The organism is Photorhabdus sp. RM323S (assembly GCF_042879375.1).
Taxonomy (GTDB): domain Bacteria; phylum Pseudomonadota; class Gammaproteobacteria; order Enterobacterales; family Enterobacteriaceae; genus Photorhabdus; species Photorhabdus tasmaniensis.
The window spans coordinates 1-57,671 of the sequence record NZ_JBHFKZ010000008.1 but is presented as its reverse complement, the minus strand read 5'-3'; the positions used below and the strand labels follow the sequence as shown (position 1 = coordinate 57,671).

The window sequence follows — 57,671 nt, the reverse complement described above, 5'->3', positions numbered from 1 at the left end:
TATTACCGGCAAGGTTGATCGTAAGCGACTACAGGAGTACGCGACCCAACGACTGCAAACGCAAGCTTCCATGAATTATGCGCCGTTGACAGACGCTGTAGAAGCAAAAGTGCAGGCTATCTGGAGCACGGTTCTGGAAAACAAGGTCGTTGCTGCAAACATTAATTTCTTCGATGCAGGTGGCGATTCGATAAAGATAATCGCACTGCAATCCCAGATGCAGCAGGCATTCAACCAGGAGATCGGCGTTGCCGTCTTATTCGAGTACCCAACCATTGCATCCTTCGCAGATTGGATCAAGCAGAGCAATTTGTCTGCCGAAAATGCAGACAACGAAGTCGTTCGATCCGATTCCGGCAAGCAGACATCCCAAGAATCTACTCTCTCGTCGGCCCGGTCAGGTAAAAGCAGACTGGCGGACAGGCGGCGTAAAGTAAGAGGAAGTTTAGTATTATGAAGCGTGAATATACCGGTAATGAAGTGGCTATTATTGGCATTGCTTGCAGATTTCCCAAAAGTCCGGATTGGCGAAGCTTTTGGAACAATCTGTCGGCGGGGCGGGAATTGGTGTCGTTTTTCTCTCGGGAAGAACTTTTGGCCGCTGGCGCGCCGCCCGAGATCATCGACCTTCCCAATTACGTCCCTGCGAAAGCCTCCCTTGAGGATGCCGAATGCTTTGATTATGAATTTTTCGGCTACTCGCAACGGGAAGCGCGGAAAATGGACCCGCAACTCCGGGTGCTGCACGAAGTCAGTTTCAACGCCTTTCTTGACGCGGGATTGTCCCCTGGTGAGTCGATGTTAAACGCCGGTGTTTTTATCGGTTCTACGTTGAATCTGGCGCGACTGGATCAATTCACGGGAGCCAGTCAGGATATCTCGGAAATGTTCGATGTCGGCAACTATAACGACCCGGCTGCGTTCGCTGCACAAATTGCCTATCGCATGAAATTGAATGGACCCGCGGTGCACGTGCAGACTGCCTGCTCGACTTCATTGTCTGCGGTACATCTGGCCTGTAAAGCGCTTCTGGCGGGCGAGTGCGAAATGGCGCTGGCTGGTGGCGCATGCATCACTGACCCGGTGGCGGGGGGCTACTTGTATCAGGATGGTATGATCCTATCGCCCGATGGGCACTGTAAGACGTTTGCCGATGACAGTAAAGGCACGGTGAACGGCAACGGCGTGGGGATAGTGCTGTTAAAGCTTTTGGAAGACGCACTCGCGGACGGCGACCCTATTCACGCGGTTATCGTCGAATCCGGCATGAACAATGACGGTGATAGAAAAGTGAGCTTTGAGGCTCCCAGCATCCAGGGACAGGCGGAGGTCATCTCGCAGGTATATCGGGTAGCGGGTATGCCATTTTCGAGTCTGGGCATGATTGAGGCGCACGGTACCGCTACCATACTTGGCGACCCCATCGAAATTCAGGCGCTGAATAAGGTCGCCCGCGAACTGCTCTCTCCGGACGAACTCAGTCAATTCCGCTGTGCTGTGGGCAGTGTTAAGTCCAACATGGGGCATCTGGATTCCGCCGCCGGTATCGCCGGACTGATAAAGGCGGCCTTGAGCGTCCGCTTTGGTAAAATTCCGCCTTCGTTGCACTTCAATAAACCAAATCCGCATCTGGCGCTGGATAAGACGCCGTTTTGGGTGCCGACTCAAACCGCTGATTGGCCGGCACCTCAGGCGATTCGGCGCGCTGGCGTCAGCTCATTCGGCATAGGTGGAACTAATGTCCATATGTTGCTTGAACAGCCGCCGGAAGCCGTGGGTAAAGACAACGTTCTTTACTTAAAAAGCAATACTGGCTTTGTAGAGAACAAGGAATCCGCGCAGATATTGCCGCTCTCGGCCAAATCCCCTTGGGCGCTGGCGCGATTGGCGGAGGCTTATTCGACCCACCTCAGCGTAGTTAAAGAGGGATCTACTAACCTGGAAGTCATTGCCCGGCAGTTGCAGGAAAACCGGACCGAATACCCTTGTCGTGCTGCCTTTGTCGCTAACAATAGCGACGATTGGAAACGGCAGCTTGATAACTGGACTCTGATGGACGGTGCTTATGAAACAATGACGGCGCTTATTTGGCTATTTCCTGGGCAGGGTACGCAATCGCCGGAAATGGGCCTGCGCCTGGCGGCGGAATATCCGGAGTTCGGCGACATCTATCTTGGTCTGTTGGATAAAGCAGCGGCCTTATTGTCTGTTAATAAAGAGACCTTAATCGAATGCGTTAAGCAGCCTGAACAACTGTCAACCTATTACCTCCAGCCCATTTTATACGCGGCTCAAGTATCGTTAGGCGTTTGGTTGCAGAGGCTTGGCTGTAAGCCCGCAGCTCTGTCCGGGTTTAGCCTAGGAGAATTCGCTGTGGCGGCAATTGCTGGCGTATTCAGCCCTGAGGAGGGGATGGAGTTGGTGGTCGCTCGGGCGCGGCTGATGGACTCCATGCCAAAAGGTGCCGTCTTTGCAGTCAGTGGTAAGAAAGGTTTTGACGGCGACTTTCCGGCAACGCTTTGGCGCATATCGGAACTCAGTCCGGGAACCTGGACGCTGGCTACAGAAGAAGGGATGGCCGCAGACGCAGAAAACTGGTTAACGCAGCAAGGCATTGCTTTCAAGAGAGTGGCAGTGTCCCACGCCTTCCATACCCCTTTGATTGAGCCGGCGGCGAAAGCGTTTGGTGACTTGCTGGAAAACTATAATCTGCAACCGGCACAGTGTGCTGTCTATTCAACCGTTTTGGGACGGAAAATCGAAGCGGATGAGATGCGTGATCCACAATACTGGATCAATCAAATGCTGGCCCCTGTGCAATGGGGTGCCGCCTTAAAGCAAATGGAGCAGGATCATCCTGCGTCACTCTTTGCACAAATAGGCGCTGGTATGGACCTGTTGCAGCACGCACGTAAATGGTTGCGTCTGGATGTGGAAAGGTTGGTTCCAACCTTCGGTGCCGGCGGAGCGGATCACGAGGTGAATGCGACGTTACAGTTTATTGCCAAGATCTGGACGCATGGCGGCGGCATTGAGTGGGTCAGGATTCATCCGCACGCATCTGCTGAATGTTCCATAACACGCCCCATAAAGAAAATGCACTTGCCCGGCCATGCTTTTGAACGTCATATCTGTTTCCAGCAAGAGCGCACTTTTCAACCGGGCGTAAAGGTGGCTCAGACCCTCTCATCTCTGTTTTTCGGCTCGCATTATTATGGATTGGAGTGGGAAAAAGTGAATGCGGCTGTGCCAGAAGGTACAACCAAATCGGAGGACATGCCGGCAACCTGGATAATTTGCCAACAGATCACGGAAAGAGAACTTAGCCTGGCCGGGGTACTGGGGCTGAATAACGGTAAATTGAAATTTATCGAATGTTCGTCCTGGCGGGGCGACTTCGCCAACATTTACACAGAATTGGAAGAGTGGTTGTCGCAACAAGGGCTACAGGCGTCTGCCGCTATGGATGTCATTGTCACCGGATTGCTGGATAATCTGGACGCGCGGCAGGCACAGTTCTGGGCGTTCTGGCTGCCCACTGTTCTGGCGAGATGGAGCGCAGCCCAACACTCTGAATCAAAAAAATCTGCGCCGAAAATGCGGTTGTTCTTTCCTGCGACGGAAATGGTTGCATGGAATGGTGCGGAGACGCTGAATGCAGAAAAAAACCAGCTTCTTGGCTCGTTGCTGATCCTACCGGAAGAGTATCCCAATATTACCGCCCTCTGTGTGGATCTGGAGAGTTCGGATGCGGAGAACGTTGCGCGTGGATTACAACCTTGGATAGATCAGGACGGGTACGGCGGTCAGTTCTACTGTTACCGCCGGGATGGCTTTTGGCAGCGGCGAGTCACTTCGCGCGTGCAAAAACAGGTTTTGACGCACGCTCTGCCGGGCATCAGTCGCAACAGTTGGGTGCTTGTCACCGGTGCCAATGGCGGCATGGGCGCGGCTATCGCTGAACATTTAGCGCAGGTTTATCACTGTAATCTTTTACTGTTGGTGCGGAAGTTTCTGCCGAAAAAACGAGATTGGATGGCGGAGATTGAAAGCAATGGCCCCCACGCGGAGTTGCTGCAATGGGCGCTGAGTCTTGAAGCCAGGGGAAGCAGGGTAGAGTTGTTGCATGCGGATCTGGGCGACGATGAATCTCTAGAGAAAGCTTTTGCGCCGGTATTCCAATTGGCGGCGCAAGGGGTGGGAATTGATTACGTGTTCCATACCGCTGGCCGGGGAGAGGGAGCGATGTTGCAGATGCGTTCTGAGGCGGAATCTGTTGCAACGTTGGCACCTAAGGTGACAGGAACCCGTTTCCTCTGCGATAACCTGGATAGACTTGGCGACCCGGCGCTGTTGTTGTTCTCCAGTCTGGGCAATTTACTGCCTAAGGAAAAGGTTGGGCAGATCGCCTATGTTGCAGCCAACGCCTGTCTGGAAGCTTATGCGGATCAGGTCCGTGGCAAAGGCGGTAAAGCGCTGGCTATTGCCTGGGATGATTGGGCGGAATCAGGTATGGCGACACGCTCCGCGCAACAATTGGATCTTGCGCTCAAGAACCCGGTGAAGGCTGCGACGTCCGGTACTTCAATCTGGCGGCAACCGTTGTATGCCAGGGACGATTGGTGGCTGGACGAGCATCGTATTGATGCGTCAACTGCCGTGATGCCTGCTATGGGAATGGTGGTTCTGGTCCATCGTGCATTGACCGAATTGCGAATTTCGGTAGTGGAAGCGTTCTCATTAGAGGAGGTTACCATTGAGAGACCGCTGGTGGTAGCTGACGACGCGGAGCTTGATATTGCGGTGGTCTTTGCGGACGACTTGGGCACTTTTGAGATATTCTCGGGCAACGGTGAGTTCTCCCGTGAGGCTTGGCTTAAACATGCTGGTGGTAAAATTAAACCCCGCGACGGTCATGTTTCGCTTTCCTCTGAAACCATCCCTTCTCAGCCTGTTCTGAACCTGTTTAGCGCCAGTGACAACATCGGCGTCAGTCCAAAAGGCGTGCTGACATTCGGCTCCCGCTGGCGAAACGTCATCTCGGTTGACCGGACTGCAACCAATGAAGTGGTGAATCTGTTACAGCTTCCAACCGCATACCAGGGCGAAGCAGAGGCATCAGGTCTTCATGTTGCGCTGTTGGATACCGCGACCTTGATCGCTTCTCCGGAGGATGAAGATGTGCAGTTTGCGCCCGCCTCAATCGGTGCGTTCACCCAATTCTCTCCCATGTGTGACAGAGTAAAAAGCCGCGTCCAGATACAGGATCTGGGCACCAACAAGTTGTTGCAGGTGAATATTTATTCGGAAGAGGGCGGTTTGCTGGTAGCGATTAATGATCTGCTGTTGGTTAACGTTTCTTCTGCGTTACAGGATGACAAGGCAGCGCTGGTTCAAGTTGCTGCTGATGATCGGGTGGATACAGCACGGCACACTGTCATGCGCCTGTGTGGAGGAGAAGAAGAAGGAGTGGGTTTCTCTTTTACTTCGCAGCTCGAAGCACGTAAAGAGCCCGGTCCACTGGACGTGGAAATTCAGGTTAAGGCGGTGGGACTTAACTTTAAAGACGTATTGATCGCTCTCGGCGTGTTGCCGGCTCCCGCTGACCCGACCATGACCTTTGGTCAGGAAGCGGCGGGTATTGTCACCCGTGTCGGGCGGGAGGTTAAAGGTGTTCACGTTGGTGACCGCGTGATGTGTGCAGGACATAGCTGTCTGGCTGAACACGTTGTTATGCCGCAACGCGTTGTCGCGCCGATTCCGCAGATGCTTGGTTTTCAACAGGCCGCAGGGGTTCCGGTCGCTTTTACCACCGCTTGGATCGCCTTAAAGCATGCCGCTAATTTGAAAAAGGGTGAACGCATCCTGATTCATTCCGCTGCCAGCGGTGTTGGCATGGCGGCAATGCAGATCGCTCTGTATTTGGGGGCAGAGGTTTGGGTGACTGCGGGCAGCGAAGAGAAGCGCCGGTTGCTTAAAAATATGGGTGCTCAAAGGGGGGCGAATTCCAGAACGCGGGAGTTTGGAGAAGCCTTCCGCAGTGAGCTGGGCGACCGGCCTTTCGATGTGATCCTCAATGCTCTAGCGGGGGAACTGCTGGAAGAAAGTATCTCCTTATTGGCACCACAAGGCCGATTCCTGGAGCTTGGCTTACGGGACATTCTGCAAAACTGGAAATTGGGACTGTCAATTTTTGCGGAGGGCGGCAGCTTCCACGCTGTGCAGGCGGGTGCCGAGCATCCTGCCTATCAGGAAGCCTGGGCTGAGGTGGCGGCGCTGTTGGAAGAGGAAACGCTTAAGCCTTTACCGACAAAGGTTTATCCCGTCAAAGAGATTGCCGACGCATTTCAGTTCATGGCCCAGGGGCGACATATCGGCAAGATTGTTATCGCAATGGAAGAGCGTAACAAAGCGGTCAGCTTTGTTGAAAAATTGCAGAAGGAGGGATTATCTAACCTGGAAGGAACGCAAATAGCCGTGGCTATGGCTGCGATTGTTCATCAAACCAGGTTGCCTTATATCGCTGTTTCCAAACTCCCCATCGGCTCTGTTCTGGAAAAGCAACTGCATACCCAGCAGATGTTGTTCAGTTCCGCTTCAACTCTGGATGTACAGGGAGCGGCCGGTGTATCTGCTGGCGAGTCGCTTAAAGGCGCGAATGCGGACGACTTACTACAGGTGATGCGCACCATGTTGGAAGGATTTCTGGGGATTAACGGTTTGGACGTGGACGTCAGCTTCTTCACCTTGGGCGCAACCTCGCTGGACCTCATTCAGTTCGCCAAAAGATTGGAACAACGATTGGCGCGGGAGATACCGGTGGCATTGTTGTTTAAGGCGGCTTCCTTGCGGGAGTTGAGCAAAGAGCTGGTGCCGTCGCAATCCACGGAAGGCGAACCACAGACGCCGCAACAAGGGCTGGGAGATAAACGCCGCACGTTGCAGGCTCGTCGCAAATTGCGCAGTGCAGTGTCCGGGCAGGAGAGCGAAGTCAATGAGTAACGTTGGATTGATCCGCTTAGGCGTCTTTTTAGTTGTAATCTACCTTGCGCTGGTGGGACGCGCTTTCGCCGACACCATCAGCCTGAAACAAGCCGCTGATCTGGAGCGGGTTATTGGTGACCTGAGCCGTCGTTGGGATGTCGATCAGGTTCCTACTGGGGGAATGAGCGTCGTAGTCGGCGATAAAGTTCGCACGCTGCGACTGGGCAAGGCGGAAGCGGGTGTGTTTGAACTCGCCTCTTGCTCCAAAGCCTTTACCGGATTGCTGATTGCGGTGCTGGAGCGGGAAGGCGTACTCAACCGGCAGGACGTTATTACGCAGTGGATACCGGAGTTGGCGGAGCGCCCGGAAATGGGGTACTCCGCAATTCAGATTAAAAACCTGCTGTTCCATAGCAGCGGCATCGCAGGAGATACTCTCGACCTCCTGCAACCTAACAGTGCTCCTGATGCTTTATCGCAGCTGCCGGCATTGTTGAAGGCGATCCCGCTGGCCTATCCGGTCGGTGCCAGGGAAGAGTACGCCACGCTGAATTACAGCCTGTTGGGTTTGGTGGCTGAACGGGCTACGGGGAAATCGTTTGCGACACTGTTGCGGGAAAAAATCTTTTTGCCTTTGGGAATGAAGGATACGATGGTGGAGGGGGGCGCTGCTGCGCCTGCGCGTGTCCCGGGGTATAAAATCAGCTTTATCTCCGCCCGGCCGTATGACGCGCCCCGTTATTGGCAAAATACGCCGGCAGGTTATGTGCTCAGTACTCCGCAGGATATGGCTATTTGGTTGCAGTTCTTGCTGCACCGGTTGCCGCTGAGTTACGGCGATGGTGATAGCGATAAAAAGTTGTCTGCGTTATACGCGGCGTTGGAGCAGGCGAAACGTCCTTATGGGGGGAATGGCGACGCGGGATACGCCTATGGCTGGGATGTGGAAACCGAAGCAACCACCAGTTGGAGCCACCCAGGGCAGAATCCTGACGCCACAGCTTATATCGCGTTTGACCCGAAGGCCGGCGTGGGCGTTTCCTTATTGGGTAATAGCAACAGCCCCCAAGTGATTCAACTGGGGCAGGCGATATTTGAACACCTGCGCAGTGTCTCGTCGGAAAGCCTGCCGGAGAGTTTCTCCGCTGACATGGGAGACCCGGTTTCCACGGTAGCGGCGGGTATTTTCTGGCTGGGTGGAACGCTGATTTTACTGGTGGTAATGTATAAAAGAGGGAAAAAGGATAAAGGCGGGAGTGATGAGACTGACGCCGACAACGCAAGTGTTCTCGTGAGCCGTGTGGAGAGCGCGATAATACAGGAAAGCTTCGTGCAGTCCGCTGAAAACAGAGGTTGGCGGTCTTTCCTCTGTCAGCTTATCGTGCAGAATGTGGCTCTTGTGTCCGTGCTTGCGATTATCCCTCATCTGTTATTAGGATTGGGCTGGTCAAATCTGCTTGTTTGGGGGCCCTTAAGTCTGCCTGTTGCTGCCATAGGGCTGATCTTCTTCATCAACGCCGTCCTGCTGTTCTTTTTCTTGGTGGTGCAATCCAGCGGCAGATACACAAGCAAGACATTTTCCTCTCTGATGATCGCCAAAGTTGTTGGTCTGACGGTCATTTCCGGACTGCTCAATTCCGCGCTGGTCTTATGCATCATCCAGGCTATCGAAAGTCCGTCGGCGAATTTGCTGTACAGCGCCGTTCTGCTGTTCAACTGCATCTACTTCTATATTTCCGCACGTCGAGCGGCAGAACAACAGATTATGCGCTTTGGGCACTCTTTTGTGCAGGGCTGGAGGATGGAGATCATTCGAAAACTGCTGGCGTCGGATTATAAAAACATTGAGCAATTATCGCCGGGGAAAATACAGTCTGTCATTGGGGAGGATTCGCAAGAGCTGGCTAAAAGCGTCCTGGCTTTCGTTCCTTTCTTCGCCAATTTGTTAACTATCGTCTTTTTGTTCTCCTATCTGATGGTGTTCAAGTCGCCCCTGGCTACCTCTGTGCTGTTGGCCTGCGCATTGCCTATGATCGGGCTCTATTACTATGTTTCCGAACGCGCCAATCGCATCATGCCTCAGGCATTAGGCACCCGTAGCGAGTTTATGGATACCGTGGAGGATTTGCAGAAAGGCTACAAAGGGCTGCGGCGTGAAGCGATAAAACGCAGTTTCTATCGTCATGCACAGGTCGTGTCGGATCGTTTTAAGGCTTTGAGAATTCAGTACGACCGCGGCTTTTTAAATGCGTTTTTTATCGGTGAGTCATTGCTCACGGCGTTACTGGTTGCGGTGGCTTTGGCGTTTCCGCTGTTGATTCCCCGTTTTGACGGCGACGCGTCGAAAGAATATCTGATCATTCTGCTCTACCTCATCGGGCCGCTTAATGCGGTGATGGCGGCCATGCCTGAGCTGATTAGGCTGAAGAGTCTCGTGAATAATATGGTGGCGTTCAGTCAGTCGATGCAGGCCGACTCTCCATCAGAGACGCCATCGCCAATTCAGGACGTGAAGACACTCGAACTGTCTGCTGTACGTTTTCACTACCCGGCTACGACAGGAGAGGGGGAGCGCTTCGGTGTAGGGCCAGTCTCATTGAAGGCGGAAAGGGGGAAAAGCTATTTCCTGACCGGCGGTAATGGCTCTGGTAAGAGTACGCTGGCTATGATTCTGGCGGGCTTGTATGCGCCTGCGCAAGGGACGATAAAGATAAACGGCGAAGCTGTTTCCCAACGTCAATTGCTGGAGCAGACGCAGGCAATCTTCAGCGACAATTGGTTACTTAAACGGGTTTATGACCCTGCTTTATTGCAGTCGCGGGAAGTTGTCAATCAGAATATAGCGTCGTTGGGGCTTGCCCAAAAAGCGACTCTTTTGTGTGACGGCGCTTTCGACAACATCAAGTTGTCAACAGGCCAACGCAAGCGTCTTTCTTTGGCCATGCTGTTGGCCGATCCCAGCCCTCTGGTGGTTCTGGACGAATGGGCTGCTGATCAGGATCCTCGCTCCAAAGCCAGATTTTATCAGGAATGGCTTCCTATGTTGAAAGCCCAGGGACGCATCGTTTTTGTCGTGACCCATGATGACGAATATTTTTCGGAGGCTGACGCCCTGATCACCATGAAAAACGGTCAACTTATTGAGTTAAAGGAAAAGAGTTATGCTTACTAAGCCGTTGTTGCAGTCGCTGTCTGATGAAGATCTTGGACGGATGGATTTTCAAGTTGAAATACGGGGGCATCGGGTAGCGTTGGGTGAAGTTGAAGCGTTCCTGATGAAGCATCCGGCCGTATACGACGCAGTTGTGCTGGCGCAGGGTGAGAGCGAGGAAGAGAAGCATTTGGTCGGTTTTGTCATTGCCTCGGAGCGGGCCTTGCAGCGTCAGTCCCGGGACGGCGTGAAAGAGAGCATTCAACGGTTTATTGAAGGTGTAGCGCCAGATTACATGAGACCCGTCGCCATCGTTATTGTCAGCGACTTTCCTTTATCCGTCAGCGGTAACATTGACCGCAAAGCCTTTCCGGTCGTTGCCTCCGGGGAATTCACCGAACAGGATTTTGAGCCGCCGGAAAATGCGTTGGAACAAACCCTGGTTGAGGTATGGAGCGAGCTGCTCGGCGTTAAAAATATCAGCAGGAATTCACATTTCTTTAACTTGGGCGGCCACTCTCTGCTTACTGTAAAAATGATGCTGGCTCTGCGTCGCCGTGGATTCATTGTGGATGCGCACACGCTGTACCAGCATCCTGTATTATCCGAGTTGGCGACGCAGTTGCGGGCGTACGACCCACTGAGGGCTGGATCCGAAATAATGCGGCGCTCTACGGCGGAAGCGTCTCACTGGGCGCAGCTCACCCAAACGGAAATCGACGCTCTGGCTGCCGTCATTCCCGGCGGTCTCGCCAATATTAAAGATATTTGTCCCTTGGGGCCGTTGCAGCAGGGAATGATCTATCACTATCTAACGAATTTGGCGGGAGATCCCTATGTGCTCTGGCAAGTTGCCCGTTTCCGTAACGCAGACTTATTGCACGCTTATATCGACGCCTTGCGCCGCACTATTGCCCGTTACGACGCGTTTCGCGTCAGCATCCATTACGAAGGGCTTTCCCAGCCGGTCCAAGTGGTTTGGCGGGAAGCAGAATTAACAGCGCAAGAGCTGAGACCCGCGACGGATTGCGACGATCCGCTGGCCGCATTGAAACAATATTGCGACCCCGCTATGCAGCGTTTCGATATTGCCAAGGCACCTTTACAGCGTTGCTTTTATTGCTATGACGCGAAACGGGATGAGTGGGTGTTGCTTCACTTGCTCCACCACATGGCAGTGGATCATGTGACGGTAGAAAAAATGCTACAGGAAATAGAAGCACAACTGCTTTCAGAACCGCTTGAACCGACTTCGCCCATTTCGTTCAGGCAGGAGAGGGAGGGGCTTTTCAACGCAATTGGTGCAGAAGAGCAAAAAGCATTCTTCGACACTATGTTGCGGGATTATGAGCCGGCTCCAGCGCCTTTTGGCGCAGATGAATATTTGGGAGGCGACGCTGTGGTGGTGGAAGCCTGGCGGCCATTGCAGGAACATTTGTGCGATCAAATACGTCAACAGGCTAAAGCGCACGGCGTCAGCGTCGCTGCGGTTTTTCATCTGGCCTGGGCCAGGTTAATCGCTTGCCTGACTGGGCGCGACGACGTTGTCTTCGGCACGGTCTTGCTGGGGCGCATGTTTGCGGGCATGGGTTCCGAAAATGCAATGGGGCAGTTCATCAACACACTGCCGATTCGGGTGCGTTTGGATAACCTTCCTGTACTTGAATGTCTCTGGGGTGTTCAGGATACCCTGATGCAGTTGGTCAAACATGAACAAGCTCCATTGGCGCTGGCGCAGAAATCGGCACAAACGCAGGGAACGACGCCTCTGTTCACCTCATTGCTGAATTATCGCCACAGTGAGATGCGGAACGTCCCTTCGCAAGACCCATTTCAGGCTGTGAATCCTTCCTCCATGGATGGACTCAGTTATTCCGGAATTATGGAGCGGACCAGTTATCCGATTTCTATCAATGTCGATGATTTCGCCAAAGACTTTGTCGTCAATGCGCAGGTTGAACAGGGCCTTGATCCTGAGCTGATTTGTGACTACTTCCAGACGACGTTGCAGGAAATCGTCGCTGCGCTGGAAAGTGCGCCGGAAAGAGGAATTGGTCGGATTAACGCGTTGCCGGCACAGGAAAAAGACAAACTAGTGCGGCAATGGAACCAAACTGAGTCTGACTTTCCGCAACAGACTTGCCTTCATACCTTGATTGAGGAGCAGGCGCAACGGACGCCGGACGCTATTGCCGTTGTGTTTGAAAATGAGGCGTTGAGCTATGCGCAATTGAACCAAAAAGCGAACCAACTGGCCCGGTTTCTAAGAGCGGATCTGGACGTTGGCCCGGATACGCTGGTGGGAGTCTGCATGGAGCGCAGCATAGAAATGGTGGTTGCGTTGCTGGCCGTGCTGAAAGCCGGGGGAGCTTATGTGCCTCTTGATCCTCACTATCCCGGCGATAGGCTTGATTACATGCTGCGTGATGCCGCTCCCCGGGCCTTGCTGTCTCATGGTGAGGTGCCGGCTGCGGTGCGCGCGCTGTTGGTTGAATACGCCACGGGCGCTGGTGCTAACGTAATCGACCTGAATGAGGATGCACCGAAATGGTCCGGACGAGACGTCGGCAATCTGCTGCTGGCGGAAAGAGGGCTGACTTCCTCCCATCTGGCGTATGTTATCTATACCTCTGGATCAACAGGGCGGCCGAAAGGCGTTATGAATGAGCACCGTGGTGTCGTCAATCGTCTGGTGTGGATGCAAAAGGCGTATCAACTGAGTGCGGATGACGCTGTTCTGCAAAAAACGCCTTTCAGTTTCGATGTGTCCGTTTGGGAATTTTTCTGGCCGCTGATGTACGGTTCCCGTTTGGTAGTGGCGAAGCCCGAAGGACATAAAGACCCCGCCTATCTGAGTGCTTTGATCCGGAAGCATCGGATAACCACCTTGCATTTCGTGCCGTCGATGCTGTCCGTCTTTTTGGATCAGGCTTCGCCAGAAGTTGGCGCTTGTCTGCAACGGGTGTTTTGCAGCGGCGAGGCGTTGCCGGCACGCAGCGTGCATCGGTTTCGGGAGCGGTTCGCCAATGTTGAATTACACAACCTGTATGGGCCGACCGAGGCGGCGATTGACGTAACCGCCTGGAATTGCGGTCTTGCCAAGACGGGAGGGGTGATCCCGATAGGTCGGCCTATTGATAACATCCAGCTCTATATTCTCGACGCTTATAGCCAGCCGTGCCCGGTTGGCGTAGCGGGCGAGCTTCATATCGCTGGGGTGGGCGTGGCGCGCGGGTATCTGAACCAACCCGAACTGACAGCGGAAAAGTTCATCAAAGATCCCTTTAATCCAGTGTTAGGACACGTCATGTACCGGACCGGCGATCTAGCTCGGTATCTGCCTGGCGGCAACATTGAATATCTGGGGCGTAATGATTTCCAGGTCAAGTTACGCGGCTTCCGCATTGAGTTGGGCGAAGTGGAAGCGGCGTTGTTATCACACGACAGTGTGAAAGAGTGTGTGGCGCTGGTACGTGAGGATATTCCGGGGGATGCCCGTTTGGTTGCCTATGTAATGTCGGTCGCCGACTATGCTGATAGGTGCCTAGAGGAGCTGAATCAAGCACTGAGAGCACATTTACAGGTACGTTTACCCATGTTTATGATGCCGTCCAACATCCTTTGGCTGGATGCGTTTCCTCTTACCGCTAACGGCAAACTGGATCGCAAAGCGTTGCCGTCTCCTACTGATGCGTCAATAGCGCAAACGACGACGGCGCAGCCTCCCCGCAACGGGACGGAAGCCAGATTGGCTAAACTGTGGGCTGAGTTGCTCAATACGAATGCGATTGGGCGTCAATCCCACTTTTTTGAAGCTGGCGGGCATTCATTGCTGGCTGTTGCGCTAATGATGCGGATACAGCAGACGTTCAGCGTATCATTGTCTCTGGGCGTGATCGTAAGGCATTTGGATCTGGCATCGCAAGCCGGGCTCATCGATGCTGAAATAGCAAGGGGAAGCGAGAAACGGAAGCCTGAATTTGCGCACTCACCAGAGCAAACCGGGGCGGTGCCTGTGGATTGGATTCGGGCGTTACCGACGCAGAAAGCTATATACAAAGCGGTAAAACTTAATCCTCAAGACTTGAGTAACAACAGCTTTATCGCTTTGTCGTTTGATGGTGAAGACGAACCTGATCTTAAACAGCTGCGCAACCTGATGCAGTCGGTATTTTCCCGTCATGAAAGCCTCAGTGCGCAATTCATTCTTGCAGACAGTGAACTTTATTTGCAGCCTGCCAGACGTTTCGTATTCCGACTGGAGAAACGTCAAAGTCTGGGCTCTCTGGAAGAAGACCTGCGCGATTTTATTCGTCCATTTTCGCTGGAGGACGGCATGAATGTCCGCGGACGGTGGGTGGTCGATGAACGGCGTCCACTTTTGCTGTTGGATTTTTCTCATGCTTGCATTGATGGTTCTGGTTTGATGCAAATACTTAACGAGTTGGCTGCTGAAAGCGATGAAGCTCCCTTGGGCACCAGTTTGGCGACCTATTCTCAGCTTTTCTATAGCAGGGGATTTGCGACTCTGCGGCAAGAACACGCGGATTTCTGGCGAGCACAGTTGCAGGGTTGGTCACCTCCTGTTCATGTGGAAGACACCCAACTGGTCACACGTACTTGTCTCATTACCCTGGATGCTAGACGTAAAGTGCAGGTTGAAGCGCTCACGTCACGATTGAAGATCACGGTTCCTGAATTCTTCATGGCGGTATTTTTGCTGTTTAAAACTCGTTTGGATAATCAACCAGATCAACTTACCTCCATGATATTTCATGGCCGGGACCGGTTGGAACAGCAGGAGGTTATCGCTCCGCTGATGGCGGTTTTGCCCGTGCGGGTAAGGTTGCGGAGTGAGGTGGCGCAGCAGGGGACACTGTGCGATATAAATAACTTAGAGATAGTGAGTGCAGCGGTGCGCGAAGCCTGCCGAAATTACCTGTTTGACGCTGAAGAATTAGCGGCGCTATATCCGGAGCTTTCCAAGAGGGCGCTGTCGCCCACGGCCTTTTTCGGTTACTTCCAAAAAGCGGGTTTTGACGGTTGTATCGCTGGCGCGTCCTGTCAGCAATTGGAGCTCCTCAACGTTTCAGGCGAACAATCGCACTGGAACCTGACATGTGAAGTTGCTGAACATGCTGCTGGTTTTGATGTACATCTGGAAGCTCTCTCGTTCAATGTGGGAAGCGATATAAGGGATTGGGAAGCACTGTTTAACTCGATTTTGCAAAGTGCGTTAAGTGTTGGGTGATATGAAAACTTTGGCTGTTATAAAAAGTAAAGTAGGAAGGCGCGGAAATGCTCGCTAATGATCCCATTGCAATAAATGCAAGAAAACAAGCACTAAAAGATTATGCCCGTCAACAACTGGATGCGGAATATCAGGGGTGTCCCTTTTTTGTGATGGCACCACCGGCGTCGGACACAGCGGTAGTCACTGCGTCATTCGCACTGGCGGAAAAACTGAATGACAGAATTTTCACCATGGCAGCGGCGTCTCCGTTGCATCGTTTGTCGCTGTTTTCCGCCTGCATCAAATATCTCGCATTTCTACACTGCCGTGAGCCGGAGGGGTGCTTGACTTGGGCCATCGAGGCGGAAGACATGACGGGGAACGTAACATCGGCGGCTTTATCCGCTGATTGTCCCGCGGGCGTTTATCTCGTTCCTGCCGAATGGCACCTGACGGAAGCGGAGCTGGCGCAACCGGTAAAACGCCTGTTTGGTGATGAGCTTGTGCAATGGAAGCAAGTTGCTGTGTTGACATCCGGTATGTCGCCGCAATCGGTGTCTTCTGTCATGTCGCAATTGCCGCAAGTTCTGGTGGGTTACTCTGAAACGCAGTCGCCCTTTGAGAACATAGATACGACGAGTTATTCACTGGGCATTTGGATTCAAGCCCACCCCAAGGAGACTTGCCTACACATGCGATTCGACCCAGCGAGGGTGGACGCAGAACTGATATCGCTTTTGATGGACCGCTTGGCCTTGTTGTTAAGCGGCATGGTGTCTGAGCCTGGCGCTCCGCTTGCGTCGATGCTCTGGATGCCACAGCAAGAGCAGGAACGAGTCGCTGCTCTATCCGCGCTGGTACCGGCGCAGCCACTGACGTACACAAATGTGGCGCAGGCCATTACGGTCTCGATCCGTGACAGAGCAGAAACTCTGTTTCTGGAGAGTGATGGTCAGACCGTTAACTTTAAGCAATTGGGGCAGTATACGGCAGACTTGTTAACTGATCCCCATTTACCCCAGTGGGAATCATTAGGCGATTGTGTGCTTATCGTTGGAGCCAAGGGAGTGGAAACCATGCTTGCCGCTATGGCGTGTATGCGCATCGGTAAGCCATTCTGCCTGCAATCGCATAGTGCTCCAGAAAGGCAGTTATTGGATATCATCGAGATACATAACACCAGGACGGTTCTGTTGCAGGAAAGTGTCTGCGAGATGGAGGAATTCTTCCGCACCCGAGGCTGTCAGGTTGTCATGCTGCCGCACTATAATTCGGTTTCTCTGGCTGGTATGGCGCGTATAGAGGATGCGTCAACCTTGTCTGTTCTGTTACGCAAAGGTGAGGAAATCAACCCCGACGACGCACTGTGCGTGGTGATGACCTCCGGCAGTGAGGGTAAACCGAAAGGTTGCGTTAATACTCACAGAGCATTACTCAATCTCAGTGATGAAAAGCAAACCCTGTATCGCACGGCTGGCTTCAGGGTCGCCTCTATGGCGAACCATACTTTTGACTACTTCGTACTGGAGTGTGTGCAGTGTCTGGTACAGGACATCGTGTTGGTCATGTTGCCGGAAGAGGTGCGTACAGACGCCGGGAAGTGCGTCAAATTCCTACATGAAAACCGCATTGATATGTTATTCGCCACGACGGTACTGGCGGAAGAGATCATGGAACTGGGCGATATCCCTAGTTTGCGTCAACTGTATTTCGGCGGCGAAAGTCTGAGGACGTTTCAAAAGAATAATTACGCGCTATTTAATGTATACGGTCCCAGCGAAACTGGCGTTATCACCACCTATTTATCCATAGTGCGCAATGACCAGAAAATCACAATCGGTAAGCCGCTTAGTGGCAGTCAGTGCGTTGTGGTGTTTCCCGGAACCTTAGAGCTATGCCCGATTGGTGTACCGGGCGAGCTGTTGATAGGCGGTGTCGGAGTGGGGGCGGGCTACATGAATCGCCCGGAGCTCACTGAAAAGGTATTTATAAACCTGGATACAGAGTGGCTGAAAGGTAAATATTATCGTAGTGGAGATCTCTGTTGTTGGGACGTCTGGGGAGAGATTGAAATCCTGGGGAGACGCGATCGCCAGCTGAAAGTGAACGGTTTTCGCATCGAACTGGACGCAATTGAAAAGAGCCTGCTGGAACTGCCGACAGTGTCACAGGCAGCGGTTATCGGCATAACAGACAAACGGGGACATGCTCGTCTGGGGGCCTTTATCGTTGTGACGGACAGCCGGGTAACGGAGCAAAACGTAAGAGAAGCATTATTAAGCCGGATGCCGGCCTATATGGTTCCAGGTCAGATTGTTCTGGTGTCGGAATTGCCGCTGACGCGCAATGGCAAACTAGATCGACAAGCGCTGAAACAGGCGCTTGGCAAAACAGCACATGGCGATATCATCCGGCCCAGTGGTCCAACCCAAGAGTGGCTGGCAGCCTGTTGGGCGCGATATTTGGAGTTGGAGGTTGGTGCGTTATCGGTAGACAAAAGCTTTTTCGCCTTGGGCGGGCACTCGTTACGGGCGGTGAGAGTTCTGGCGGAAATTCAACATGAATTTGGTCAGGCTGTGTCTTTGTTGACGTTTTTCCAAAACGATACGATCGAGAGTCTGGCGAAAATAATCGATGCCCGACTTATCGGCGAAGACAGAATGACGATGAACGGCTTATCGAGCCTACTGGAAACAGCTCCCCAGCTTTCGGCTGACGGGCGTGGGCCATTATCGGCACAAGAAGCTCGGCTCTATGCGCAATATCGTCTGCATCCGGAATCACTGGCTTATATTCTGGCTCTGGAGATTCCTTTATCGCAGGAGGTCTCTGCTGATGCGGTGTCCCGAGCGCTACAGGCTCTGATCGAGCGTCACGATATTCTGCGCACCCGATACCGTATAGATAACGAAGGAATTCCCTACGCTGAGATATTACCGTTGCTCATGGTTGACCGGGTGCTGATCAATGACCGGAACCAGTGGTTACAAGTACGGACGCGGGCTTTTGATTTGGGTGAGGGCCCTTTGCTGAGAGGCTATCTACAGGAAGTGAACCCGGAGCACGCCTGTTTGCAGTTGCAAATCCATCACATATTAGTGGATAAACCTTCACTGGAAATTCTCCAGAGCGAGTTTGAGCAGTTGTTGGCGCAGGCATCGCTGGCTCCCGTTGCGTTGCGTTACCGGCGTTACGCTATGGCATTGACGGACGCCCGTCAGCACCAGGTTTGGGAACAGGCCGGGACATTTTGGAAAAACTATCTTGAGGGGCTTGAGTTCGATCCGTTCGGGCATGGTGCGGTGGACGCTGGCAGCAAGATGGGAACTGTGTCCTGGCACCTGTCGGCGACGAACATGGCCGAAGTGAAACGTCTTTGCGGGGCATTAAATGTGACCCCGGCTACATTCTTCCTTGCAGTGTGGGGCCTTGCTGTAGCGCGTGCGGGGCGTAGCAATGCATTTTCCATTTCAGTGGCTAATGCGTTTCGTCCAAGGTGTGCGCTGGAGACGGTGGGTATGTTCGTTTCATTATCCCCTTGCGCATTTCGCTTTGATCAGCAGGTAGGGACTTTGGATGAATTTATCAAAAAGTTGGCGGGTGAGCAGTGGAGTGCGGTTGATCATCTTTTTTTCCCGATTGAGGAAGCCTTTGCGTTGTTCAGTCGTGACCCGCGGATGTTTGGCCGCAATCCGCTGCTCAATGTCGCTTATTCCTACATTGACATAGCTGAGGGGGAGCATGAAGCGTCGGGCGCAGATGATTTATTGGTAGAAGCGCACGGGCCGCTCAATCTTGCAGTAACCCATAGAGCACAAAACTGCCGATTAACTCTGGAGTATCAGGTTGACGCCTTCACTGATTCACAGATAGAAGCCATCGCCACCCGCTATCAGGAAATCTTACAGCAAGTCCTGAGTCACGACCCTTCCACTTTGCAGGTTGATAAATTGATCGTGTCCGCCGGGGCAGTTAAAAAGGCGTTTCGGCCGATTCAACGGCGTGAGTCATATACCCAAATTGATACAATGCTGATTAACGCGTTTTTGACATTGTCCGACCGACCCGCAGTTATTGACGACGAAGGCGTTGTCACTTGGGGGGAGTTCGCCAAGTTGACCACTGTGTATACGCGGGTTTTAAATCAGAGCGCGATCCGGCGGGCGCTAATCCTGGAGCGTCAGGGGCGTCAGTTACAGGCGTTTCTGGCGGCCTGTTTCCTGACGCGCACGACCTATTTGGCGCTGGAGACGGGGACGCCGGAGGCGCGTATTAAGGAAGTTATCCGCCATGCGGAGCCGGATCTCGTGGTTAAGACCGGTGCTGTTGCGCTGGATGGATGCGCACAATCGCAGGATAACGTTACGGTTGATTCTTTTCCCATAGATTGGCGCGACTTTCAAAGTGTGAAATGCCGCGACGATAATCCTATTGCCTGGATACTGTATAGCTCCGGCACTACCGGCAGACCTAAAGGCATTTGCGTTGCTGCACATACGGCGGCGCAATATGTGGATTCTCTCGTCAATATGCTGGGGTTGAAACAAGGATTGCGGGTGGCACAGCAGTTTTCTCCCAGTTTTGACGGCTATCTTGAAGAAGTTTTGTTGGCCTGGGCGTTGCAAGGGACGAGCGTAGTGGCCGACCGCTACAGTTTGCTGGATGATCGCAAGGCGAGGGCGTTTTTAGCTCACTACCGGCCTGATGTCATTTCCGCCGCTCCTGCTCTTTTCTCTGCCTGGAACCGTATGCCGGATTTGGAACCTTTGCCCAAGGTCTGTATCTCCGGCGGCGATTTCCTCGCCGCTGGAGATATCAGCCAGTTGCTTGGACGAATGCAGATTTGGAACAGTTATGGCCCCACGGAAACTTGCATTGCCGTGTCGATGGTGAACTGTGCACGGTTGGCGTCAGGAGCAGCGCTTTCCATCGGCGAACCATTTGGTCATGTTGCCTTTGCCGTGGTTGACCCGGATGGTATCCGGCTCCAGCCTGGTCAATGGGGAGAGCTGGTGATTTATGGGGATTTTGAGCGTCACGGCTATCTGAATGATCCGGCGCTTACTGCGCGTAAATTTGGTCGGGACGATCAGGGGGCTTTCTTCCGCACCGGCGATTTAGCAATGGCGGATAAAGACGGACTGTTTTACCTCAAAGGGCGCATGGACGACAGCTGTAAGGTACGGGGCAATTTTATCGGCCTGGGAGAACTGGAGAACAAAGCCGGACAATATCCGGGCGTGACCGCGGCAGGTGCCGCGGTGGCGTTCGCCGGAACGTCGGAGGCCTGTTTGGTTCTGGCGATTGAAGGAGAGATGAGTGCAGGAAAGGAGAATATTCAGTCAGGTCTGCAACAGTATTTAGCCCGACATTACACCCGATCTCATCTGCCATCAGCGATATTTCCGGTGGCGTATTTGCCCCGAACTGAAATAGGCAAGCTGGACCGGCAGCGGATCGTGGCGCTGTTTCAGGAGTGGAGCGAATACACGCATCAAACGATGGAAGAACAGGCTTCGACGATGGATGAGGAGCTGCAAACACTTCTCGCTTGCTGGAGGAAGTGTCTGGAATATAAAGGAGCGCTGACGCTGGATTCCGACTTCTTCCTGGTGTCCGGATCGTCCCTGAGCGCTGTACGCCTGGCTAGTCAACTAGAAACGTTATTCGGTGTTACGTTCAGCCCCGTCGATGTGTTCCGCCACCCTACGCTCGGCGAACAATGGTCATTGCTCAAAGGACGGCGGGACCTGAATAGGGCGAGCGATACACTATTAGAGGAGCGTTTCCTGAACGCTGATGAGCCGGGCATTCCCAAACTCATGCTGCTGCCGCCGGCGTTAGGTGGGCTTATTGAATTGCAGGCTCTGGCGGACAAGCTGGCGGGGCGAGTGACAGTATCTGTTTTGACGACGGAACCCAGCACCGTTGAAAACTTGCCGGAACAGGGGTTTAAAGAGGCGTTGTTAAGTACCTTGACGTCACGCATTAAAGTGCAGGACACCCATTCGTTACGGCCGCTGTGGTTGGGAGGTTATTCCCTCGGGGCTGAGGTATTGGCGGTGTTGCTGGAGCAACAACCGGAATTGTTGCAACACATCAATAAGCTGGTATTTCTCGATCCCAATTTGCAAACCGAAGTGTTTGGCGGTGATGAGTTGTATTCGGAGTTCGTTGAATTCTTTCGCGGCGTCAATTGCCTGACTTGCGATAGCGCCGGGATTGATTCCGGCATTGATGTTGAGACGTTGCAGAGGGAATTCCCTGCGCTCCATCAGGAGTGGTGTTATTACCGGTTGCAGCACCAGATCCTTGAAGGGAGAACATTCCATGAGCGAATTTTGGCGCTGTCGTTAAAGAATCTCTCCGTCACCATGTTCTTTTCCGACGACGCAGACGGAGAATGTATTGATGAGCTTATGCAAAAACTAAAAGGATGTTGCGCTATCCATCGCAAAAGCAGCGATCACTTTGAATTCGTTAAACAATTAACTCCCAATGACTTTATAGACCCGGAACAAGGTAAGACATTATGAGTGCAGAAATAAGAGAAGATTTGGATATCGCCGTCGTCGGTTTGTCAGGTCGATTTCCGGGGGCCGGAAACTGTGGTGAATTTTGGCGAAATCTACTCATGGGAGTGGATGGGATCTCCCGTTTTACGGAGGATGAGTTACTTAAAGCGGGGCATGACGCCAGTAAGATACGCAATAAAGACTTTGTGCCAGTCAACGGCGTGCTTGAAGGCGCGCAGTATTTTGATGCGGAATTCTTTGGCTACAGTCAGGCGGAGGCGGCGCTTTTGGATCCGCAAACCCGTTTGATGATGGAGTGCGTCTGGCATGTTCTGGAGAACGCTGGCGTCGATCCTGATAAACGGGGCCGCAAGATCGGACTGTTCTTGGGCGCGCGCAGCACGGTGCAGTGGACCATGCAGGCGATGTTGTCCGAACAGGTTGAGAATGTAGGCGGCTTTCTCGCTTCTCAGTTGTCCAATAAAGACGCGATGAGCACGCTGATCTCCTGGAAGCTTGGGCTGGAAGGTCCCAGTTTCACCCTCCAGACTGCCTGTTCAACCAGTCTGGTTAGCGTGCATCAGGCCGTACAGAGTTTGTTGAGCGGCGAGTGTGATTTCGCCGTTGCTGGTGGAATCAGTTTGTTGCTGCCGCAACAAAATGGCCATACCTATCAAGATGGCATGTTGTTTTCAAAAGACGGTAAGACCCGGGCGTTTGACGCGGAGGCCACCGGCAGTGTGTTCGGTAGTGGCTTGGGTGCGGTAGTGTTGCGGCGGGCGGGGGACGCTATCGCCGATAAAGATCCTATATGGGCCATTCTCAAAGGCTCCGCCATTAATAATGACGGCACCCGCAAGGTAGGCTACACCGCACCCAGTGTTAAGGGACAAGCGGAAGTGATTCGCTCCGCTTTGCAGATGGCCGAAATCGACGCTGCGGAGCTGGATTTTATCGAGTGTCATGGAACGGCGACCTCTTTGGGGGACAGCATCGAATTCATGGCGTTGCGTGAAGTTTTCAATGAAGGGAGATCTTCCGCTGGTACAGCGGAGACGTTGAATCCGTGTGTGTTAAACCAATACGCGCTGGGTGCGGTTAAAACCAACATTGGGCATCTGGACGCCGCTGCCGGCATTGCCGGTTTCATTAAGATGGTATTGGCGCTCAGACACGGAGTGATCCCGCCTACGCTGCATTTCCAACAGCCCAATCCTCAATTGGAGTTTGAGCAGTCGCCATTTTATATCAACACCCGCGCTGAATCTTGGCCATCAAAAGAGGGGAAATTGAGAACCGGCGGCGTCAGTAGTTTCGGCATCGGCGGAACTAATGCGCACATGGTGCTCCAGCAATATATTTTCCCTCTGGAGGCCAGTGATGCGAGCGGCGGCGATAAAGGGCCCGAAGTCTGTTTCTTCCCGTTTTCAGCTAAAAACAAAGCTTCTCTGGCGCTGCAATTGGAGTCGGTATCTCATTGGCTGGTGTCGCAAACCGGTTCAGATTTACGTGCGTTGTCCCAGACCTTAAGCAAGCGACATAGTTTTTCGTGTCGAGTGATGTTCGCGGCGGATTCGAAGTTTGCTCTGATGCGACAAATTGAACAATATCTGGCATTTGATGAAGAGGCTGATGTTCTGGTATTGATTCGACAATCCTTGGAAAAACAAGTCTTAGAAACGACGTTGCCAGATAATCTCTCAGAGAAGCTTGAGGCTATCTCCAACTGGGTGTCCGGTAAGACGAAAGAGCTTGGAAAACTGCTTTTCAGCCCCTTTAACGGACAACTGTTAATGGATGTGCCCGGATATGCTTTCATTCGCGAAGAGCATGGCGCAGGGCATATTACGGATAAGACTTGGGCGCAAATCACTAACATTGTCTCTGCGCCTGATGGTAAAAGCTTGTTTAAAAACGCTCCTGGTCTGCTGGCACCATTCTGGCGGCCTGTACGCTTGCCGGGAGAACCGATGCAAGAGGATAAGCCGCGCGCCGCGCTGCTGGTTGACCAATCTTTAGCGTTTTTTACCGGTGGGTTGGCAGACAAAAATCAGATTGAGACCGTCAGCCTGAATATGCTGTGTTCGGAGCAAGTGCGAAGTGCTCTCGCGGGGCTGTCTATCAGCTTGCAGAAGAACCCGTCTCTGGTGCTGTCGCTGGCGTTCCCGACTGATGGGTTTTCTTTCTCCCCAGCTTCGTTCCAAACTTTGTCTGAATTGGGCAAGGTGCTCGCGGAAGCCGATTTCTCCGCGTTTACTTCTGTGCATATTTACTTGATCACCTCTTATTTCTCCAGAACAGGTGATAGCGGATGTCTGACTGAATCGGTATTGACGATGGCAGCTCTTAAAGCGCTGGCTTTAGTGTTGCCCCAGGAGATCCCTGGCATCAATTGCGCGTTTTTGTGTATTCAGAATCCAAGTGAGGATTGGACGCCTGCGGTTCTGACCGGACTGTTGCAAACCCCGTTGCATGGGCCTTTGAAACTTAATGACGAGGGGCTGTTTGTTGAAGATTTCCGTTGCCCGGATGTGGAAGAGAATGAGGTATTGGATGAAGCGCGCTTCACGGGGAAAACCTATGTTATAACCGGCGCCGGCGGCAGAATGGCCGGGGCGATGGCGAGGGTGATCGCACGACGTTTTCAGGGACGGCTGGCGTTAATCAGCCGCCAGTCTGCTGATTCTCCTGCCATGAAGCGCTTGCAGGAGGAGCTAAAGGAAGCGGGCGCTGGGGCGGTGGAGATTTTCCCGTATGTCCTGGAGTCAGAAGCCGATGCATTGGCGTTGTTTGAGTCCATTCGTCATCGTTTGGGCGATATTAGCGTGGTTATTCACGCTGCCGGCGTCACGGATGGGGACTCCTTTTCTCCGTTGGTTCAGCTCAATGCTGACCATTACCGCGTACAACTCGAGCCAAAAGCCCGGGTGGCGGAAGTTCTCGCCAAAGTATTTGAAACTATTCCTGTCGAATATTGCTTCGTAACTTCTTCTATGTCGGCGTTTTTCGGCGGCATTGCACATGCGGCATATGCAACGGCCAACTTGTTCCTGGACGGTTGGGGACAGATTCAAAACAGACGGCCAGTGGGGCCTCGTTGGGTTGTTGTGAACTGGGAAACTGTCCACTTTGAAGAGGAGCATCGAGGCGATACGCTTGTTTGGGGCGTCAACGAAGTCGCTTTCACCGGCGCTGAGTTTCCTGCCTTGTTCGAGAGTAGCCTGCGTGAATACGACCACGAAAATCAGAAAATCTTCTCCGCCGGTCAGTTTATGGACAGGCTGTACGCCTGGGGAGGAAGGCGCACTATCAATGGCGATCGCAAAGCGCAGTTGGCAGGTGGCGTCAAACTGAAGCCCAGACCGGAAACGCTGACTTCTGTTTATCAACCTCCCACTAATGATATACAGAAGGAAATCGCTGCTATATGGAGCGGCATCCTCAGCGTTGATGGCGTCGGCATCGATGATAGATTCATGGAACTGGGTGGCGATAGTTTGAAGACTATTGTGATGGCGGAAAAAGTGTATAAAAAACTTGGTAAGCGAGTTTCCATTCAGGAATTTTTCGCGCAACCCACCATTCGCGAGATTGGACGGCAATTTATCGACGACCAGGAGGCTTTCCATCCGGCCTTACTGGCCGTCGATCTGTCTGAGCCGATTGTCGCCAGTGCGGATCAGGAGTTGCTGTACATACATCAGACAACTTTTGCCGACGCCAGCTATAACATGCCAGTGGCTTTTCAATGTCCAGGCTCGGTCAGCGCAATCTCCATCGCCGCGGCGATAGAACAGGTTGTCGACAGGCATCCGGTGTTGAAATGTCTGTTTAAAAGACAGAACGCCAATCTGGTGATGCTGCCTCAGCTTGACGCTAAAGTCAGCTTGACTGTGTTTGAGGCTGGACCGACTCAGGAGGAAAACCTTGCTCGCCTCGAACAGTTTGCCAGGATGCCTTTTGACCTGCATGTTGAATTTCCAATTCGCGCCATGATGATAAAAGACGCGGACGCAGGCCAGTCTCATCAGGTGCTGATCGTTGTTCACCACATTGTATGCGACGCTGTTTCTCTGGGCATACTCGCCCATGATTTTCAAAGTATGCTTGAGGGACGGCGGTTACCTGCACCGGAGTATAGTTTCGCTGCATATCGGCGCTACCAGCTAGAGTCCGGAAATGAGGAGCAGGCACGGAAAAATAAAGCCTATTGGCTTGCCAACCTATTGCCTTTGCCAGCGCCGCTGGCGCTGCCGATAGTGGATGATTATGACGGGCATGTCGGTACTGAAAGTCACCGGGGTGTAACGCGGGTTAAAAGTCTTTCTCCACAAACCAGTGAAGAAATCAGGCGCTTTTGCCGTGAGTTTGGTTTGCCCACGTTTACCTTTTTCCTCGGGGCATTCGGTGTGTTGATGACGAAAATCGCCCGTGCTGAGTCCTTTCTGCTTGGTGTTCCGGTCACGGGACGTACACAGCCGGAAGAGCTGGCTCTGGTCGGCTACCTTGTCAACATGTTGGCTCTGAAAATTGAGCCGGATGCGGACTTTCTCATAGCGGATTATCTCCTGGAGTTTAACGCGCAGTGGTCTGAAAGCGCGCCTTATCAAACTTATCCGATGAGTACATTGCTGGAAGATCTGAGCGCTGAACGCTACTGCCAAAGCCGTCAAGGTAAGCATCCGTTGTTTGACGTGGTTTTCGGATACCTGCCCCTGAGTCTGAACGGCGCTGATGAAGCGGCCTGGCGGCCCGGATTTTCCCGACTTGAACTGGCATCGGATACGGCCAAGTTTGATTTGTTGATGGAAGTGTCTGAAACCGGAGAAGCCTTTGATTGCACTATACAGTTTCGCGAACGCATGTTTAGCGAAGCAACCATTATGGCGGTGTTTGAGTACTTCTTCACTTTGATAGATGAGGTGCTTGCCGATCCTGACGCGGAAATACAGGAACTGCTCAAGAGCCTTAGCTATGAGCATACGCTGGATGAGTCTGCTCAGGCGACCGACCGGGATGTGGATTTAGAGTTTAATTTTTAGGGGGAGAGTGAAACATGAGTTTTTTCGGTAATACATGGAATGCGCTCGGCGATATCGCAATGTGGACGTTCGAAGAAGTGAGTATTTATCGGCACAAACAAGGGAGGCCACGGGAAACGGGAAGCAACGACGCGCTGGCTCGTCTTGAGGCGGCCGAATACCGCAACGTGGAGAAAGTCTCGGATATTTCCGTCGCCGAGTTCAGTGAACGCTACTTGATGAAAAACGAGCCGGTTATTATCGCCGATGGTTTGAGAGACTGGCGAGCGAAGCAGATTTGGAGTTTTGACTACTTTTGCCAGCAGTTCGGTGATATGTCCGTGCAGTTGCAGGATGCCGGATTCAAACCGAAAAAGTGCGTCGAGCTGTGCGCTTACCTGCGGGAAATCGCTTCATTGCCTGCTGTTGAGCTGGGAGAGATGGGGAATGACCATGATTATCTGCGATACACTTACGACTCGTTTTTTAAACACTTGCTATTCACTTGGGGATTTGGCAACTGGGTGAACACTAACTCGTTCAGCTTCCTGGCATTTCAACATATTCAGGACCATTGGCGCAGACCTTATTTCCTGCCGGATGGCGGTTATAAGATTCCTTGGGTCCAGGTAGGGTCTCTGCATCCCAACAAACGGATGTGCCAGGATTGGGGACTCTACTTTTCCGCTCCGGGTGCTTGCACCCGTTTACACGTTGATGGTATGCGGACCAATGCCGTGTTGTGCCAAGTCGCGGGTAAAAAAGCTGGCTGGATCTTTTCTGCCTCGCTTGAGGATGCGGCCAGAAACGCTGCCGAGGGCCGTGTCGCTCCATCACAATCCGCCGGCGGGGAAAATCAGAGAGGCCAACCTCACAGCGAAGATCGAATATGGCGATTCGATTTGTTGCCGGGTGAGATCATGCTGATACCCAAAGGACTCGCTCATGAGGTGCATACCTTATCGTCCAGCATTTCTTTGACTTATAACTTTGTCACCAATCCGGAATACCGGGATTACTTCAATTTCAAAAGCGAGCGCGGCTCGGGCTGGATAGCTAGCGCGCCAATTGCCGCCGTTCCGGAGCTCGCTCTCATTCACCAGCGTAACCCTTTCCCCGTCAACACAACTAAAGGACTTAACCTTGTCTAATCCAATTTTATTTCCTGCGATTAAAAGACCGGAAGCCGAAGTTCAGCTGGTGTTTTTACACCATGCCGGTGGCTCCAGTTACCCTTATCTGCAATTGGCTCACAAGCTATCCGGATTAATTGAAGTCTATTGTCTGGAACTGGCGGGCAGAGGCGCGCGCATTTCCGAGCCTTTCCAGGCGGACGTTGAGACGGTGCTGCCTTATATTCTTGCTGCGATAAAACATTCGGGATTGGGAGAAGATAAGCCCTTGCTGCTGTGCGGACACAGTCTGGGCGCGGAGCTTGCCTATCAGACTGCGTACAGACTTGAGCGCGAAGCGCCTGGAAAGACGTTCAGCCTCATTATCTCCGCGCGCGGTTTTGTCGAGCCCAACGTTTTGGGGAGTGAGCTGCATGAGACGTTGTCGGATGCTGATATATTGCGCCTGCTTGAACAGTATGAGGGAACGCCCTCAGAGATTCTGGCTGATCCTGAGTGGCGAAAATATGTGATTAGCGTAATGCGAAATGATCTGCGTTTGCTGGCGTCTCTGTCCAGGTTGCCTAAGCCGGCGTTAAACGTCCAAGCTCATTTGATGGGAGGTGATCAGGACCGCCGTGTTCCTGTCTCCCGGCTAGCGGAATGGCATCGGGTATTTACTGTGCCGGTGACGCAAAAAATTTTCACAGGAGGACATTTTTACCTGTTTACTAATGATGAAGTGATCCCTTGGATCGAAGAACGAGCCAGAGAGTTGGCAGAACAAACCTCCGTTCTGTCTTTTTCATAGTTCTTTAACTGAGCGCGATTGTGCTCTCAATGACTCCAACCAAGCTGAGTAAGAAATATGTCTTTATTTTCACAAACGATAACTGACTTCTGGCGGACGCCATTTTTGAACGGAGACGTTCTTTATAGTGATGAAGTCTTTACTGTTGCCATCAACCCTGGTTTGAGCGAAGACCGTCGGGTCATGGTGCTGGAAACTTCCGATGATCGGGTTATGGCGGTCCTGACACCTGCGTTGGCCGATAAGTTAAGACTGTATCAGCGACAAGACCTGTCTGAGCCGATTTTTCGTCGGAAATTGAATGAAGCGGGAGTCACTCTACATGGTGCAGATTATCTTTTTTACTTTTCAAAAGCTGATAAGAACGTATTGCTGCAAGAGAACCTGGAAGGTGTCTTGCGTCGGTTAACAGAGCAAGATGACGCGGTTTTCTCCGAGTTCCAGTCCTCAGCCTCGGAACAAGACTTGGACGACGCTTATGTGGAATTGGATCACTGGGCGGTATTTGGCTCTTTTGAGCAAAAACGTCTGGTCAGCGCCGCCAGCATGTATCCTTGGGAGAATGCGCCAATTGCGGATCTCGGCGTATTGACTCTAACGCCCTTTAGAGGGCAAGGTCACGCCCGCAAAGTAGTACGTTCAATTAGCAAGTACGCCTGTGATCAGGGATATGAACCTCAGTACCGATGCCAGCTTGATAACCAGACGTCTGTGTCGCTGGCTAAAGCAGCGGGTTTAACGCTGTTTGGCAAGTGGGAAGTGATCTCTCCCGATTCCACTGATTGAGCGATGGTTGTCATCCAAGAAGTGAACCTGAAATAGAAACCTGTTAAAACCTAATAAAAAAGTAGTCACTATGTCAAAACTTAAAATAGCCGTGGTTGGCGGCGGAAATATTGGTTCCAGTCTTGCTTTTGATTGTGCTCTGCGGGGGCATGATGTGGTTGTTATTGAAAAAGACGCTCTTTCTTGCGAACAGAGCCGGGCGCGCATCACGGAAACCGCCGGTTACGCTCCTTTGTTCAGCCCGCTAGCTAAAGGAAAAGCACTTGAGGAGATGCTGTCCAACATCATCTGGTCTCAAGATTTGCAATCCTTGTCCGATTGTGCATTTGTGGTGGAAAACATCACGGAAAATATAGAGCTTAAGCAGTCGTTATATGCGCGAATGTCTGAGTTTATCGCGCCAGATACAGTGCTGGCGGCGAACACTTCCTGCATTCCTATCACAAAACTGGGTTCGTACCATAAAACGCCCTCTCAGGTGATTGGCGTGCATTTTATGAATCCGGTTTATCTTAAGCATACCGTAGAGGTTATCGTCGGTCTGAACACTTCCGAACAAACCAAAGATCGGTGTCTGGAAATCTTGGGTATGCTGGGTAAAAAAGCCGTTGTGGTGAAGGACGGTCCTGGCTTTGTCTCTAACCGGATTTCCCATTTATTTATGAATGAAGCAGCTTTCACCATACAGGACGGCGTAGCTCAACCTGCGGACGTGGACGCCATATTTAAAGAGTGCTTCGGTCATAAAATGGGGCCGCTTGAAACGGCGGATCTGATTGGCATTGACACGGTAGTAAATTCCCTTGATGTGCTCTACCAGATGTTTCAGGATCCAAAATATCGGGTTTGCCCACTGATGCGGACAATGGTCGATGCAGGTCATTTGGGACGTAAATCCGGCAGGGGTTTTTACACCTATTAAATCCTTGGCGATCAGGTAATCACTTTAAATACAGTGCTCCTGACAGCGGGGGGCATTTAATGAGTTAAATAATCAGCCAATTATAGGGAAAGCAATATTAAATATATTCGGAGACGGCTCTCAGAAAAAAGCAAAAATTGATATTCCAGATGTAAATAATACCTTTGAGTTCTCTGCTCCGTTAAAAGAAAAGAATTCCCTGATGATATGACACGACCACATGATTCCACCAGCGGTGCATTTCGGGAAGCTGATGTGAGGACACTGTTTCTTGTTAGAGAAGTTGGAACATCGTATGCCGTAGACTTCGATTCATCACGGGTGATGCGTTCAGCAAGCGAAACCCGTCCTCACAACATCGCATTTAACTACGTAGTGAGAGTAGCATAATGACAGCACAAAAATACTCTTTAGAACCTGAAGTAGCGGTTTTGGGAAAAGATGGAGGGGGAGAATAGTTTTCAGATGTTAAATGTAAACTTTGAATATATTTTCGACTACGAAATATTGAAATACTTATTGCTGTCAATTATATAAAACAGTTAATCTTATAAGAAATAGGAATGCCGCATTATTATTTTCATGAGCTAGACTTTGATTGGTATGAATTGCATAGGCAGTGTTTTTTCAATAACTTAATATGCTTATTACATAGGAATATTATTTAATTTAAGAGGAATATATGAGCAAGAAAAATAATTTTAAAGCTTTATCTATTAATGCTAATCCGTGGCCGTTGCCCTATTTTTCAGTAAAAGCTGTAAATTATTCAACTGGAACAGAATGGTTAGCGGATTCTAGTTATATAGGAGTGTCAAGACCACGAAACATAGTATTTAACTATATTGTAAGGGCAGCATAATGAATATATCTGTACTTGAAGAAATCCCGGTAGGAATACCACTTCCTTGGCCGACTAACATACCACCAAATGGGTGGGCGAAATGTAATGGCGCTATCTTTGATAAATCTTTATATCCAAAATTAGCGGAAGCTTATCCTAGTGGCATATTACCCGATTTACGGGGTGAATTTATTCGTGGCTGGGATGATGGGCGTGGGGTGGACGTTAATCGATATCTACTTTCCAATCAACTGGCAGATATTGCTCCACATAGTCACAGGATTGGTCGGATGTGGTCCAACTCAAATGCTGGAGCCGAGGGTTTGGGTACACCAAGCCGTATTCTCAATAGTGTCTACCAAAACGTTAACTACGGGATTGATTCTCGCGGACTAGGCATTGCTATCGGAATGGGATCGGGTGGTTTCGGTTATATGGATAATGTGGTTGCTGCTTCAACAGGAACAGAAACACGTCCGCGAAACGTAGCATTTAATTACATTGTGAGGGTTGCCTGATGAATAAGGCTGTACTGGATAAAAATAATATTGCTATCAGTACCGGAAGTATCATTGTGTTTAATTACGATGCGATTACGCTGGAATATTTAAACAGTACTGATGAGTATCTGCCTATTGGTGTCGGTCTTCCTGCTAATGCTTGCACAGATGCACCACCTGATATTAAGGAGGGATATGTCGCTTGCCGTTCATCTGATTTAACCCATTGGCTGATTGTACCCGATTACCGTGGAAAAACAGCTTACAACAAGCAGACACGTTTGCCGCAGGAAATTGCTGAAATCGGTGAGCTACCTGAAACCCTGACTTTCAAAAAACCTGTCACCGATTACGATAAGTGGGATGGTCAAGAGTGGGTAGTTGATAAAGACCTACTGAAATCCCATCAAATTGAAGAAGCCAAGCAGCAGAAAGCAACACTGCTACAACAAGCGAATGAAATACTATCGTTACTCCAAGACTCTGTTGACCTGGAAATCTCGACAGAGTCCGAAGAAGCCGCTTTATTGGCATGGAAGAAATACCGGGTATTACTAAGTAGGGTAGATATTTCACAGGTTCCCGATGTTGAATGGCCGGAAGTGCCGGAGTGATAAACAGGACCATTATGGCTCTGATTGCTATTAATAATTTGTTAATAGATAGCCGCAGTGGATAAATGTTTATTCAATTTTGAAAAAACATATTTTGAAATTATATTCTGAATGTGATCTAAATCGATAAAAAAGCTGCCTGACGGTGGCTTCGGACTACTGACAAACCTCGTTTAAAAGAACGGGGTTTGTTTTTTTCATGATGAAAAATGTAGCAGCGGGAGTTGCAGAAAGAGATGGAAGGAATAAAAGAAAAATAGTTTTCAGATGTTTAATATAAATCTCTGGATATATTTTTGACTCCAAAATGTTGAACTACTTATTGCTGTAATTATATAAAAACAGTTAACCTTGTAATTAATAAGGATACTGCATTATTCTTTTTCTGAACTAGACTTTGATTGTCGTGAATTACAGAGGATTATTTTTACAATAATTCAATATATTGATTATAACATCATTTAATTTAAGGGATGTATATGAGTCACAAGAATGACTTTAAGGCTTTTTCTATTAATGATAATGCGAATGTAGTGAGTCAGGGAAAATATGAAGAAAGTGAGCGTTTGTCAACTGGATTTCCACCAAATGATGTTCCCACACACTTGTTAAATAAAGTATTACGTCAAGCGTCAACGATATCATCTGTCGTGGCTGATTTTATTGCGACACGATCTGGTAATGATGTTCTGGATGATGGAAACATAGTCAAACTCACTGCTCAATTAAATAAAGCGTTAGAGCAAAAAATTACAACAGATATTCCCAGTGCTTCATTAACACAAAAAGGTGTTGTTCAACTTACCAATGTGATTGGCAATAGCGACACATTGGCGGTTACACAAAAGCTTGTTCAGGAAGTAATAAACTCATTACGTGAGTATACCCGCGAAGAGATAGATAACCGGATTAAAACAGCCAATGAAATTCCTATCGGTTCTCCTATTCCGTGGCCGCTACCCCATCCACCTATTGGTTATTTCACTTGTAACGGTTCAGCTTTTAATAAATTACAGTACCCGAAATTAGCTGAAGCTTATCCTGATGGTAGATTACCTGATTTAAGAGGAGAGTTTATTCGGGGATGGGATGATGGAAGAGGGGTGGATTCATCTCGTTCATTATTGTCATGGCAAGAAGGGTCTTATTTAGTACAAGAAGTTAATAATCCGCCTGATAGTATTGTTAATTTCTCACTTAATGATCGTGTGGCACTACAGTGGGATATCCCTAAAAATCAAGCTATTTCGGTAAGAGCTAGGGGCGTTACAGCAGATCGTGGAACTTGGACTACTGCTGCTGCTTATATAGGGATATCAAGACCACGCAACATTGCATTTAACTACGTAGTGAGAGCCGCATAATGATCCCCATGTGTGTGGACCTCTGATATTGAGTGGCCGGAGATGCCGAAGTAAAAAATATAGTGAACGAATAGTGAAATGTGATTTGTGTCATAAAAAAGCCACCTTGCGGTGGCTTTTTCTTTTCCCTAACTCACTGTTTTACAGCAAGTTTTTATTTGGTGCCCAGGGCGGGACTTGAACCCGCACAGCCTTACAGCCGAGGGATTTTAAAAACCATTACAGTATTTTAAGAAACAATAAGTTAAGCTAAATCAGTTGGTTATGTTTTATATATGTGCATTAATATAGGGCTATATATGATGTTGCCGCCACTTGAAATCAGTCATCTTCAATCTGATCATAAGGGTTGAGAGTTAGTGCCAAATCGAGATGTTCTGGAGCAAAGTGTGCGTAGCGCATTGTCATATTTATAGTGCTGTGACCCAATATTTGTTGTAGCACTAAAATATTGCCGCCACGCGTCATAAAATGTGATGCAAATGTATGACGGAGCACATGAGTTAATTGTCCATCCGGGAGGATTATTCCCGCTCTAGATAATGCTCCTTCAAAAGCGTCGTAACAGTTCGAAAACAGAATTCCTCGGCGCGTCGGTAATCTATCGTATAAGCGTTTTGATATTGGTACTGTACGATTTTTACTACTTTTTGTTTTTGTGAATGTTACTTTGTATTTCATTACTTGAGATTGAGTTAATTTTTGTGCCTCTCCCCATCGAGCCCCAGTTGCAAGACAGATACGTACAACATGGCCTAGGTCTTTATTTTTGGAATCATCGCAGGCATCCAACAGGCGTTTAATATCTTCTTGGTACAGAAATGCTAGTTCTTGGTCTCCTTCTTTGAATTGTCTGATGCCACTTAGAGGGTTGCCTCTTTCCCATTCACCCATTCTCTTTAATTCTGAGAATACGGCATGCAAATATGATTGCTCTCTATTAACTGTAGATTGCGCCGGTGATTCTCGGCCTTTGGCGTTCCATTTGCCATTCAGCCTTTCTTCTCGATAAATAGCAAATGCATTTTTATCGAAATCAATAGCAAAGGGATCACCTAATCGTTTACATAAAGTATCTAATTTAGTTTTGCGCGACTTGCCATCATTAAGTGTTTGGCCGTGCATTTCATACCAACGATCAACCAAGTCGCTTAACTTTTGAGTATTCTCAGCGGAAATGTCTAAATGTTCTGTGGAAGTCATACGGCGATCAAATGAAAGTGCTTCTCCTTTTGTAGCAAACTGTTTTCTTACTCGCTTTCCATTTCGTCCGTTGGGGTAGCATTCACAAATCCATTTACCAGACTGTAGTTTTCTTACTGTCATAGAAATTTCCAAGAATTTAATTGTAAAATATCATTAAAGAATTCTTCTTTACTGTATTTCTTTCCTGCGTATTGGATCTTTGATGTTATTCGTTTGACTTTGAATGTTCTGTTATCAGATGCATTCATACAGAAGCAATTAAAATATGGTTCACCTTCTGAGTTTATCGAAACCTCATTCAATAAAACATTTCTCCTACTTCTGTTATTGTTTAAGTCTCTGTAACTGAATTCTACACTGATAGGACTATCAGCCCATATGATAGATAAATTTTCTTTAAATTCATTGGATTGTGATTCATTCCATGCCTCAGTGTCATAGGATGTATCTTCGACATCATCTTTATCACTGAATATGACTCTATCCACCATTTCTTGCAGATTTAAAAGCTCTTCGCTATTTAGAGAATTGAGATAACTCCTGATTTCTTTTTCCGATTTGAAGTTTGAAATAGGATTATTTGTGATTTTTTCAATATCTTTTTTATATCCCCGGATAAGATCATCTTGTATTTTTAGTTGCTCGTCCATTTTTTTTGCTTGTTCTTTTAACTTTTTATTTTCTTCCGTGGTAGCATATGTACCAATGGAAAACACAATAATGGTCCCTAGCACCCACAAAAAAGTAGTCATAATTATCTCCTAAGTTAATCAACAGCGTTTAATAATGCTGTTGATATTGCAATCACTTATTGCAAAGTTCTAATGCGGCATCAATAAAAGGTCCCAAGCTTATTTTTGCTCCGGGCATGTGTGGATTATCTTTCCAGTAATCTGAATTGTTGATGTCTTCTGCTGGATACTTCCCTTTTCTAGCTAATGTATGGGCTAAACCAGTCATCGCATACACTCGATTTGTGTCTAGATCCATGATAAAGGCACCGCCATAAATACACTGTAATTGTGCTTCGTTACTATTGAACGCCCATTCATCACCATATTCATCTTTAGTAATACCCTTAAAAGGCACTGCAAAAGCGACAGATGATAAAGTTAATAATAAACAACTAAGAGTGAATTTTTTGATTTTCATTTGTTGGTATCCTTTTATTGAGGTTTTCTGGTAATAGATATATAAAGCAATTAGAGTGATGAATATTTACGGCCATAATTTAGCAAAATCATAGGGCTAATTTAGAAGTCAGTGGTTGTAAGGCGAATCACAATCAGAAAGTTAATCATCCTACTTCTTTTTTGGGCTTTGACTGCGCGAACGAATCGCTAACCGCCTGCATATTTAACTGTGCCGCGCTGTCCATCGCACGATAATTTTCTATTAGCTTCTGTTCCTCGTTTGTTATGTTTGTTTGAGGGCAGCGCTTCCCTGTAAGTACATATGAGATATCTATACCAAATCTCTCGCCAAGAAGAGTAATTGTTGCTGCATCAGGCATTGTTTCTCCTCTCTCATATTTTCCCCAAGTGCGTGTAGAGATACCAAAAGCAGATGCTACAGCTTCTTGGCTATTACCTGTTTTTTCTCTTTCTTCGCGCAATCTGGCACCAATTAGGAATAATAATGCCTCTTTTGTTGTTGACATAAGAATAAAACTTCCTTAGATTGTGTTGTACAGGAACTTAGTGGATCACAATATATCATTATGAATATGAAACAAGTCAAGCATGTTCAACGATCACGTATTCCTAGGGGATTTGTATCAAAAAATCCTGTACCGATACGTCTTTCCCCTGATGAGCGTCGAGAGCTGGAAATGCTTGCTGAGAAAGAAGGTCGCTCACTTTCTAGTATGGCGAGAATTGTTCATCTTGCCGGAATGGTAGCTATTGAGTCTGAACTTCAAGCGGATTAAAGAGGCGATATGCAAAACATTACAATAAATATCAGCGTTCCTGTTCCGTATGTATCAATTGATGAATACTCACGTTTAAGTGGTATCCCTGTAGATACATGTAGGGGAATGGTCAATGATGGCCGAATTATTATTAGGCCAAAGCAACAACCAAAAGAAAAAATCGAAGTAAATTTAATAGCAATGTTGAAGGATGCCATTAAAAATAGCTGAGGTGATCATGATAAATCACACAAATCTCATTCTAAAACCGGTCAGAAATCACATAGAGAGTTATGGCGCTTTTGCAATTATCCGGCTGCCGAGAAATAAGATTAATCAAACAACATGTTACCAAATTAATGATGGCGAATATTCTTACGGCAAGTTTAATTCAAAAGAACAAGCCATGAGCCAAATTAGGCAGTTATATAGGAGCAGGCAATGAAATGTTTAATGTTTCAGCATAACAAAAAGACCATTTTAGTTATTAAAAGCGATATTGCTTATAGCTATCCGGTTTCGTCATTAAGTTGTTTATGCATCATCATGAATAATGGAAAGAAATATAACGCCACCAATGTTGTATCAGTATCTATTGAAAACATTAATGGCGAATTTTTGTTAACAGAGCAACGTTAACGAACAGGGATTAATTCTTGGACCTGCTCAGCTTCTTCAATGCATTGTTCAATGTACTCTTGATGTCCGTAATGCGTATCTGTGTGGATGGGTATTTTTTTTAAATGATTTCTAATGGTTGTATCAAACGGAGAAAAATTTTTGATGGAAGATACCGATAGTTCAGACATTAACGCTATTAGGAGAGCTTTATGAATGTTTAATTGTTCTTGAAGATTTGAAATTTGTTCGTGTAATGACTCAATTTCTTTTCTTTCATGCTCGTTTAACATTGTTGCACCTTCTTAGTTATTGAGAGGATTAATAATATGTATCATATACCAAAATATCCACAGTCGGAATTGTCAAATTTAAAATTATTATCCCCCATTGAACGCGCCGATTTTCATTTAACAATCGTGCGCAGAATAACCGATGTCCTGCAATATGCGGGAGACAACACTCCGTTATCTCTTTCTGATGTGGCTGCAATCTTTGAATCATTCATGAAGATCAGCACGGGTGAAAATTATAAGCTTGTTAATATAGAGGGTTAATAATATGTCTACTATGTCAAAGCATCAATTTGCTAAATTAATGGCTGAATATGCACAAGATGCAATTAAATCGCGTAAACCGTGGTTGCTGTGGCATGTATCATATGACAGCGGCAAAATGTGGCATGATCTTTACGGCCATCCGCAATGGGTTGTCGGCTGGGAATATCGTCGCAAACCCGAACCGGTAGAATCAGATGCAAGTAAAAAACATGTGCACGCACAATTGATGATGCAATATGCACAAGATGCTATGAAGTCTGATGAACCGTGGAAGAGGTGGGAATTTTTTTTTGAAGCACCCGGTCAGGGCTGGGAGCAGTGCAAACATAATCCTGACTGGACTAAAAAATTTAAATATCGTCGCAAACCAGAAATAATCACTGTCGGTTCTGTGAGTTTTCCAAAGCCAATAAGTGAAGCCCCTGCTCTCGACACTTTATGTTATATTGTTGCTATATGCAGTAATATTAATATTCATAGTATTACTTGGCATAATGGTTCACCAATATTTAGAACTTTATTAAAGCAAGGCCTTATTCATTTAACAGAAGAAGCCGCTCAGCAACATGTAGAAGCATTAATTAAGATAAATAAGGGAGAATTCTAATGAACTCATTAGAAAAGATGTCGCACAAGTATAAGTTGACGGGTGCTGATTTTAAATCACCAAAGCCGACAGACGGTTTATTTTATCCGTTCGTTCTGTTGTGTGTTGCATCAGCGATTATTTTCTTACTGAAATAAAGCTTTCCTATATTTTACATGGGGGAATTATGGCAAACACAGAAGCCTTTCGCTTTGCTGAAATAGCGCTGGGAAACCGGGCCAATGCACTCAACAAGCTATCAGCAATACGACACCAGCATTGGGGCAATAATGATAAAGGGTTGGGTGAGTTTATTTCAGTCATGCGCGACAAGTGGGAGTGGCCCAATAATTTCCCGTTTAACCAACAGGTTCTGACGGCTATTTTTAATCTGGCTAATATTCCCGAAGAGCGACACGATATTAGCTTTAATGATTTTACGCTTGATGAGAAAGAATCATTAGTACGAACCATTAATCATTTAAAAGTCGTGGCAAGTTTATTTCCAGAACGGCTACCTATGCCACGTTAATTGATGATTAATTTTTAATGGCGTAAACCCGCCCGGCCTTTTATTACCTAAATAAAGGAAAATCAAAATGAAAAATATCGAAAAGAGAAATATAAAAGTAGGTGGAACAGTTCCAAAATATAAAGAAAGCACTTTATTGGAATTGCTCAACGCCGCACGCACAGACGAGCGGCAATGCTGCGCGGCTCGCTTCTCTGCCCGTCTTGTCAAACTCTCAACACGCATTCTTAAGCATAAGCTTGATTATGCTGATACTTCTCTCTTGTTAACCAGCGAAGCGCAAGAAATAGAACGTCAGGCGGAGGAATTGAACAATGCCTGATTTCATGGATTTAATTCAACAACGGCAAGCAGAAGCACTGGACCGGCAGATAAGAGGTATTACTGACCGCCAAATCGGTATCTCTGTTTTTAAGTGTGACGACTGCGGCAGTGCTATTTCAGAAGAACGCAGAAGAGCCATTACCGGAGTGACTCGCTGTATGACATGCCAGTCAATTCTTGAGCTTAAAAATAAACACTACGCAGGTGGGTGCTGATGAGCACAGCTTATTACAACGAGATAGATCCATTTGCTGCGCAGTGGCTCAGGAATTTAATTGCGGCTGGTCATATAGCGCCGGGCGATGTTGATGAACGCTCAATAGAGGATGTTAAACCAAATGATTTGCAGGGATTCACTCAGTGTCACTTTTTTGCCGGGATCGGAGTCTGGAGTTATGCCCTCCGGCGTGCAGGATGGCCGGACGACAAACAAGTCTGGACAGGTTCGTGTCCTTGTCAACCTTTCAGCAGCGCAGGCAAAAAAGAAGGGGTTGCTGATGAGCGGCACCTCTGGCCGGCCTTTTTTCATCTCATCAGCCAGTGCAGACCTGGCGTTGTGTTTGGTGAGCAGGTTGCAAGTAAAAACGGCCTTGCTTGGTTCGACATTGTACAAGCTGACTTGGAAACAGAGAATTACGCCAGCGCAGCGGTCGATCTCTGCGCTGCGAGCGTCGGCGCGGCGCACATCAGGCAACGGCTGTTTTTCTGCGCTACCAACACCAATGGCACGCGATTACCGCGGGCGTATGAGCATGAAAAACCTAGAGAAGCGGAAATTACATCGGCGTGGAGTGAATTTACAAGAATTCATGCAACGGCAGATTGGAAGACCTGGTTATCTCAATCCGGAAATCCCGCGCTTGTTGATGGGTCTGCCGGCCGAGTGGGACGAACACGCGCCTACGGCAATGCGATTTGTGCGCCCGTCGCGCAAGTATTCATAAGATCATATATAGAGTGTTACTCAAATGAATAAAACCATTCTGAAATGGGCTGGCTCAAAAGTCCGCGTCATGAATAAGTTATTACCGCATTTGCCAGCCGGAAAACGGCTGGTAGAGCCATTTGCGGGTTCATGCTCGGTAATGATGAATACCGATTATGACGAATATTTGATTGCTGATATTAATTCAGACCTGATTAATATGTATCAGCAAATTAAAAATGATGTTGAGTTATTTTTAGAGCTCTCACGAGACTTTTTTAAGTTTTATAATAATGAGCATGGATTTTATCTTGTGAGAGACAAGTTTAACTCAGAATTGCCAGAATGTCGTTCCCCGCTTATTCGCGCGGTCTGGTTTTTATACCTGAATCGTCATTGCTTCAATGGCTTATGCAGATATAACAAAAGTGGTCATTTTAATGCGACATTTGGTAAATACAAATCGGTGTATTTTCCAGAAAATGAAATTCGCGCATTTGCTGAAAAAGCGCAGCGAGCAACGTTTATTTGCACTGATTGGAAAGAGACATTGCAGCTTGTCAAAGCTGATGATGTTGTCTATTGCGATCCGCCCTATTTTGATAAATTCACTAGGTACTACGGTAATCATTTCAGCGTTAGTGAACAGCATGAATTGACTGATGCGTTAATCATATTACATAACGAATCGGGTAATTCTATTGTTGTATCAAACAGCGTGGAGGCAAAAAGTATTTATAAAAGTTTTGATATTACAGAAATTACAGCTCAACGTTCTATTGCCGCATCAGGCAATAGCAGAAAGCCCGCGACAGAGATTATTGCTATTTTGCGGTGCGCTAATGTCTGAAACTGAAACTCAATGGGCCTTTCCGTGGAATGAACCTCGCCCGGCGATAGCGTCACCTTATATTGATATTGATAATGTTTTGTCATCAAAGGGTGAAATGACGTCCGGGCATCCACATGTGAAAAAGTATCTCACCCGCTTAATCGAGCGGGATTTACTGCACAGCCAGGTCTTAACGCCCGCTCAACAAGAATCTCGCCGCCGATTTGCTTTGCAAGAGAAACAGGCTTATGAAGAAAGCCGCCACTCGTGGCAGGAAACTGCCGCGGGTGTTGAGTCTTACTTAAACGAACAGCCGCATTTTATTAAATCGTATTTTCAGAAAAAAATAATCTGGCTGCGAAAAAATCGCGGTATTAAACACAGCAATGCATTTTTATTGGGAACAGTTAAGAGTGCATTGCTGCGTTTAGATACGGTCAGAGAAAAGCAAGGCGTCAAGCCTTACTGTGAACTCGCTGCTTATTACCAGGGCGTTTATCGCCATTTGGCAGAAATGAACAAGCGTCGGGTTAAGTCACTTGCAAACGAAATCGCGGCCCGCGTCAATGAAATGTTTTGCACTGAAACAGAAAATGAAAAGGGTGAAACTAACGATATATCTAAAGCTGATCTGTTGCTTGTATACCGTAATTTGGCCGCCGAAGTTTATTCCCTGCAAATTATCCCACCCGGCTGGTCACAGCTGAAGTCCGATCCCTGCAAACAGGATGACGCCATAGATTTAACACCGGCTTTTTCAGCTATCTTAAGAATGATTAATCCGGAGTGGTGGGAGCGTCAATTGTGGCGACTGCGTTGTGACTGGCGAGAAAGTCAGTTACGCGCCGCAAATCAGGTGAACAAAAAGGCCCATCCCTACTTAAGTTACGAAGCGGTATCAGACTGGCAGGAACAACGTCGCCGCAATACCGAGTTCTTTAAAGCGCATGATTTGGTTGATGAAGACGGTAACGTGGTTTCATTAGAAAGCATGGTTTATGCCAGTATCAGTAATCCGGTTTTGCGTCGGCACGAATTGATGACACGAATGCAAGGCATTGAGTTTGTCGCGCAGGAACGTGGAGACGTCGGTGTTTTTTATACGATCACTTGCCCGTCCAAGTATCACGCCAACAATCACAGCGGCCATGCTAACCCCAAATGGAACCATTCAACGCCCGTTCAGGCTCAACATTATTTACGCAAAGTGTGGGCCAATATTGGTTCAAAACTGGATCGTGACGGGCTGAGGGTTTACGGTTTTCGAGTTGTAGAACCTCACCATGACAGCACCCCGCATTGGCATTTATTGCTGTTTATGCGCCCGGATGAGCGTAAAGCCATCACGGATATTATGCGCAGCTATGCCATTAAAGAAGACCGGCAAGAACTGGGTAAACGCACAAGCGCCCGGTTTACGGCCAAAAAACTTGATCCGAAAAAAGGCAGCGCTACCGCTTACGTGGCTAAGTACATTTCGAAAAATATCGACGGTTACGCACTGGATGGCGAGCGTGACAAAGAAACGGGTAAGCCACTAAAAGAGACGGCCAAATTCGCGATGGCGTGGGCGTCACGTTATCGCATTCGTCAGTACCAGGCTATCGGTACGCCGCCTATCACTGTCTGGCGTGAACTGAGAAAACTCAGCAATCAATTGACGTCAGTATTGAAAATTTCGGGCGAGTTTAAGCGCGGGCAGGCACTGTTAAGCGATCCGCTGATGGATGCTGTCACGGCGGCCGCTGATGTCGGATGCTTTGCTTCGTACATCATGAAACAAGGCGGCGTGCTAATCCCGCGTAAAGATTACGCGGTTCATCTTGCGTATCAGCAAAATGATGAACCCAACGCTTATGGTGAAAACGTCGATAAGATTTATGGTATTTATTCGCCACGGTTGGGCGAAGATTCACGCGTATGTACCCGGGTTACAAAATGGAAAATTGTTTCTAAGAAGAATATTAATCACAACGCCGACGCTGATTCGGGTTCAGTGGGTTTGTCTTTTGGGTCTTTGTCTTTTAGCGGCCCCGCCGCCCCTTGGAGTTCTGTCAATAACTCTCCGGTGGTTCAAAATTCAAGCAAAATTAAGCGAGAAATTGACAGACATTACGATGATTTATTGGTGAATGAATTTCATCAAAACTACCCGATGATGCATTTTGATGAAAAAGTGAAGCGGATTTATGAGTCGGCAGCACTCAATAACATCGAAATGGACGATTTTTTAGCCCGCTCATTACTTGATGGAGGAAATATTATCGTCAATGACGAACATTATTGCTTATCTATGTTTGGTTATTTGCAGAAAGAAACCAAGCAACATAGAAAAAGCGTAAAAGCAATCATGAATAGGTTAAATGATAAATTGGGTAGCAATATCAATCTTAACGATATCTTTCATGATCCTAAGGGACATCACTCTGCCATGTTAAAAAACATTGGTCACGGTGCGTTGTTGTAAATTACTTAACATAATGATTATGACCGTAAAAATTGACCAAATTAGCCCATTTGCTACGGGCTGTTTTTTGCATTAAACGGTGAATAAGTTATGCTTAAAGAAGCAAAAAAGACGTTAACGAGCTAAAATGAACTTAACTGTCTTGTTGTTGTCTAATGTCATATAAGCTCTATTGAGTTGTGTACGTATATGATTTATTTGAAAATAGGAGGTAATTATTATGTCATTTGCATTAGATCCGACAGAACGCCTCGCCCGGGTTCTGAAAGAAAATAAGAAAAAATTTGCGGTAAGTAAAGATGGCTATGTCTCTATTGACTTGAATAATAAAGAAGTGATTTCTGAGATAAAGCAACGGTTTGAAAAGTTTGAAGAAATGGAACACAGTTTTGTACAGGGCGGTAAATGAACACGATACTTATCGCAATCATACTTATTAGTGGTTACATTTACGTCAATTTATCATTATCAGCAAGATATAAATATAAGCGTTCCGAGGGTTGGGACGCTTATTTTTTTGTCGCCACGTGGGGTGTCGTGTTTGTTTTTGGGGCCTGGCTCCTTTGCTCATTTCTGAGCGTAACTGGCTTGTTTCACTGGCTGGTCAATTCAATACTGCATTGTTTGGGTTGGAAAGCCGATATTTTCCAGCAATTTTTTCCGATTTCTTTCGAAAAAAACAATAATCATCTTAAGGAGTTAAAGGTTACGGTCTGGGGATTGGTATCGATTGGCCTTGCAAGTCTCTTCGGATATCTGAGCAAGCGTAAAACAGAAAAAGGTGATCGTCGGTTCGACGCGTTGGCTCGCGCCGTGGGGAACAACCCTGTTGAGAATATGTTGATGGAAGCTTCTGTCAGGCAATTTCCGGTTATTGTCACTTTAAGTTCAAGAAAATTCTATGTCGGGATTGTATCATGTCCGGCTTTTGAACATGGCGATTGTCATCATATAGAGTTGTTACCACTGTGGAGCGGTTATCGTGATAAAGACACACTAACGATCAACATAACAACTAACTATCGTCGCCATTATATTGAGAGTATCGGCGGGCTTGCGTTAAGTGATTTTCGAACGCTTATCGATAAAAGTGTAATAGAATCAATATCTTTTTTTGATCCTCACACTTACTCTATTTTTAAACAGCACGAAGAATATGACAAGCAAGCATGTAAATCACTCGATCACAACTTTCAGCCGCGAAAATAGTCACCGCATAGCATAAATAGAGAGATAAATTAGGTTGCAATCGCAGCCTTTTATTTTCTTGATTACCGCTTAATATTCTTAAATTTATCTCACAAATTCCTTGCACAAATCTGCATAATTTTGCACAATAATCACCACTCCAGCGATCCCTTCCCGCACCAATCCCAGCAAGACTTCATCCCCTCCGCACAATTGCACAAAAACGCCCCCTTTTTGCGTGCGGGCGAGGCGGGGGACAGCTCGCGCGTTGAGGGGCGCTAAAGAGATGTTGTTCATTACTACCGCTTTGAGCCTAGCTGACGCGCTGAGCGTTGATTTCACGGTGGGTATTTGTTCGGGGTATTTAAAAGAAAGGCGCTTCACATAGAAGCGCTGAGGGTGTTTGGTGGGATGGATTAATCTGTTTGAGCCAAGGCGTAAGGGTTGAAGCGAAGCACTTCGATGCCTAACCACTCGTTAAGCTGTTTCATTCTTTCCATAATTGGATACAGTTCGTTGATAGCAAAGACTTTTGCGACTTTCTCAATATCGCCGAAGCCACCCACATTATCAGGCTTCCCTCCCATTAGTTGATAGGGAACGCGGTGTGCATCAAGCATATCGCCGCGCGTAACCTCTTTGATGCCGGTAAACTCGTCTTTAGCCGCAATTTGGCTGAATGGGAGGATTTGCAGACCATCCTTTTTCCCGCCCGCCGCGTAGACAAACAGGTTCTTGAACGCGCCCCCGCCGCGCGCGTTTCTCAATGACTGTTTTAATTTTTCAACGTCTTTACTGTTAGCAATGGGATCGGTCAAATAAACAATGACACCGGCGTGACTCCCGTTAATGTAATAGTTGCGGCGAAACAGGGTGGCTTCCCCATTCAGCATCGCCGAATGCAATACAGCCATGTATTCCGGGGTGCCATAAATTTCTTGATGAATGCTGCGTGATCGGAGGTGAAACACAGAGCCCGGCTGAAAAGCATGGTCTTCCGCATAGTACGTGACAAACCAGTATTGATCCAAGTCTTCACCACGCCGTGTGTATTTAGCCAGCGAATGTTTAAGCGCAAGCGGCTGTCCGAGCCGATTCTTTATCAGCTCTAAGTAGGCATTGCCGAAGACCAAAAAATCAAAAATAAATGCTTCGGTATCTTCCCGTTTCAACAACGGGTGAGGCTCAACACAGCCCATGATCACATTACGTTTAAACATGATTGGCGACTGGTGATGTACTGCAATATCAAACATGCGCGCCAGTCCATAGGGATCAATTGGCGGTTCATAGTAGCGGCCATTTTTTGCGCATTCCATACAATCCAGCAAGTCGCACTGACTGGTGACGGGTGAAGCATCGCCAAACGAGAACGATTCTACCCCCTTAATGGCGGTTGTTTGCTCCGCCGTGGATCGGGTGCGGTGATTATTGCGCTTGCGACTCATTAAGTTAATACTCCTCCACAAAGCTATCATCAATGCCCCCGGCGTCGCTGCCGAGTGGCTCGTTAAGCAGGGCGTGCATACAGGCCCAGGCGAGATCGCCGTGGTTGCTGCCATTGGTACGGTCAGATTCATAAGAAACTTGACCGCCCGGGGTGATAAATTTACGTACCGTCATAAATGAGCGGACCAGCTCCTGACCGAATCCGGCGTCATACTCCAGCCGGCCCGCGCGGATTACTAGCTGTGCTTTCATGACTAGCGCCCGCTTAAGGGCCGGGGTATAGATGTGTTTCTCTGCTGCGGGGAAAAACTTGATGACTAACTGATGAACCGCGTCACCCACGCCGGTTGCATCAATGCCGATATGCTGCACGTTGTAACGTGTGGTTAGCGCCTTGATCACGTCGGCTTGTTCTTCAAACTCCATCCCCCGTAGTTGAATAGTTTCAACCACCCGAAATTTACCGCCTGGCACTGCTGGCGGTGCAACAACGGTTAATCCTGCGCTGTCGCCATTGCCGCCACCGCCATTTGGATCATAGCCAACCCATACCGGGCGATTGCCCAGCGGTCGCGGCGCGTAAGGGTTCCAGTCTGCCCAGACATCCTGGTTATACCCATCTACACCACTGTTGATTAGAGCGTTGTAGTTGAACGCACGCTCGCCTTTGGCTACAAACCGGCAGCGGTACAGGTTTTCATAATCTTCCGGGCTATTTTCGTCTTTGATTTCATCAGGATCGATAAGATTGAAGCCTTGGGCGATAGCGTCGTCAATGGTGACAATCTGACGCCACATTCTATCCCCGCACAACTTGCCCTGTTTTAATGCTTCGTGAGTGGTATTAAACTCAACACGCTGATCTTTCGGACGCGATTTGTTGTAAAAGTCCCCGGTCCAGAACGGGTAGGCTTCATGTTCTTCGCTTGATGGGGTAGAGAAATAAGTACGGCGTAGCCCAATATGCGATGCCATACCCGCCGCTACTTTGCGTAAATTTAGAAAATTAGATACCCAAAAAGCTTCATCAAAATACAAGTTGCCCGTGTAGGATTGGGCAGTCGCCGCCGATGTGCCCAAGAAGTACAGCACTGCGCCATTGCTCAAGATAATGGTATCGCCGCCTTTCAGCTCGACCCCAATTTGACGCGCCAGGAATTGAATAAAGCGCTTAAAGGTCATTGCTTGTGCTCGGCTGGCGGAAAGGAATATCTGATTCGTGCCGGTTTCCAATGCATCAAGCAGCGCCTCCCGCGCAAAGTACCAACTCGCACCGATTTGACGACTTTTCAAGATAAAACGGTTACGCTGCCGGCGCTGCCTATACCAGCCATGTTGATGTTCATACAACGAATCAAGCACCAGTGCCCGCAACTCAGCGATCTGCTCTGGCGTGAAGTGGTTTTTGGGCGTTTTCTTCTGTGTCGCTTTTTCCTGAGTCTTTTTCTCATCATGCGAAAAGCGATCAAGCTGACGACCAAGAATATCAATCACTTTTGCATCATGCGCGGTAATATCCGCCCCTTTCTCAACAATGCGCAAATACTGCACGTCAAGACGTTCTTTTATACGCTGCAACGGTGGGGTTTTGTCCCATTCATCACGCCGGCGCCAGGAATAGAGCGTGTTCGCGTTCACTCCCAGCCGGCAGGCAATCTGAGGAATGCTATAAGCTTGCCAATACAGGCTTTTTGCTTCGTCGCGGGTGTCGATAATCTGTTTCATAAACACAAGGCTATCGCGCCCGCGCGTATCGGAATATCAGTGTGGATTGTCGCAAGTGCGCGACAGAGGGAAGGTTTTGCCAGCCCCGCCGCAAGTGTTGATCATAGGGGTATCAGGTAAACACCCTATTTACACACCGGAGCATTAACTATGCCGAAGTCAAAATTTTTTCGGGTAGCCGTTGAAGGCGGTACAACAGACGGACGGGAGCTAAAACGCCAGGATATTATTGATATGGCGGAAACTTACGATCCCGCCGTGTACGGTGCCCGCGTCAATATTGAGCACATTAAATCTATGCTCCCGGATGGACCCTTTAAAATTCAAGGTGATGTGACCGCCGCGCGTTACAGCGAGATAACAGATGGGCCACTCAAGGGAAAACTGGCGTTAGAGGTCCAAATCGATCCGACTGCCGAGCTGGTTGACACTAATCGCGCACGGCAAAAAGTTTACTCTTCTGTCGAAATGCATCCGGCCCTACCGGCAACCGGTCGCCCTTATCTTTGCGGCCTGGCCGTAACAGATAATCCGGCCAGCCTGGGCACTGAAATGCTGAAATTTTGCAGTCAGCAGCCAGTCAATCCTTACGCATCACGCAAGAGTTTTCCGGAAGCGCTTTTCTCTGCCGTAGAAGAAACTTTTATCGAATTTGAAGGACAAGCTGTACAGCAAAGCGAAAATGGTAAAGCGTTTTTCTCCCGTATCACTGAGCTGTTAACGGGCAGCAGTAAGCGCTTTAGTCAGGAAACCGGAGAACTGCGCGATGCAGTGACGCTGATTGCTGAGACTCAGCGCGATACGCTGAACAAGCTGGAAAAATACCAAGCCCTTGAGTGTGACCACCGGAAGTTGATCCAGGATTTCGGCAAGCTACAGAGCGATTTCACTGCGCTGCAAACCCAACTCGAAACGCAACCGAACAACTACAGCCAGCGGCCAACGGCTATTGGTCACTCCGGTAAACCTACTGGTGACTTAGCAGATTGCTAACAACGCGATAATCAATAAGCAGGAAACAAACATGAGAAACGAAACCCGCGAGAAATGGGATCAGTATATTGAACGCCAGGCGGAGTTAAATGGTATTACTCCCGCCGCCGTCACCAAGCATTTCAGCATTGAGCCGTCTGTCGCGCAAAGACTGGAAGATAATGCGCAGCAATCGAGCGATTTTCTTCAAAAAATCAACATTGTGGGTGTACCGGAGCAAGAAGGCGAAAAAATCGGTCTGGGTATCAATGGCCCGTTGGCATCAACCAACGACTCAACCAGCGACCGCCGCGAGCCGCGCTCGGTGCATACACTTGAAAATAATGGCTATCGCTGTGAAAAAACCAACACGGACACGTTTATCAGCTATCCAAAGTTAGACATGTGGTCAAAGTTCAGGGATTTTCAAGCACGCATCACTAATCAAATCATCCGCCGCCGTGCGCTCGATCGTATTGCAGTCGGTTTTAACGGCACTCATCGCGCCGCTAAATCAGATTTGAAAACAAACCCGCTTTTGCAGGATGTTAATATTGGCTGGCTTGAGCAGTATCGCAAAAATGCGCCGCAACGTGTCATGAAGAATGTCACTGTCACCAGTCGTGACGATGAAAATAAAATTATCGCAAAAGGTGACTACGGTAACTTGGATTCATTGGGCTTCGACGCCGCTAATAGTTTATTGGATGAGTGGCACAAGGGATCGTCTGAATTGGTTGTTATTTGTGGTCGCACTATTGTCACAAGTAAAGAGTTTGCGATCATCAATGCCATTAGCGCAGAGAACCCTAACTCAGAAGCCCTAGCCGGTAAGCTGTTGATTGCTAATAAATCGATCGCCAACATGCCGACGTATATTGCCCCGTTCTTTCCTGACGGAACGATGTTTATTACGCCATTTAGCAACCTGTCAATATATTGGCATGATGGAAAGCATCGCCGAATGATTAAAGAAGAGCCGGAGCTAAACCGTGTCGCAACTTACGAATCATCAAACGACGCGTATGTTATTGAAGATTATGGCTTTGGTTGCGTGATTGAAGGTATCACATTTGCGAAATCTGCGGGCCCGGGCGCATAAGTTAGGCGGCCCGATATTTGATATTTTGTGGGGTAATATCATGCTGACACCAGCACAGAGACATTTTCAAAACGTGATGGCCCAACGACGCGGCACACAGGCTAACGCCAGTGATTTTACTGCTTATGAACAGATGTTGCACCGGCTGCGGCTTGACAAAGTGAAACTGAAAAGCATTCAGTCGAAAACAGTGAAAGCCGCCGTCAAACAAAGTCTGATTGGCAGTTACCAAGGCTGGATTGACGGTGTATTGAGTGCAGACACCGGCCAATCCGATGACGTGATTACGACTTTGATGATATGGAATATTGATGCCGGCAACCTTGATGATGCCTTGCGTATTGCTGAGTATGTTCTGCGCCATAAGTTGAATATGCCAGATAAGTTCGAGCGAACTCCCGCTACAGCTTTGGTTGATGAAATTTGCGATCCGGTACTGGTTGCATTCAACCGTGATCCGCGTATCGCACCGATTGACGTCTCATTGCTATTGCGCCTTGATGCCATGACCAACGCGGAAGATATGCCGGACCCGGTACGCGCTAAACTGTTTAAAGCGATCGGCTACAGCCTGCGCCTTGACTCACAGGCGCTGGGATCAGCCCTCGCTTATCTTCAGCAGGCGATCACGTTGTTTGGCAAAATCGGCGTTAAACGCGACATTGAACTGCTACAACGCGCCATCAAGAGTACGCAAGAGCCGGACACAAATAATGATAACTCAGAGTCCGCGACTGAGCTCGTTGCCGCTATCGCGCAGGAACAGCAGGAGGCAGTCGCCTCATCGCCGGAAAGCGCTGCCACTACACGCCGTACCGGCGTTAAAAAAACTGCCGCTGCACCTAGACCGCGAGCAACCCGTCAGACTAAAACCAGTGCTGGCAAGAAAACTGCGCAGTAACAGAATGTGCCCCGCGCACCAGGCGGCATAGCATAGCCGGATGGTTTCTCTGTTTCGTCTATGCTGTCCACCGCCTGCCTTATGAGGAGTGAGTTGCATGACTGGCTTAAGAGCCCCGAAGGAAATTACCCCGACTTCCGCCCCCCAGGAAGACATCAACGATGGCGGGTCTGTAGTCACCTCCGGGGCATTCTGGCCGGATATCAAGCTCGCAGATTTGCGCCGGGCTATGCGCTTGGACGGTACCGTGACAACTGACCGGCTGATGCACGCCGCTTCTGAGGCAGCACTCAATGCTAACAGCCAGCTTGACGCCTGGCGCGAAAAGCAGGAAGCCGATGGGTTTATTTCGCTGATGACGGTGCCGGCCCCGGCAATTAATGGTACCACTGCGTTAGTCTTTCGTTATCACCGCGCCGTGTATTGCTTTGCTAAAGCGTTGCTGACTGAGGGTTATCGTGACATTGATACGACGCGCCAAGGTGAAAAGCACGCTCAGGCGCTCAGTACGCAAATAGATGATTTGTGGCGCGATGGGCAACACGCTATTCGAGATATTTTGGGACGTCATCGCATGATAGCGGAGTTGGTTTAATGGAAGTGAAAGCGCTCCAGGGTGACACGGTTGATCTGATTTGCCAGCGCTATTACGGACGTACTCAAGGTGTTGTTGAAACTGTATTAAGCGCTAATAACGCTATTTGCAACACGACGTTACTGTCTGCCGGTCAGCTTGTTATCTTACCCGATTTTGCACCACAGGCACACGACACTATCGTTCAATTGTGGGATTAAATTAAGCACACCGGGCTGTACAACTTAGGGAGCCTGTTTAAGGAAAGGATGATACATGAAAAATCAGCCTGACATCTTTTTTCAGTTATGGGAGTGGCTGCTATCAGTTAGAGAACAAGGTATAGGGGCCGCACTGGCCGCCGCAATGGCTTATCTCAGAGGTCGATATAACGGCGGTAAATTCTGGACAACCATTATGGACGCCATTATGTGTGCCATGATCGCCTGGTTTATCCGTGATGTGCTGGATTTCTTTGGTATGAGCACGGATTTGGCTTACATCGGCAGCGTCATTATTGGTTACCTTGGTACCGACTTTTTCGGCCAATTAATGCGCGGAACGTTAAATAATAAAGCGGGGATAAAAGAATGAGTATGACCAGAGGAATTCGAAATAATAATCCCGGTAATATCGAATATAACCGTTTCAATGACTGGCGAGGGCAATTGCAATATAACCCACTGATTGAAGATAGATTTTGTCGATTTGAAACCCCGGAATATGGCATTCGGGCATTGATTAAAATTATTCAGAATTACAATCGCAAATATGGAATCAATACAGTCAACGGCATTATTTCACGATGGGCACCCTCTAGTGAAAATAATACCGATGCTTATATAAGTCGGGTTTGTAAAGATACAGGAATGACCCGCGGTCAGGTTGTTGATGTATTTAATCAAGTATTCATGGCAAAACTGATTAAATCCATTATTAACATGGAAAACGGTAGTCAGCCTTATAGCCCTGCGGTTATTGATAAAGCCTTTTCCCTTTTGTAGGGCGATATGATGAAGTTTAACTCTCATGGTTACACAGTGATTGCGCTGGCGCTTGTCTGTCTTATTGCTTATTACTATCGAAGTCAATATACAGACCAGCTTAATACAAGCCTCAGGCTGCAAAACGAGTTGCTGGAACAACAGAATGAAATCGTTAATCAGCAGGAGAAAATAAAGCGCCTGTCTGAGCTAGATAATCAAAATGTAAAGGAGCTTGCTCATGCGAAATCTGAAATTGATGCTCTTCACAATGATGTTGCCGCTGGTCGTCGCCGGTTGCGTATCACGGCCACCTGTCATCAAGGCAAAACCGATTCCTCCGGCAGCATGGGCCATGCAGGAACCCCACGACTTAACCCGGCAACTGAGCAAGATTATTTCGATTTCCGAAGAATGATTGTTGAGAACGAGCAACAAATAAAATACTTGCAAGAATATATCAAAACCCAGTGCCAGTAATGGGGGAAAATATGCTGAAAACAAAACTGATGAGAGACATCATCACAAAACACAATCCCTTTTTTATTCAAAATCCAGACAGATTGGAAGTGTATGTTACTGAGGGGAATCTGATAGCCACCGGAACGACTTCACCGTCATTTTTGTATCAGTATAAGTTGCATGTGCTGGCACTTGATTACCCTCATTCTCTCGATAGTCTCAGTATTCCGGTTCTTGAGTGGGCGCGTCGGCATCAACCTGACTTGTTGTTTAATCCCAATCAACGTACAGATGGCATTAAATTTGACGCCGATATCTTAAGTGAGGGTACCGCAGATATTTTATTTGTATTACGAACAACTGAACGTGTCATTGTTCAAACAGAAAACGAACAATTGACAGCACAACATCTTGATGAACCCCCTTATCCCTCCGCCAGTCTTAAAAATCCTTGGGACATACTGATGAATGGGAACGTACAGCAATGACGAAAAATAATTCACTGTTCGTTGCGCTTGATAATGAACTGCAAAAATTAATCAGCACAACAAAACCGGCATACCGTCGTAGGCTGGCTAACAAGCTGGCAAAAGCGATCCGCGCTGACCAGCAAAAGCGTATCCGTAGTCAAAAAAATGCGGATGGTACCGCTTATGAGCCACGCCGCCGCCGTGTATTGCGCTCGCAGAAAGGGATTAAATTTTTGTACCAAGGGGATGTGCGCACGCTGAAAAACTGGCGGGCAACCCGTGGCCGGCGTGGACGCATGATTACCGGCTTTGATGAAGAACGTAACGCAGTACGCTCATTTTATCGCAGCGGCATAGAGCGTTATCTGGAGATCAATCACAGTGAAGTGAAAAAAACATCAAGTCGCCGTGATCCGATGTTCCGGCGATTGAGAACCGCCCGTTTTCTTAAGTCAAGTGCATCATCAGCCGCCGCTGTTGTCGGCTTTCAGGGCCGAGCTGCGGCGATTGCCAGGCAACATCAGTACGGTTTGGAAGGCAGTATTAACGCGCTGGCAGAAACGAAGTATCCGCAGCGTCAATTATTGGGTCTCACACCATATGAACGGTTACAACTGATTGAATTAATTTATCATGACTTAGTGGGGTAGTTATGACATTAGCCGAATTACACCGACTATTAACAAATATTATCCGCGTCGGTTTGGTCACGGATGTTGATCTCATTGGTCATCGTTGCAGAGTACAAACCGGCGACTTAAAAACGGACTGGTTGCCCTGGCTGACACTACGTGCAGGTCATTCTCGTACATGGTGGGCACCCAGTGTTGGCGAACAGGTTTTATTGCTTGCCATTGGTGGAGAGTTGACTACTGCTTTTGTCTTACCGGCTGTTTATTCTGATCAGTTTCCAGCGCCATCCGTTTCTACCGAAGCTGTTCATATTGCTTTCCCTGATGGGGCGGTAATGGAATATGAACCCGCGATCAGCGCCTTACAAGTAACCGGTATTAAAACCGCAACAGTGAATGCTTCCAGTTCTGTTCACGTCACTGCGCCAGAAATTACTTGTACCGCAAGCAGTCAAATTACACTTGATACGCCTCACGTCATTTGTACCCACTTACTGACAACAGCCGGTTTAGTCGTACAAAAAGGCGGGAAAATGACTGGAAATATTGAACATAGCGGCGGGCAATTTAGCTCTAATGGTGTGATTGTAGATTCCCATAAGCACACTGGCGTCAGATCAGGCGGTGACACATCAGGGGGGCCGGTATGAAGTATCTGGGTATGAACAAACAAACAGGCCGCAGCATGACAGATATTGAACACGTTCGTCAGAGCATCACCGATATTTTGATGACGGCTATCGGTGCTCGCGTTATGCGCCGTGAATACGGTTCATTGCTACCAGCGTTGATTGATCAGCCGCAGAATCCGGCTTTGCGTCTAAAAATTATGAGTGCTTGTTATATGGCAATCATGCGTTGGGAACCCCGCGTGCGACTGACAACAATTACATTTCAGCGTACAGAAGCGGGAGAAATGCACGTTGAGATAACCGGCGTTCATATTAATGGCAATGATTTAGCGATAGCTATTCCTGTGAGGTAAAACAATGCCGACCATTGACTTGAGTCAATTGCCGCCACCTGATGTGGTTGAGCCACTGGATTATGAAAGCCTATTGGCTGAACGTAAAGCCAAATTAATATCTCTTTATCCCGAAGAGCAGCGTGCAGCAATCACTCGTACGCTTGAGTTGGAATCTGAGCCAATTGTGAAATTACTACAAGAGAATGCTTATCGGGAATTGTTGCTACGTCAACGCGTGAATGAAGCCGCCCGCGCGGTAATGGTAGCCTATGCAACGGGTAGCGATTTAGATCAGTTGGGCGCGAATAACAATGTCACGCGCCTCGTATTGCAACATGCCGATAATGACGCCGTTCCGCCCATCCCCGCTGTCATGGAATCCGATAACGATTTCCGGGTACGCATTCCGCAGGCGTTCGAGGGGTTAAGCGTCGCCGGGCCTGTTGCGTCTTATGAATATCATGCCCGTAGCGCCGATGGCCGTGTTGCTGATGCATCGGCTATCAGTCCGTCACCTGCCAATGTCACTGTGACTATTATGTCGCGGGAAAATAATGGTGTTGCTTCACAAGATTTACTGGATAAAGTCGCCGCAGCACTGAATGACGAGAATGTTCGCCCCGTTGCTGACCGACTGGTCGTTCAATCAGCTAAAGTTGTTGAATATCAGATTGACGCCGTGCTCTATCTCTATCCTACGCCGGAGTCTGAACCAATTCGCATCGCGGCCGAGCAGCAAATGAAACGCTATACAGAAACCCAACATCGACTGGGGCGTGATATTCGGTTATCTGCCATCTATGCCGCGTTGCATGTTGAAGGGGTGCAACGTGTGGAATTGAAATCACCCACTCATGATGTTGTTTTAGATAAAACCCAGGTGTCATTTTGTACTGACGCAAAACTAAATGTTGGGGGTTCTGATGAATGACCGCCTGTTACCAATAGGTTCTACGGTTTTGGAGATGGCGGCGGCTAGTGCGTGCTCACAATTGCAAAATGTTCCGGTACCACTACGTCAACTCTGGGATCCTGATACTTGCCCGGTGGAGTTATTGCCTTATCTCGCGTGGGCATGGTCAGTTGATCGCTGGGATATGGACTGGCCGGAGAGTACTAAACGCGAGTCAATCAAGGCGTCGATGTTTGTTCATAAGCACAAGGGAACAATAGGTGCTATCCGCCGTGTGGTGGAGCCATTCGGTTATCTCATTCGTGTTACCGAATGGTGGCAAACCAATGATGAGCCCGGCACGTTCCGTCTGGATATTGGCGTACTAGAAACTGGCATTACTGAGGAAACTTATCAAGAGCTTGAGCGGTTGATTTTTGATGCTAAACCCGCTTCACGGCATCTGGCGGGAATGTCTATCCAGTTAGAAACCAAAGGAGTGACTTGTTGCGCGGTCACTACTTACAGCGGTGACACATTAACAGTTTATCCCTATTTACTAAAAGAAGTTACTGTATCCGGTGCCGCATTTACCGCCGCAGCAGTACATGTGATTGATAACGTGAGGATCGAATCATGAGTACCAAGTATTTTGCACTGTTAACACGATTGGGTGCGGATAAACTGGCGAACGCTGCCGCATTAGGTACAAAAATTGAAATTACCCACATGGCCGTGGGGGATGGTGGCGGGTATCTGCCGACACCGGATACGGCACAAGTAAAGCTGGTTAATGAGCGACGCAGGGCGGCCATTAATACATTGAGCATTGATCCTAAAAATACCAACCAAATTATTGCTGAGCAGATAATCCCCGAAAACGAGGGCGGTTGGTGGATTCGGGAAATTGGCCTGTTTGATAAAGATGGCGTGTTGGTTGCTGTTGGAAACTGCGCGGAGACGTACAAACCACAATTGCAAGAAGGTTCCGGCCGTACTCAAACCATCCGTATGATCCTGATTGTCAGTAGTGCCGATTCAGTGACGCTGAAAGTTGATCCGTCTGTGGTGCTGGCAACACGTGAGTATGTCGATAAAAACACGATTGAAGTGAAATCTTACGGCGATAATGCATTGAAAGCCCATCTTGCAGCCAGTGACCCACACAAACAATACTTATTGAAAAAAGATTTACCGCCGATCCCTAATGCTACTTTATCGCAAAAAGGTGTTACTCAGCTAAGCAGCGCGACAAATAGCAGTAGCGAAATTTATGCTGCAACCCCGAAGGCCGTTAAGGCGGCGTATGACTTGGCAAGTGTCGCGGACAATAACGCTAATGGCCGAGTGCCTGCTAGCCGTAATGTGAACGGGAAGGCGCTTTCCTCTGATATTACTTTGAATGCAAGTGATGTAGGGGCGTATACGAAAGGGGAAACCGATTCACGTGTAAATGAGGCCCAATCACTTGCGAACACAGCAAACCAGAATGCAGTCAATGCCAACACCAATGCCAACACCAAACTCTCGAAATC

50 protein-coding genes and 1 pseudogene (1 of these 51 running past the window's edge) are annotated in these 57,671 nt (G+C 48.5%); 42 read left to right on the top strand and 9 right to left on the bottom strand.

Annotation, left to right across the window (positions count from 1 at the left end; translation table 11 throughout):
* The 4 genes in view from ACGF7G_RS05890 to ACGF7G_RS05875 are tightly spaced (each overlapping or abutting the next) and all read left to right on the top strand, a layout consistent with a single transcriptional unit that may run on beyond the window.
* On the top strand, positions 1 to 457 hold the final stretch of the coding sequence (locus ACGF7G_RS05890; protein ID WP_166295693.1) for an AMP-binding protein. Its footprint begins 2,864 nt before the window's first position; the window shows 457 of its 3,321 coding nt (coding positions 2,865–3,321); the start codon falls outside the window, past its left edge; the stop codon is at positions 455 to 457.
* On the top strand, positions 454 to 7,002 hold the full coding sequence (locus ACGF7G_RS05885) for a beta-ketoacyl synthase N-terminal-like domain-containing protein (RefSeq protein ID WP_387464168.1): 6,549 nt from the start codon (positions 454 to 456) through the stop codon (positions 7,000 to 7,002). The genes ACGF7G_RS05890 and ACGF7G_RS05885 overlap by 4 nt, the downstream gene beginning before the upstream one ends.
* A complete protein-coding gene (locus ACGF7G_RS05880) occupies positions 6,995 to 10,156 on the top strand; it encodes a serine hydrolase (protein ID WP_387464166.1) in 3,162 nt (1,053 codons plus the stop codon). The genes ACGF7G_RS05885 and ACGF7G_RS05880 overlap by 8 nt, the downstream gene beginning before the upstream one ends.
* Positions 10,146 to 15,386 (top strand): amino acid adenylation domain-containing protein, encoded by a 5,241-nt coding sequence (locus tag ACGF7G_RS05875; RefSeq protein WP_387464164.1) that lies wholly within the window; start codon positions 10,146 to 10,148, stop codon positions 15,384 to 15,386. Before ACGF7G_RS05880 ends, ACGF7G_RS05875 begins: the two co-directional genes overlap by 11 nt.
* Before the next feature lie 282 nt (positions 15,387 to 15,668).
* Here the strand turns inward: ACGF7G_RS05875 and ACGF7G_RS05870 are convergent, their stop codons facing one another.
* Positions 15,669 to 15,902, bottom strand: coding sequence for a hypothetical protein (locus ACGF7G_RS05870; RefSeq protein ID WP_387464163.1), 234 nt, complete (start codon positions 15,900 to 15,902; stop codon positions 15,669 to 15,671).
* Positions 15,903 to 16,060: 158 nt separating this feature from the next.
* Here ACGF7G_RS05870 and ACGF7G_RS05865 point away from each other — a divergent pair, with 158 nt between their 5' ends.
* From ACGF7G_RS05865 to ACGF7G_RS05815, 11 genes and pseudogenes are all read left to right on the top strand, one after another.
* Positions 16,061 to 21,904 carry an AMP-binding protein gene (locus tag ACGF7G_RS05865; RefSeq protein WP_387464161.1) on the top strand — a complete coding sequence of 1,948 codons (5,844 nt, stop codon included), beginning with the start codon at positions 16,061 to 16,063 and terminating at the stop codon, positions 21,902 to 21,904.
* A complete protein-coding gene (locus ACGF7G_RS05860; protein ID WP_387464160.1) occupies positions 21,901 to 26,925 on the top strand; it encodes a beta-ketoacyl synthase N-terminal-like domain-containing protein in 5,025 nt (1,674 codons plus the stop codon). The genes ACGF7G_RS05865 and ACGF7G_RS05860 overlap by 4 nt, the downstream gene beginning before the upstream one ends.
* Before the next feature lie 14 nt (positions 26,926 to 26,939).
* A complete protein-coding gene (locus ACGF7G_RS05855) occupies positions 26,940 to 28,055 on the top strand; it encodes a cupin-like domain-containing protein (protein WP_387464158.1) in 1,116 nt (371 codons plus the stop codon).
* On the top strand, positions 28,048 to 28,827 hold the full coding sequence (locus tag ACGF7G_RS05850; protein ID WP_387464156.1) for a thioesterase II family protein: 780 nt from the start codon (positions 28,048 to 28,050) through the stop codon (positions 28,825 to 28,827). Before ACGF7G_RS05855 ends, ACGF7G_RS05850 begins: the two co-directional genes overlap by 8 nt.
* A 57-nt stretch (positions 28,828 to 28,884) precedes the next feature.
* On the top strand, positions 28,885 to 29,613 hold the full coding sequence (locus ACGF7G_RS05845; RefSeq protein WP_387464154.1) for a GNAT family N-acetyltransferase: 729 nt from the start codon (positions 28,885 to 28,887) through the stop codon (positions 29,611 to 29,613).
* 70 nt (positions 29,614 to 29,683) lie between these two features.
* Positions 29,684 to 30,535 carry a 3-hydroxyacyl-CoA dehydrogenase family protein gene (locus ACGF7G_RS05840; RefSeq protein ID WP_387464152.1) on the top strand — a complete coding sequence of 284 codons (852 nt, stop codon included), beginning with the start codon at positions 29,684 to 29,686 and terminating at the stop codon, positions 30,533 to 30,535.
* A 207-nt stretch (positions 30,536 to 30,742) separates the two neighbouring features.
* Positions 30,743 to 30,925 (top strand): hypothetical protein, encoded by a 183-nt coding sequence (locus ACGF7G_RS05835; protein ID WP_387464150.1) that lies wholly within the window; start codon positions 30,743 to 30,745, stop codon positions 30,923 to 30,925.
* A 292-nt stretch (positions 30,926 to 31,217) separates the two neighbouring features.
* Positions 31,218 to 31,397 (top strand): hypothetical protein, encoded by a 180-nt coding sequence (locus ACGF7G_RS05830; protein WP_387464149.1) that lies wholly within the window; start codon positions 31,218 to 31,220, stop codon positions 31,395 to 31,397.
* Positions 31,398 to 31,420: 23 nt separating this feature from the next.
* Positions 31,421 to 31,897: pseudogene (locus ACGF7G_RS05825) on the top strand (phage tail protein); the annotation flags it as partial.
* Positions 31,897 to 32,493, top strand: a complete 597-nt coding sequence (locus ACGF7G_RS05820) for a tail fiber assembly protein (RefSeq protein ID WP_387464147.1) — start codon at positions 31,897 to 31,899, stop codon at positions 32,491 to 32,493. The pseudogene ACGF7G_RS05825 and the gene ACGF7G_RS05820, both read left to right, overlap by 1 nt.
* Positions 32,494 to 32,972: 479 nt before the next feature.
* Positions 32,973 to 33,857, top strand: coding sequence for a tail fiber protein (locus tag ACGF7G_RS05815; protein ID WP_387464146.1), 885 nt, complete (start codon positions 32,973 to 32,975; stop codon positions 33,855 to 33,857).
* 321 nt (positions 33,858 to 34,178) lie between these two features.
* Here ACGF7G_RS05815 and ACGF7G_RS05810 read toward each other — a convergent pair whose 3' ends face one another.
* From ACGF7G_RS05810 to ACGF7G_RS05795, 4 genes are all read right to left on the bottom strand, one after another.
* Positions 34,179 to 35,183: a tyrosine-type recombinase/integrase gene (locus ACGF7G_RS05810; protein ID WP_387464145.1), complete on the bottom strand. Its 1,005-nt coding sequence runs from the start codon at positions 35,181 to 35,183 to the stop codon at positions 34,179 to 34,181.
* Entirely contained in the window at positions 35,180 to 35,815 is a 636-nt protein-coding gene (locus tag ACGF7G_RS05805) for a hypothetical protein (RefSeq protein WP_387464144.1), read from the bottom strand. Before ACGF7G_RS05805 ends, ACGF7G_RS05810 begins: the two co-directional genes overlap by 4 nt.
* Before the next feature lie 52 nt (positions 35,816 to 35,867).
* The gene (locus tag ACGF7G_RS05800) at positions 35,868 to 36,215 is read right to left on the bottom strand and encodes a DUF2511 domain-containing protein (RefSeq protein ID WP_387464143.1); all 348 of its coding nucleotides are present in this window, start codon (positions 36,213 to 36,215) and stop codon (positions 35,868 to 35,870) included.
* Between the two features lie 145 nt (positions 36,216 to 36,360).
* The gene (locus tag ACGF7G_RS05795; RefSeq protein WP_387464142.1) at positions 36,361 to 36,723 is read right to left on the bottom strand and encodes a helix-turn-helix domain-containing protein; all 363 of its coding nucleotides are present in this window, start codon (positions 36,721 to 36,723) and stop codon (positions 36,361 to 36,363) included.
* A gap of 60 nt (positions 36,724 to 36,783) precedes the next feature.
* On the opposite strand from ACGF7G_RS05795, the gene ACGF7G_RS05790 reads away from it, so the two are divergent.
* Positions 36,784 to 36,993, top strand: a complete 210-nt coding sequence (locus tag ACGF7G_RS05790; RefSeq protein ID WP_387464141.1) for a hypothetical protein — start codon at positions 36,784 to 36,786, stop codon at positions 36,991 to 36,993.
* A 9-nt stretch (positions 36,994 to 37,002) separates the two neighbouring features.
* Positions 37,003 to 37,206: a DNA-binding protein gene (locus ACGF7G_RS05785; protein ID WP_387464139.1), complete on the top strand. Its 204-nt coding sequence runs from the start codon at positions 37,003 to 37,005 to the stop codon at positions 37,204 to 37,206.
* A 404-nt stretch (positions 37,207 to 37,610) separates the two neighbouring features.
* On the opposite strand, the gene ACGF7G_RS05780 is transcribed toward ACGF7G_RS05785, so the two are convergent.
* Positions 37,611 to 37,886 (bottom strand): hypothetical protein, encoded by a 276-nt coding sequence (locus ACGF7G_RS05780; RefSeq protein ID WP_387464137.1) that lies wholly within the window; start codon positions 37,884 to 37,886, stop codon positions 37,611 to 37,613.
* 36 nt (positions 37,887 to 37,922) lie between these two features.
* On the opposite strand from ACGF7G_RS05780, the gene ACGF7G_RS05775 reads away from it, so the two are divergent.
* The 10 genes from ACGF7G_RS05775 to ACGF7G_RS05730 all read left to right on the top strand — a co-directional run bounded on the left by ACGF7G_RS05775 (position 37,923) and on the right by ACGF7G_RS05730 (position 45,028).
* The gene (locus tag ACGF7G_RS05775) at positions 37,923 to 38,150 is read left to right on the top strand and encodes a hypothetical protein (protein WP_387464135.1); all 228 of its coding nucleotides are present in this window, start codon (positions 37,923 to 37,925) and stop codon (positions 38,148 to 38,150) included.
* 4 nt (positions 38,151 to 38,154) lie between these two features.
* Positions 38,155 to 38,760, top strand: a complete 606-nt coding sequence (locus tag ACGF7G_RS05770; RefSeq protein WP_387464133.1) for a hypothetical protein — start codon at positions 38,155 to 38,157, stop codon at positions 38,758 to 38,760.
* 166 nt (positions 38,761 to 38,926) lie between these two features.
* Positions 38,927 to 39,271 (top strand): DUF5347 family protein, encoded by a 345-nt coding sequence (locus ACGF7G_RS05765; RefSeq protein WP_387464131.1) that lies wholly within the window; start codon positions 38,927 to 38,929, stop codon positions 39,269 to 39,271.
* A gap of 67 nt (positions 39,272 to 39,338) precedes the next feature.
* Positions 39,339 to 39,593: a DUF2732 family protein gene (locus tag ACGF7G_RS05760; protein ID WP_387464129.1), complete on the top strand. Its 255-nt coding sequence runs from the start codon at positions 39,339 to 39,341 to the stop codon at positions 39,591 to 39,593.
* Positions 39,586 to 39,810, top strand: coding sequence for a TraR/DksA family transcriptional regulator (locus tag ACGF7G_RS05755; RefSeq protein ID WP_387464127.1), 225 nt, complete (start codon positions 39,586 to 39,588; stop codon positions 39,808 to 39,810). The genes ACGF7G_RS05760 and ACGF7G_RS05755 overlap by 8 nt, the downstream gene beginning before the upstream one ends.
* Entirely contained in the window at positions 39,807 to 40,571 is a 765-nt protein-coding gene (locus ACGF7G_RS05750) for a DNA cytosine methyltransferase (protein WP_387464226.1), read from the top strand. The genes ACGF7G_RS05755 and ACGF7G_RS05750 overlap by 4 nt, the downstream gene beginning before the upstream one ends.
* Positions 40,564 to 41,370: a DNA adenine methylase gene (locus tag ACGF7G_RS05745; RefSeq protein WP_387464125.1), complete on the top strand. Its 807-nt coding sequence runs from the start codon at positions 40,564 to 40,566 to the stop codon at positions 41,368 to 41,370. Before ACGF7G_RS05750 ends, ACGF7G_RS05745 begins: the two co-directional genes overlap by 8 nt.
* On the top strand, positions 41,363 to 43,819 hold the full coding sequence (locus ACGF7G_RS05740; protein ID WP_387464124.1) for a replication endonuclease: 2,457 nt from the start codon (positions 41,363 to 41,365) through the stop codon (positions 43,817 to 43,819). Before ACGF7G_RS05745 ends, ACGF7G_RS05740 begins: the two co-directional genes overlap by 8 nt.
* A 220-nt stretch (positions 43,820 to 44,039) precedes the next feature.
* Positions 44,040 to 44,228: a multidrug ABC transporter ATPase gene (locus ACGF7G_RS05735; protein WP_387464122.1), complete on the top strand. Its 189-nt coding sequence runs from the start codon at positions 44,040 to 44,042 to the stop codon at positions 44,226 to 44,228.
* Positions 44,225 to 45,028 (top strand): hypothetical protein, encoded by an 804-nt coding sequence (locus tag ACGF7G_RS05730; protein WP_387464120.1) that lies wholly within the window; start codon positions 44,225 to 44,227, stop codon positions 45,026 to 45,028. Before ACGF7G_RS05735 ends, ACGF7G_RS05730 begins: the two co-directional genes overlap by 4 nt.
* Positions 45,029 to 45,112: 84 nt before the next feature.
* Here ACGF7G_RS05730 and ACGF7G_RS05725 read toward each other — a convergent pair whose 3' ends face one another.
* The 3 genes from ACGF7G_RS05725 to ACGF7G_RS05715 form a co-directional block, all read right to left on the bottom strand.
* Positions 45,113 to 45,304 carry a hypothetical protein gene (locus ACGF7G_RS05725; RefSeq protein WP_387464119.1) on the bottom strand — a complete coding sequence of 64 codons (192 nt, stop codon included), beginning with the start codon at positions 45,302 to 45,304 and terminating at the stop codon, positions 45,113 to 45,115.
* Positions 45,305 to 45,423: 119 nt separating this feature from the next.
* Positions 45,424 to 46,455 (bottom strand): phage portal protein, encoded by a 1,032-nt coding sequence (locus ACGF7G_RS05720; RefSeq protein ID WP_387464117.1) that lies wholly within the window; start codon positions 46,453 to 46,455, stop codon positions 45,424 to 45,426.
* A 4-nt stretch (positions 46,456 to 46,459) separates the two neighbouring features.
* Positions 46,460 to 48,181 (bottom strand): terminase large subunit domain-containing protein, encoded by a 1,722-nt coding sequence (locus ACGF7G_RS05715; RefSeq protein ID WP_387464116.1) that lies wholly within the window; start codon positions 48,179 to 48,181, stop codon positions 46,460 to 46,462.
* Positions 48,182 to 48,331: 150 nt separating this feature from the next.
* Between ACGF7G_RS05715 and ACGF7G_RS05710 the strand changes: the two genes are divergently transcribed.
* The 15 genes from ACGF7G_RS05710 to ACGF7G_RS05640 all read left to right on the top strand — a co-directional run.
* Positions 48,332 to 49,174, top strand: a complete 843-nt coding sequence (locus tag ACGF7G_RS05710) for a GPO family capsid scaffolding protein (protein ID WP_387464115.1) — start codon at positions 48,332 to 48,334, stop codon at positions 49,172 to 49,174.
* A gap of 31 nt (positions 49,175 to 49,205) precedes the next feature.
* Positions 49,206 to 50,255 carry a phage major capsid protein, P2 family gene (locus tag ACGF7G_RS05705; protein ID WP_387464113.1) on the top strand — a complete coding sequence of 350 codons (1,050 nt, stop codon included), beginning with the start codon at positions 49,206 to 49,208 and terminating at the stop codon, positions 50,253 to 50,255.
* Positions 50,227 to 51,156 (top strand): phage terminase small subunit, encoded by a 930-nt coding sequence (gpM, locus tag ACGF7G_RS05700; protein ID WP_387464111.1) that lies wholly within the window; start codon positions 50,227 to 50,229, stop codon positions 51,154 to 51,156. Before ACGF7G_RS05705 ends, gpM begins: the two co-directional genes overlap by 29 nt.
* Before the next feature lie 97 nt (positions 51,157 to 51,253).
* Positions 51,254 to 51,751, top strand: a complete 498-nt coding sequence (locus ACGF7G_RS05695; protein ID WP_387464110.1) for a head completion/stabilization protein — start codon at positions 51,254 to 51,256, stop codon at positions 51,749 to 51,751.
* Positions 51,751 to 51,951 (top strand): tail protein X, encoded by a 201-nt coding sequence (locus tag ACGF7G_RS05690; RefSeq protein ID WP_387464108.1) that lies wholly within the window; start codon positions 51,751 to 51,753, stop codon positions 51,949 to 51,951. Before ACGF7G_RS05695 ends, ACGF7G_RS05690 begins: the two co-directional genes overlap by 1 nt.
* A gap of 55 nt (positions 51,952 to 52,006) precedes the next feature.
* Entirely contained in the window at positions 52,007 to 52,324 is a 318-nt protein-coding gene (locus ACGF7G_RS05685) for a phage holin, lambda family (protein WP_387464106.1), read from the top strand.
* Positions 52,321 to 52,734, top strand: coding sequence for a structural protein (locus ACGF7G_RS05680; RefSeq protein WP_387464105.1), 414 nt, complete (start codon positions 52,321 to 52,323; stop codon positions 52,732 to 52,734). Before ACGF7G_RS05685 ends, ACGF7G_RS05680 begins: the two co-directional genes overlap by 4 nt.
* A gap of 6 nt (positions 52,735 to 52,740) precedes the next feature.
* Positions 52,741 to 53,193, top strand: a complete 453-nt coding sequence (locus ACGF7G_RS05675) for a lysis protein (RefSeq protein WP_387464104.1) — start codon at positions 52,741 to 52,743, stop codon at positions 53,191 to 53,193.
* A gap of 11 nt (positions 53,194 to 53,204) precedes the next feature.
* Complete coding sequence (locus tag ACGF7G_RS05670) at positions 53,205 to 53,663, top strand: phage tail protein (protein ID WP_387464102.1); 459 nt, start codon at positions 53,205 to 53,207, stop codon at positions 53,661 to 53,663.
* Positions 53,660 to 54,295 carry a phage virion morphogenesis protein gene (locus ACGF7G_RS05665; protein ID WP_387464100.1) on the top strand — a complete coding sequence of 212 codons (636 nt, stop codon included), beginning with the start codon at positions 53,660 to 53,662 and terminating at the stop codon, positions 54,293 to 54,295. The genes ACGF7G_RS05670 and ACGF7G_RS05665 overlap by 4 nt, the downstream gene beginning before the upstream one ends.
* Positions 54,296 to 54,297: 2 nt before the next feature.
* The gene (locus tag ACGF7G_RS05660) at positions 54,298 to 54,927 is read left to right on the top strand and encodes a phage baseplate assembly protein V (RefSeq protein ID WP_387464099.1); all 630 of its coding nucleotides are present in this window, start codon (positions 54,298 to 54,300) and stop codon (positions 54,925 to 54,927) included.
* Positions 54,924 to 55,262 (top strand): GPW/gp25 family protein, encoded by a 339-nt coding sequence (locus ACGF7G_RS05655; protein ID WP_387464097.1) that lies wholly within the window; start codon positions 54,924 to 54,926, stop codon positions 55,260 to 55,262. The genes ACGF7G_RS05660 and ACGF7G_RS05655 overlap by 4 nt, the downstream gene beginning before the upstream one ends.
* Before the next feature lie 4 nt (positions 55,263 to 55,266).
* Complete coding sequence (locus ACGF7G_RS05650; RefSeq protein ID WP_387464095.1) at positions 55,267 to 56,175, top strand: baseplate J/gp47 family protein; 909 nt, start codon at positions 55,267 to 55,269, stop codon at positions 56,173 to 56,175.
* A complete protein-coding gene (locus ACGF7G_RS05645; RefSeq protein WP_387464094.1) occupies positions 56,168 to 56,776 on the top strand; it encodes a phage tail protein I in 609 nt (202 codons plus the stop codon). The genes ACGF7G_RS05650 and ACGF7G_RS05645 overlap by 8 nt, the downstream gene beginning before the upstream one ends.
* Positions 56,773 to 57,671: phage tail protein (locus ACGF7G_RS05640; RefSeq protein ID WP_387464092.1), on the top strand; the 899-nt coding region annotated here is incomplete at its 3' end. The genes ACGF7G_RS05645 and ACGF7G_RS05640, both read left to right, overlap by 4 nt.

Excerpts from the sequence above, each read along its gene's own strand:
- ACGF7G_RS05650 (WP_387464095.1), top strand. The coding sequence starts at position 55,267 with ATGCCGACCATTGACTTGAGTCAATTGCCGCCACCTGATGTGGTTGAG.
- ACGF7G_RS05880 (WP_387464166.1), top strand. The coding sequence starts at position 6,995 with ATGAGTAACGTTGGATTGATCCGCTTAGGCGTCTTTTTAGTTGTAATC.
- ACGF7G_RS05765 (WP_387464131.1), top strand. The coding sequence starts at position 38,927 with ATGGCAAACACAGAAGCCTTTCGCTTTGCTGAAATAGCGCTGGGAAAC.
- ACGF7G_RS05675 (WP_387464104.1), top strand. The coding sequence starts at position 52,741 with ATGATGAAGTTTAACTCTCATGGTTACACAGTGATTGCGCTGGCGCTT.
- ACGF7G_RS05885 (WP_387464168.1), top strand. The coding sequence starts at position 454 with ATGAAGCGTGAATATACCGGTAATGAAGTGGCTATTATTGGCATTGCT.
- ACGF7G_RS05790 (WP_387464141.1), top strand. The coding sequence starts at position 36,784 with ATGAATATGAAACAAGTCAAGCATGTTCAACGATCACGTATTCCTAGG.
- ACGF7G_RS05870 (WP_387464163.1), bottom strand. The coding sequence starts at position 15,902 with ATGTCAACACAGCAACTTGCTTCCATTGCACAAGCTCATCACCAAACA.
- ACGF7G_RS05680 (WP_387464105.1), top strand. The coding sequence starts at position 52,321 with ATGAGTATGACCAGAGGAATTCGAAATAATAATCCCGGTAATATCGAA.
- ACGF7G_RS05695 (WP_387464110.1), top strand. The coding sequence starts at position 51,254 with ATGACTGGCTTAAGAGCCCCGAAGGAAATTACCCCGACTTCCGCCCCC.
- ACGF7G_RS05840 (WP_387464152.1), top strand. The coding sequence starts at position 29,684 with ATGTCAAAACTTAAAATAGCCGTGGTTGGCGGCGGAAATATTGGTTCC.
- ACGF7G_RS05810 (WP_387464145.1), bottom strand. The coding sequence starts at position 35,183 with ATGACAGTAAGAAAACTACAGTCTGGTAAATGGATTTGTGAATGCTAC.
- ACGF7G_RS05835 (WP_387464150.1), top strand. The coding sequence starts at position 30,743 with ATGACACGACCACATGATTCCACCAGCGGTGCATTTCGGGAAGCTGAT.
- ACGF7G_RS05780 (WP_387464137.1), bottom strand. The coding sequence starts at position 37,886 with ATGTTAAACGAGCATGAAAGAAAAGAAATTGAGTCATTACACGAACAA.
- ACGF7G_RS05690 (WP_387464108.1), top strand. The coding sequence starts at position 51,751 with ATGGAAGTGAAAGCGCTCCAGGGTGACACGGTTGATCTGATTTGCCAG.
- ACGF7G_RS05665 (WP_387464100.1), top strand. The coding sequence starts at position 53,660 with ATGACGAAAAATAATTCACTGTTCGTTGCGCTTGATAATGAACTGCAA.
- ACGF7G_RS05645 (WP_387464094.1), top strand. The coding sequence starts at position 56,168 with ATGAATGACCGCCTGTTACCAATAGGTTCTACGGTTTTGGAGATGGCG.
- ACGF7G_RS05745 (WP_387464125.1), top strand. The coding sequence starts at position 40,564 with ATGAATAAAACCATTCTGAAATGGGCTGGCTCAAAAGTCCGCGTCATG.
- ACGF7G_RS05800 (WP_387464143.1), bottom strand. The coding sequence starts at position 36,215 with ATGAAAATCAAAAAATTCACTCTTAGTTGTTTATTATTAACTTTATCA.
- ACGF7G_RS05755 (WP_387464127.1), top strand. The coding sequence starts at position 39,586 with ATGCCTGATTTCATGGATTTAATTCAACAACGGCAAGCAGAAGCACTG.
- ACGF7G_RS05710 (WP_387464115.1), top strand. The coding sequence starts at position 48,332 with ATGCCGAAGTCAAAATTTTTTCGGGTAGCCGTTGAAGGCGGTACAACA.
- ACGF7G_RS05820 (WP_387464147.1), top strand. The coding sequence starts at position 31,897 with ATGAATAAGGCTGTACTGGATAAAAATAATATTGCTATCAGTACCGGA.
- ACGF7G_RS05855 (WP_387464158.1), top strand. The coding sequence starts at position 26,940 with ATGAGTTTTTTCGGTAATACATGGAATGCGCTCGGCGATATCGCAATG.
- ACGF7G_RS05670 (WP_387464102.1), top strand. The coding sequence starts at position 53,205 with ATGCTGAAAACAAAACTGATGAGAGACATCATCACAAAACACAATCCC.
- ACGF7G_RS05685 (WP_387464106.1), top strand. The coding sequence starts at position 52,007 with ATGAAAAATCAGCCTGACATCTTTTTTCAGTTATGGGAGTGGCTGCTA.
- ACGF7G_RS05770 (WP_387464133.1), top strand. The coding sequence starts at position 38,155 with ATGTCTACTATGTCAAAGCATCAATTTGCTAAATTAATGGCTGAATAT.
- ACGF7G_RS05865 (WP_387464161.1), top strand. The coding sequence starts at position 16,061 with ATGCGATTCGACCCAGCGAGGGTGGACGCAGAACTGATATCGCTTTTG.
- ACGF7G_RS05785 (WP_387464139.1), top strand. The coding sequence starts at position 37,003 with ATGCAAAACATTACAATAAATATCAGCGTTCCTGTTCCGTATGTATCA.
- ACGF7G_RS05805 (WP_387464144.1), bottom strand. The coding sequence starts at position 35,815 with ATGACTACTTTTTTGTGGGTGCTAGGGACCATTATTGTGTTTTCCATT.
- ACGF7G_RS05715 (WP_387464116.1), bottom strand. The coding sequence starts at position 48,181 with ATGAAACAGATTATCGACACCCGCGACGAAGCAAAAAGCCTGTATTGG.
- ACGF7G_RS05775 (WP_387464135.1), top strand. The coding sequence starts at position 37,923 with ATGTATCATATACCAAAATATCCACAGTCGGAATTGTCAAATTTAAAA.
- ACGF7G_RS05655 (WP_387464097.1), top strand. The coding sequence starts at position 54,924 with ATGAAGTATCTGGGTATGAACAAACAAACAGGCCGCAGCATGACAGAT.
- ACGF7G_RS05795 (WP_387464142.1), bottom strand. The coding sequence starts at position 36,723 with ATGTCAACAACAAAAGAGGCATTATTATTCCTAATTGGTGCCAGATTG.
- ACGF7G_RS05815 (WP_387464146.1), top strand. The coding sequence starts at position 32,973 with ATGAGTCACAAGAATGACTTTAAGGCTTTTTCTATTAATGATAATGCG.
- ACGF7G_RS05660 (WP_387464099.1), top strand. The coding sequence starts at position 54,298 with ATGACATTAGCCGAATTACACCGACTATTAACAAATATTATCCGCGTC.
- ACGF7G_RS05735 (WP_387464122.1), top strand. The coding sequence starts at position 44,040 with ATGTCATTTGCATTAGATCCGACAGAACGCCTCGCCCGGGTTCTGAAA.
- ACGF7G_RS05705 (WP_387464113.1), top strand. The coding sequence starts at position 49,206 with ATGAGAAACGAAACCCGCGAGAAATGGGATCAGTATATTGAACGCCAG.
- ACGF7G_RS05875 (WP_387464164.1), top strand. The coding sequence starts at position 10,146 with ATGCTTACTAAGCCGTTGTTGCAGTCGCTGTCTGATGAAGATCTTGGA.
- ACGF7G_RS05760 (WP_387464129.1), top strand. The coding sequence starts at position 39,339 with ATGAAAAATATCGAAAAGAGAAATATAAAAGTAGGTGGAACAGTTCCA.
- ACGF7G_RS05730 (WP_387464120.1), top strand. The coding sequence starts at position 44,225 with ATGAACACGATACTTATCGCAATCATACTTATTAGTGGTTACATTTAC.
- ACGF7G_RS05860 (WP_387464160.1), top strand. The coding sequence starts at position 21,901 with ATGAGTGCAGAAATAAGAGAAGATTTGGATATCGCCGTCGTCGGTTTG.
- ACGF7G_RS05830 (WP_387464149.1), top strand. The coding sequence starts at position 31,218 with ATGAGCAAGAAAAATAATTTTAAAGCTTTATCTATTAATGCTAATCCG.
- ACGF7G_RS05720 (WP_387464117.1), bottom strand. The coding sequence starts at position 46,455 with ATGAGTCGCAAGCGCAATAATCACCGCACCCGATCCACGGCGGAGCAA.
- ACGF7G_RS05740 (WP_387464124.1), top strand. The coding sequence starts at position 41,363 with ATGTCTGAAACTGAAACTCAATGGGCCTTTCCGTGGAATGAACCTCGC.
- ACGF7G_RS05725 (WP_387464119.1), bottom strand. The coding sequence starts at position 45,304 with ATGAACAACATCTCTTTAGCGCCCCTCAACGCGCGAGCTGTCCCCCGC.
- ACGF7G_RS05845 (WP_387464154.1), top strand. The coding sequence starts at position 28,885 with ATGTCTTTATTTTCACAAACGATAACTGACTTCTGGCGGACGCCATTT.